Genomic DNA, 54169 nt, shown 5'->3' with positions numbered 1-54169 from the left:
CCCTTGCCGAGCTCCTGCATGGAGATGAACAGCGACCGGATCATCGAAAAGGCTTCGGTCGTCTGGAGGATATGGGTGAAGTAGCGCTGCTCGATCTTCAGTCCCGTCTCGAAGGGCACTTGCAGGCCCTCATAGACGCACTTCAGGATAGCGAGCGCGCCCGGATAGTTGCCCGCGGTCTCGCGGCGCAGGATCGCCGGTGCTGCCGGCCAGAGCTGCGCCGAAGCCGGCGTCCAGATGCCGCCGCCAGGCGCCTTGAAACCCTTCTCGTCCCACGGCTGCACCGGCTTCAGGCCGTCCTTGATCATCTGTTTGGCGGCCGGGATCAACTGGTCCGGCTCGACAACCTGATGCAGGAGGTTCATCGCCTTGGCGCGCGCAGCCGTCAGCGACGAGCCGGTCGTCATCATCTGAAGCGCGTCCTGCGCATTGGCAAGGCGCGGCACGCGCTGGGTGCCGCCGGCGCCCGGGAAGATGCCGACCTTGACTTCCGGCAGCGCGATCTTGACCGACTTGGCGTTCGAGGCGACGCGCCCATGGCAGGCGAGCGACATTTCGAAGGCGCCGCCCATGCAGGTGCCGTTGATGGCGGAGACCCACGGCTTGCCGCAGGTTTCGAGCTTGCGGAACAGCCAGGTCATGCGGCCGGTGGCCTCAAACAGCTTTTCGACGGCCGTCGCCGGGTCCTTGGCCTGCGCATCCTTCAAGAGATCGAAGCTCGCCTTGATCATGGAAAGATCGGCGCCGCCGGAGAAGGAGGATTTGCCCGACGTGATGACCACGCCCTTGACGGCAGCGTCGGCCACGATCTGGTCGACGATCTTGTCCAGCTCGTCCATCACCTCGATGGTGAAGACGTTCATCGACTTGTCAGGCATGTCCCAGGTAACCAGAGCAATGCCGTCGGCGTCGGTCTCGATGGTGAAGTTCGTGTAGCTCATGTCTTCCTCCCGAAATCAGACGCGTTCGATGATCGTCGCGGTGCCCATGCCGGCGCCGATGCAGAGCGTGACGAGGGCGGTGTTGAGGTCGCGGCGTTCCAACTCGTCGAGCACGGTGCCGAGGATCATCGCGCCGGTTGCGCCGAGCGGGTGGCCCATGGCGATGGCGCCGCCGTTGACGTTGATCCGGTCGTGCGGGATGTCGAAAGCCTGCATGTAGCGCAGCACCACGGCGGCGAAGGCTTCGTTGAGTTCGAAGAGGTCGATGTCGGCAAGCTGCATGCCGCTGCGGGCGAGCAGCTTTTCCGTGACATCGACCGGGCCGGTCAGCATCAGCGCCGGGTCGGAACCGATATTGGCGAAAGCCTTGATGCGACCGCGCGCCTTCTTGCCGAGGATGTTGCCGCCTTCCTTGGAGCCGAGCAGCACGGCGGCGGCGCCATCGACGATGCCGGAGGAATTGCCGGCATGGTGCACGTAATTGATGCCCTCGATTTCCGGATGGGCCTGGATGGCGACGGCTTCGAAGCCGCCCATCTCGCCGGGCATCTGGAAGGAGGGGTTGAGCGAGGCGAGCGCCTGCATGTCGGTGCCGGGGCGCATGTGCTCGTCATGGGCGAGGATGGTCAGGCCGTTGATATCCTTCACCGGCACGACGGAATTCTTGAAATAACCGTTCTGCCAGGCATGCGCGGCGCGCTTCTGGCTCTCAACGGCATAGGCATCGACGTCGTCGCGGGAAAAACCGTATTTGGTGGCGATGAGATCGGCTGAGACGCCCTGCGGCATGAAATAGGCCGGGAAGTTGACGGAAGGGTCCATGAACCACGAGCCGCCCGACATGCCGAGCCCGACGCGCGACATGCTCTCGACGCCGCCGGCAATGACGATATCGTCCGCACCCTGCGCAATCTTCGCCGCGCCAAAATTCACGGCATCGAGGCCAGAGGCGCAGAAGCGCGAAATCTGCATGCCCGGCGCTTTCGTCGAATAGCCGGCCTCGAAGGCGGCGGCCTTCGGGATGACGGAGCCCGCATCCATCACCGGATCGACGCATCCCATGACGATGTCGTCGACCTTGGCCGTATCGAGCCCGTTGCGGTCGCGCACCGCTTCCAGCACCTTGGCGGCAAGGCGGACGGACGGCACTTCGTGCAGCGAGCCATCCTTCTTGCCGCGCCCGCGCGGCGTGCGCACATGATCGTAGATGAAGACGTCGGTCATTGGTCTCTTCTCCCTAGCGGCGCCGGGCGCCGTCAAACTCGCAATGGTCGCCTGATTCTTCGAGGCTAGAACGCTTCGGCCGCCAATTCCATCGTCGTGTCGGCGCCCGCCTCGATGCGGGTCTTGCGCAGCGCGGTTTCCGGCATCAGGCGTTCCATGAAGAACTTTGCGGTGATCAGCTTGTTCTTCAAAAAGTCCTCGCGTCCGCCGGCGCCTGCCGCCAGGCCATCCTCGGCAGCCTTGGCGATTTTCGCCCACATATAGCCGACGGTGACGAGGCCGAAGAGGTGCATGTAGTCGGTCGAGCCGGCACCGGCATTGTCGGGCTTGGCCATGGCGTTCTGCATGAACCACATGGTTCCGGCCTGGAGGTCGTTCAAGCCCTTCTTGAGGTGCTTGGTGAAGAAGGCGAGCTTCTCGTCATTGCGGTTCTCCTCGCAGAAATCGCCGATTTCCTTGAAGAGCGCCATGACGGCGCGCCCCCCATTCATGCCGAGCTTGCGGCCGACGAGGTCGAGCGCCTGGATGCCGTTGGCGCCCTCGTAGATCATGGCGATGCGCGCATCACGCACATACTGGCTCATGCCGTGCTCTTCGATATAGCCGTGGCCGCCGAAGACCTGCTGGGCCATGACGGCGTGGTCGAAACCCTTGTCGGTGAGCACACCCTTGAGGATGGGCGTCATCAGGCCGAGAATGTCGTCGGCGGCCTGACGTTCCTTCTCGTCGGCGGAGCGGTGGGCGATGTCGGACTTCAGCGCCGTCCACAGCGTGAAGGCGCGGCCGCCCTCCGTCCAGGCCTTGATGGTCATCAGCGTGCGGCGGATGTCGGGGTGCACGATCAGCGGATCGGCCTTGCCGTTCGGGTTCTTCACGCCGGAAAGCGAGCGGCCCTGCAGGCGCTCGCGAGCGTAGTTGGCGGCATTCTGGTAGGCGATCTCGGCGATCGACAGGCCCTGAAGGCCGACGCCGAGGCGGGCCTCGTTCATCATCACGAACATGGCGTTAAGGCCCTTGTTCTCCGCGCCGATCAACCAGCCGGTCGCCTCGTCATAGTTCATGACGCAGGTGGCGTTGCCGTGGATGCCCATCTTGTGTTCGATCGCGCCGCAGGAGACGCCGTTCTTGGTGCCCGGCGTGCCGTCATCCTTGAGGATGAATTTCGGCACGATGAAGAGCGAGATGCCCTTGGTGCCCTCCGGCGCGCCCTCGATGCGGGCGAGCACGAGGTGCACGATGTTCTCCGACATGTCGTGGTCACCGGCGGAGATGAAGATCTTCTGGCCGGAAATCCGGTAGGACCCGTCGGCCTGCGGCACGGCCTTGGTGCGCAGCAGGCCGAGGTCGGTGCCGCAATGAGGCTCCGTCAGGTTCATCGTGCCGGTCCAGGTGCCTTCCACCATCTTGGGCAGATAGGCGGCCTTCTGTTCGTCGGAGCCATGCACGAGGATCGCGGCGATGGCGCCCTGCGTCAGGCCCGGATACATGGTCAGCGCCATGTTGGCCGACGACATATATTCGCCGACGGCGGTGTGCAGCACATAGGGCAGGCCCTGGCCGCCGAATTCTTCCGGCACCGCAAGGCCGATCCAGCCGCCCTGGCGGTAGAGGTCGTAGGCCTGCTTGAAACCCTTCGGCGTTTTGACGGTCGCGTCGTCGTTGCGCGTGCAGCCTTCCTGGTCGCCGGAAAGGTTGACCGGGAACAGCACCTCTTCCGCCACCTTCGCGGCCTCGCCGGCAATCGCTTCCACCATGTCCCCCGTCGCATCGGCAAAGCCGGGCAGGTTGTTGTACCGCTCCAGCGCCAGAACGTCGTTCAGGATGAAAAGCGTGTCATTCACGGGGGCCTTGTAGATCGGCATCTTTCGCGTTCCTCACCTATCCCACGGACATGAGTCCGGTCCTTGGCAAGGGATACTATAAAACTTTGACGTTTGCGTAAACGTCAAAACGCAAGGGCGTGGAATTTTTCGCCGGAGAGGGATGGGAGAGGAGGGGAGGCGCTGCGCCTAGGGCGCCTGCTGCTGTGCCGCAACCGGTCGCCTTTCCTCCCGAACGCCATTCTATGAGCAAATCGTTAAAAAATTTCCGCGGTGATTAACCCCTTGTTTACCACGTTTCGTGAATTGTGGCGCTTGAGGGCGTGGGATCGGGAATCAATTCGTTTCCCTCTGTGCATTCCGGGCGGCAGGCCGGGAATAGACAGGGACGATACTGTTTCCGACGGCTGACGGCGGCGGGCGAAGGCCCGTTCCGGAGTGGAAATAAAAGGGCGCAGCCGGGGCGGCAGTGCCTTCTAGGGTATCTCCCGGCAGGCTGGATGGCCGCCAAAGCGAGGCGAAAGATGAACGGATCGCGAAACCCGCAACGTCACGGCGAAAGATCCTCGCTCGATGCGCTCAATCGCACCATCGAGGGGCTCGAAGCCCGTATCGAGGGCCTGATGGCGAACGGCCGCGAGGCGCGTGGGCGGACGGACGAGCGGCTCGCGCCGCGCAGCGAAACCGCCCGCTACGAGCCGGCGCGCAACATTCCCCTGCGCGACGATCCGGTCTCCGAGATCATGCAGCGCCAGCGCGCCATCGAAGGCACGCGCGAGCGCGTCGTGCCCCGCATGGAGCGCCGCCCCGTTTCCAGCGATCATTATGCCGCCGCCCAGCAGGCGCACACCGCCTATGGCACCTCCAACGCCGGTTATGCCGCTGCCGCCGCACCGGCGCGCGCGGAAGGGTCTGTCGAGGACATCGCCAAGGCGCTCGTTTCGCTGCGCCAGGACCTGAAGAAGGACATTGCCGACGGTCTCGAGCGCGAGATGCAGTCGCTGCGCTCGGAAATCCGCGGCATCCGCCAGGTGGCCGAAGGCCGCAGCGGAAACGACGACGTGCGCGAAGAGCTGCTGCGCCTTTCCACCGGCATCAACCAGCTCGGCCGCCAGTCTGGCCAGACCGACGGGCTGCGCGTCGAGTTCGACGAGCTGCGTTCCGTGCTCGATGGCCTTGCCCGCGAGGATTCGGTGCGCCGAATGGAAGACCGTTGGAGCGGTGTCGAGCAGAAGCTCACCATTTTCGACCAGACGCGGGACGACGAGCTGGTGGCGCTTGCCTACCGGCTCGACGAGCTGAAGACCCAGATCGGCGGCCTCAGCGCCACGCCGGCCATCCATGCGCTGGAAGGCAAGCTGGAGACGATCGCCCGCGCCATCGACATGCTCGCCCGCCAGTCGCAGCCGGACGACGGCCGTTTCGTCTCCGCCGTCACCTCGCAGTTCGAGGGGCTGGATACGCGCCTCGACGAGATCAGCCGGGCGATTGCCGCCGCCGGCCGCATGCAGCAGGCATCCGTCACCGACAATCCGATGATGCAGCGCCTGGAAGGCCGCATCGCCGATCTCGCCGGCCAGCTCGACATGATCGCCCGCCGCCCGGCCCCGGTGGCGCCGGAGCAGGGCCTCGGCCTGCGCATCGAGGCGCTGGCGAGCCGCATCGAGGAAATGTCGAACGAGCGTGCGGCCCTCCGCCTGGAAGAGCGCATCGAGCAGCTTTCGCTGATGTTGGAGCAGAGCCAGCAGGCCGCACCCGCCCAGACCCAGGACAACGAAGAGCTCGCCTATTACCTCTCCGACATTTCCCGCAAGATCGACGCGCTCGACCAGGGCAGCGTCACCGGCGAGCTGGCCGAGCGCCTGGATGCACTCGCCCGCCGCATCGACGGCCTCGACGCGCCTGTGGGCAGCCCGTTCCAGGAAGATCGCTTCAACCATATCGAAGGCCGTCTCTCGGCGATCGCCGACCGGCTGGACGCGACCCGCACGGCGCCCGTCGGCGACCACGAGGCGCTGCGCGGCCTGGAAGCCCAGATCGCCCATCTCTCCACGCTGATCAGCACGCCGTCGACCGCCGCCGTGCCCGTCGAGGTCGAGAACCGCCTCGCGACGATCGAAGATTACATGGCGACCAACGACGAATATATCGTCGAGGCCGCGCGCCAGGCGGCGGAAGCCGTGATGGAAGCCTATCGCCATGCCGGCCCGGCCGCGGCCGCCTCGACCGACATGGAGGCGATCGCCGCCCTTGCCGACGACCTGCGCGTGCTCGAAGAGCTGACCCGCTCCAGCGAGGAGCGCACCGCGCGCACCTTCGATGCCCTGCACGACACGCTGGTGCAGATCGCCGGCCGCCTCGAACAGCTCGACGCCCCGCGCGAAAACTTCGGCCGCCGCGAGAGCCCGATGCCGCGCGCCGAAATGCCTGCCATGGCCATGGACATGGACCGCGGCAACGAACGCGCCTCCAGCCAGTACGGTAACGACTACCCTTTTGACGATGACGGCTTCGGCGCCGGCGAGACCCGCAGGGCCGAAGTCGCGGAGCCGCGCGAGGAAGAGAGCCGCTTCGCCGAGATCGAGGTCGAGACCATTCCGGTTCCCGAGCGGCCGGAGCCGGTCGAAGCGATCGCGGAAGAGACCGTGGCGCTTGCCGTCGAACAGCCGGCGGAAATCCAGAAGAAGGTCGGCCTGCTGGCCGGCCTGAAGCGCCGCTTCAGGCCGGGCCGCAAGGAGGCCGCTCCCGTAGTCGAGCGCCGCCAGATCGACCCGACGCCCTCGATCGACCCCACCGACGAACTGGCACCGGAAGAGGCGAACCAGCTGCTGGAGCCCGGCTCCGGCGTGCCGGACGTCCGCCGCATTCTGGAGCGCGTGCGCGCCGGCCAGGCCTCGGGCAATCGCACGGCAACGGCCGGCGAGGGCGACCGGGTGGCCGCGCAGATCGCCGCCGCCCGCCGCGCCGCAAAGGTTGCCGCCGAGGAAGCCGACACGATTTCCCGCGTTGCCCCGGCCAAGAAGTCGGACAAGGTCGCCAAGGGTGATGCGCCCGCCTCCGCGCTGTCGCGCCACCGCCGGCCGATCCTGCTTGCCGTCGGCGCCATTCTGCTGGTGATCATGTCCTACCCGCTGGTCAGCACGCTGGTGACCGGCGACGAAGCCCCGGTCGTCGTCGAGCAGACGGCGATCAACACGAACGAAGCCGCGCCGGTCGATACGGTGACGGGCACGGGCGAAGCCGTGACGGCGAACACCGCCGCCGCACTGGTTGCCGGTGAGGAGACCGTAACGGAGCCCACCGGCGACAGCGCCGTGACGGAGCCCACGGGTGACGCTGCCCTGACAGATCCCGCTCCCGTCGAGGATGCCGAGGAACGCGGCCTTGCTGGCACGGACAACGACCTGGTCATCGAATCGCCTTCGACGGAGACATCCGCGACGGGCTCCGACGCCCTGACCGCTCCGGCCACGACCGACGACGCTCCCACCGCAGGCTTCGAGCCGGTGACGACCCCGGAAGCCGAGCCGCTTGCTGAAGAAAAGGACACGACGGCCGCCACCGAGACCGCGCCGCTAGACCAGACCCAGACGGCGGCGATCGTCGTTCCGGAAGCCATCACCCCGGCCTCGCTTTCCAAGGCTGCGACCGAAGGCGATGCGCTGGCGCTGTTCGAGATCGGCGCGCGCTACACGGAAGGCCGCGGCGTCGCGACGGATCTGGCGGAAGCAGCCCGCTGGTACGAACTTGCCGCCGCACGCGGTTTTGCCCCGGCCGAATACCGCCTCGCCAACCTCTATGAAAAGGGCCAGGGCGTGGAGCGCGACCTTGCACGCGCCCGCGAACTCTACGAAATCGCAGCCAACAAGGGCAATGCGAGCGCCATGCACAACCTCGCCGTCCTGCTCGCCACCGGCATGGGCACGGCGCAGCCGGACTTCGACGGTGCGGCAAAGTGGTTCCAGAAGGCATCCGAGCTCGGCGTTCGCGACAGCCAGTTTAACCTGGCGATCCTCTATGCGCGCGGCAACGGCGTGAAGCAGGATCTGGAAGAATCCTACAAGTGGTTCGCCATCGCCGCCCGCGACGGCGACAACGATGCGGCGCAGAAGCGCGACGAGGTGGCGAACGCGATGCGCCCCGAACAGCTTTCCAGCGCCAAGGCCAAGATGGAACTGTGGAAGCCGCAGCCGCTGGACGAGAAGACCAACTCGGCCGACCTGCCGGATGAATGGGTCGGCAAGCCGACCAAGACCGCCAGCGTCGACATGAAGAAGGCGATCCGCAACATCCAGGCGATCCTCAACAACAACGGCTTCAAGGCCGGCGCGCCGGATGGCGAGATGGGCAAGAAGACGGTCGCCGCCATCAAGGCCTTCCAGAAGTCCGTCGGCCAGAAGGAAACCGGCGAGATCGACGACGCGCTGGTGACGGAACTGCTGAAGCGCAACAAGCAGCCGAGTTGATCGGCTAATCGCCGGAGAACCTGGTTCTCCGGCTTTGACCTACCCTGCGGGCATGACACTCACCACAGCACCGCGTGTCGTTAATGATACGCAAAGGTCGCTGTGGCATTTTGTATGCGCTGCACGTCTCATCCTTAAATCGGCCCTGATTTCAGGAATTATGCAGTAGAAAAATTACGTGTCGCTCCAAGATGATACGCGTCGCTCAGACGTCTTATCATGGAGGGCGGCAACGTGACCGATCCTTGTGTGATGCAAGGTGCGACCGGCCGATGGAGGGGGCCTCCCTTCCCGCGGCGCGGCGTTTCCGTGCATCCGCAGCCTGGCCGGACGAGCAAGCTCGGCGGCGGGCAGAACAGGTGAAGCGACTGCTGGATAAATCCGCGCGTGCGGGAAAAATATTGCCGATCGGGGTATCGTTGTGACTGTCTATCTGCCCATCGCAGAGCTCTCGGTGAACATCTTCATCATTCTCGGCATGGGTGCGGCCGTCGGCTTCCTGTCCGGCATGTTCGGCGTCGGCGGCGGCTTTCTGATCACGCCGCTCCTCATCTTCTACAACATCCCCCCGATCGTCGCCGTCGCGACCGGCGCCAACCAGGTCGTCGCCTCCTCGATTTCCGGTGCGCTCTCGCATTTTAGGCGCGGCACGCTCGATGTGAAGCTCGGCTCGGTGCTGCTGGTCGGCGGTCTTGCCGGCGCCACCGCGGGCATATGGGTCTTCTCGATCCTGCGCAGCATCGGCCAGCTCGATCTCGTCATCTCGCTGCTCTACGTGGTCTTGCTCGGCACCGTCGGCACGCTGATGCTGCTCGAAAGTATCCGGGCGCTGCGCCGCGCGGCGAACAACCAGCCCGTCTCGCTGCGCCGGCCCGGTCAGCATAGCTGGGTGCATCGCCTGCCGCTGAAGATGCGCTTCAAGAAGTCGAAGATCTATCTGAGCGTCATTCCGGTCATAGGCCTCGGCTTCGGCATCGGCATCCTCACCTCCATCATGGGTGTCGGCGGCGGCTTCATCATGGTGCCGGCCATGATCTACCTGCTGCGCATCCCGACAAACGTCGTCGTCGGCACGTCGCTGTTCCAGATCATCTTCGTCACGGCCTACACGACCATCGTGCAGGCGACGACGAACTATTCCGTCGATATCGTGCTGGCGTTCATCCTGATGGTGGCGGGCGTGATCGGCGCGCAATATGGCGTGCGCGTCGGCCAGAAGCTGCGCGGCGAACAGCTGCGCGCCCTGCTGGCGCTGCTGGTTCTCGCCGTCGGCGCCCGCCTGGCCGTCGATCTCGTCGCGACACCCGCCGATATCTATTCCGTCGTCAGCGAGGGGGTCTATCGATGAGAGCGCTCCTCGCCCTTCTCTTCACGCTCGGCCTGGCCTTTCCGGCCGCAGCCCAGGTGCTGGAAGACCCGCCGGTGGAGTTTCCGGAAAAGCTGGAAATAGGCATCTCGACCGACGAGATCGCGATCTCCTCGGATTTCCGCGGCGCGGACCTCACCATCTTCGGCGCCATCGAAGGCTACGACCCGGCACTGCTCACCCAGCGCAAATACGATATCGTCGTGGCGCTGGAAGGGCCGAAGGACAACAACACGGTGCGCATCAAGGAGCGCATTTTCGGCATCTGGGTCAACCGCCGCTCGATGACCTTCGAGCTCGTCCCGGAATCCTATTCGCTGTCGAGCACGCGCGACGTCGAGACGATCGCCGAACCCGCCATGCTGAATGGCGTCGGCGTCGGCATCCAGCATATCCGCCTTTCGCCGGTCGGCTTCCTCGGCGACGGCAGCAACATCACCGAGTTCCGCGAGGCCTTCCGCAGGCTCAAGGAAAGCGGCGGTTTCTACCAGCGTGATCCGGGCGGCGTGCAGTTCATCAGCGCGAGCCTGTTCAAGGCGACGGTGAAGCTGCCGGCAAGCGTGCCGAACGGCACCCATGTCGTGCGCGCCCACCTCTTCCGCGACGGCGTGTTCATCGCCGAGAAGGCGCTGCCGCTGCGCGTGATGAAGACCGGCATCGAGCAGATGATTTCGAATGCCGCCTATAACAATTCGCTCGCCTACGGCGCCTTTTCCGTTTTCCTCGCCCTCGTCACGGGTTGGCTGGCAAGCGTCGTCTTCCGCAAGGATTGATCAGCAGGCGGCTGCGGCCAGCCGCCGTGCCACGGTCGCCTCATAGGCGGCCTGGAGTTCGCCGAACACCGAGCGGGCCGGGCGTGGTGCCCCAAGATGGATGGCGCGCAGTTCTTCCATGAAATCGTCCCATAGCGCGGGACCGCCGTCTTCCAGCAGTTCCGCGCGGATCGACAGCTCTTCCGTCACCGGCAGGAAGCGCCGGCCCCAGGCGCCCATCATGGCGAAGACCGGCACCAGCGCGATGCCCATCTCGGTCAGGCTGTAGAGCGATTTCTGCTTGTGGCTCGGATCGTCCGCCTTGCTGATCAGGCCTTCCTCGACCAGCCGGCGCAGCCGGTCCGCCAGGATGTTGGAGGCGATGCCTTCGTCGGACTTCGTCAGCAATTCGCGAAAGTGGCGGCGGTTGCCGAACATCATGTCGCGCAGCACGATCAGGCTCCAGCGGTCGCCCAGGATTTCAAGCGTCAGGTTGATCGGGCAACCCGAGCGGCGGGCATCTTTCATGCGATTCTCCAAAAACTGCTTGCATAGTACAATCAGTTTCGCTATCCATCAACCAGTTGCAAATCGCAACTGGTTAAGTTTCACGCGGCAGATGCCGCAAGGGAGGACGGAAAGATGGCAAAGGTAATCGTCTGGAACCTCGTGACGCTCGACGGCTTCTTCGAGGGCGAGAAGAAATGGGACCTCGACTTCCACAACCGGGCCTGGGGGCCGGAACTGGAAAAGCTCAGCAGCGAATTCGGCGAAAGCGCCGGCCTGCTCGTCTTCGGCCGCGTGACCTATGAGGGCATGAAGGCGTACTGGACGACGGCGGAAGGCGAGGCCGAGGTAAAGAGCTACATGAACGCGCTGCCGAAGCTCGTCGCCTCGCGCACCATCACGGCCTCCGACTGGAACAACACGGAGGTGACGGCCGATATCGTCGGCGAGATCACCCGGCGCAAGCAAGCGCTCGACAAGGCGATCTACGTCTTCGGCAGTGCCGACCTGACGGACTCGCTCCTTGCGGCCGGGCTCGTCGACGAGGTGATGCTGGCGATCGTGCCGGTGCAGCTCGGCAAGGGCACGCCCTTCTTCAAGGACGGTGCGCGGCGCGACTTCGACCTCATCGAGGCTAGGACGCTTTCCAACGGCGCGATCCTGACGCGCTATGCACCGAGCACGGCCTGAGGCCGATAACCATTTCTTGAAGAGATGTGTTGAAACAAATCACGCTGCCGACCCCTTCGGACGTTAAGGGCGGATTGCGGATGCGCGATCCGCCGTCTCGTTGCGATCGAACCCAAGGGAAACAGCCATGCGAACGACCTCTCTTCTTGCCGGAACCATGCTCGCCGTAACCCTCTTTGCCGCCCCGGCCTTCGCCCAGACGGCGGAGACCGAGGAGGCCAACGCGCCGGACCAGAAGCCGGCTTTCGAAAACCAAACCCGCGCAGCCCTTCCCGCCGCGGTGCCGCAGATCAGCGTCGATGTCGTGGCGGAGGGCCTGCCGCAGCTCTGGGCGATGGAGTTCCTGCCGGACGGCCGCATACTGGTGACGACGAAGGAAGGCGCCATGCATGTGGTCTCGCAGGAGAATGGCGAGGCGAGCCCGCCGATCGAGGGCGTGCCGGCGGTAATGTCGGAAGGGCAGGGCGGCCTGCTCGACGTGGCGCTGGCGCCGGATTTCGAAAGCTCCAACCGCATCTACTTCTCCTTCTCCGAACCGCGTGACGGCGGCAACGGCACGTCGGTCGCCTCGGCTGAGCTGACCGAGGAGGACGGCAAGCTGGCGCTCAAGGACGTGAAGGTCATCTTCCAGCAGATGCCGACCTATGACGGCGACAAGCATTTTGGCTCGCGGCTCGCCTTCGGGCCTGAAGGCCAGCTTTATGTGACGGTGGGCGAGCGCTCGGACCGCGAGACCCGCGTCGGCGCGCAGGATCTCGACAAGGGCTTCGGCAAGGTTTTCCGCATCGATGCGGAAGGCAAGGCGCTCGCCGACAATCCCTTCGTCGGCACGGACGGCGCGCTGCCGGAAATCTGGAGCTACGGCCACCGCAACCTGCAATCCGCCGCGCTGGATGGCCAGGGGCGGCTCTGGACCGTCGAGCACGGGCCGAAGGGCGGCGACGAGCTGAACCGCCCGGAAGCGGGCAAGAACTACGGCTGGCCGAAGGTGACCTACGGCATCGAATATAGCGGCGGCCCGGTCGGCGAAGGCATTACGACGCTGCAAGGCACCGAGCAGCCCGTCTATTATTGGGATCCGGTGATCGGCCCCTCCGGCATGGCCTTCTACAATGGCGATGCCATTCCGGAGTGGAAGGGCGCCTTCCTCATCGGCGGCCTCGTCAGCCAGGGCCTCGTCGTGCTGCACATGGATGGCGACCGGGTGCGCAACGAGGAGCGCGTGGCCCTCGACGCCCGCATCCGCGACGTCAAGGTCGGTCCCGACGGCACGGTCTTTGCCATCACCGAGCAGCGCGGTGGCGGATCGACGATCCTTAGGCTGGTGAAGGCGAGCTAGCCGATCAGGTTGGCAAAGCGCACCGAATAGATGCGGTCGCGGCCGAGCATGTGGGCGACGAGGCTTGGCCGGTCGAAGAGGCCGGTCATCGCCTTGTGGCGGAGATCGAGGCCGCCGGTCATGATGCCGAAGGCGGGCATCAGCATGCGCTTGCCATCGGTCGCAAAACACGGACGGCGAACCGCCTTGTCGCGGCGGACGACGGTGGCGGCGGGGTGCAGGTGCCCGGCGATCTCGCCGGCCGGCGAAAGCAGCGACGGTTCGTGGCGGAAGGCGAGGCCGGCATAATGCAGTTCGTCGGCCGACTGGCCAGGCAGGTCCACGGTGCCGTCCGGATCATGGTTGCCGTTGATCCAGATCCAGTCGCGCCCGCGCACGAGCTCCGTTATCTTCGTGCGGAACATCTCCGGCAGGTGGGCGGAGCCGACGCGATCGTGAAAATTGTCGCCAAGGCTGACGACGATCGCCGGATCGTGCCGGGTGATCACGGCTTCCAGCACCTTCAGCGTCGCCAGCGTATCGTAGGGCGGCAGCAGCATGCCGCGGCGCGCGAAGGCGGCGCCTTTTTCGAGATGCAGGTCGGAGACGACGAGCAGGCGGGTTTCCGGCAGGTAGAGCGCGCCGAGCGGATCGCACACCGCCTCGACGCCGGCAACGACGGTGCGGGCCGAGACGGCACCGAAATCCTGTATCTCCATCGATGCCAGAGCGAGCCTCTGCATGCGGTCTTCAATCCCTAGATCTATGTCTCGCCCATCGCCTCGGCGATCAGGTCCTCCGCCGCTTCCGCCAGCAGCGAATCCTGCGCCTCGCCCGCCACCAGTTCCTTGCCGATTTCCAGCATGATCGGCACGGCGAGCGGCGAAATGCGGTCGAGCCGGCGGTGGGTGATGTGGCCCTTGATTCGCACCAGCATATCGCCCAATCGCTGAATATCCAAAAGCCCCGCCGCCGCATCGTTGCGGGTCGCCTCCAGCAGGATGTGGTCCGGTTCGTGGCTGCGCAGCACGTCATAGATCAGGTCGGCGGAAACGGTGACCTGCCGCCCGGTCTTTTCCTTGCCCGGATGGCGCTGCTCGATAAGGCCGGCAATCACGGCGCAATTGCGGAAGGTGCGCTTCAGCATGAAGCTTTCATCGAGCCAGGCTTCCAGGTCGTCGCCCAGCATGTCCTCGTCGAACAGGCTTGAGAGCGACGGCCGTTCGACGGCAAACGTGTAGCCGAGATCGTCGAGCGCCCAGATGGCCAGCGAATAGTCGGTGGCGACGAAGCCGAGCGGCCGCCGGCCGGCGCGCTCGAGCCTTCGGGTGAGCAGCATACCGAGCGTTTGGTGCGCCAGCCGCCCCTCGAAAGGATAGGCGACCATGTAATGCCGGCTGCCGCGCGGAAAGGTCTCGATCAAAAGCTCGTCGCGTTTCGGCAGGGTGGAGACGTCCCGTTGCAGCGCCAGCCAGTCGCGCACCTGGTCGGGAAGCGCGCCCCAGCGCTGCGGATCGTCCAGCATGCTGCGCACCTGGTCGGCGAGATAGGTGGAGAGCGGGAATTTCCCGCCCGCATAGGCGGGCACCTTCGCATCGAGCGAGAAGGCCTGGGAGACGAGACATTCGTTCTCGCGGATGCCTTCGAAACGCAGCACCTTGCCGGAGAACAGGAACGTGTCGCCGGGCGCCAGCATCTCCAGAAAATATTCTTCCACCTTGCCGAGCGACGCGCCGCCGCGGCCGACCACGCCCTTTGCGCCGCGTTTGACCATGCGAACGTTCAGCATCGGCATTTCGACGATCGTGCCGAGGTTCAGGCGATATTGCTGGGCGACTCCAGGGTTGGAGACACGCCACAGCCCGTCCACCGTCTTGCGGATGCGGGCGTAGCGCTCATAGGTCTTCAGCGCATAGCCGCCGGTCGCGACGAACTGCACGATACGACCGAATTTTTCGCGTGAAAGCTCAGTATATGGCGAGGCGGAGGTGACTTCGGCAAACAGCGCGTCCTCGTCGAAGGGCGCGGCGCAGGCCATGCCGAGCACGTGCTGAGCGAGCACGTCCAGCGCGCCTTGCCCGACCGGCAGCGTATCCTGCGCACCGAGATAATTGGCGTCGAGGGCCGCCTGGCATTCCATCACCTCGAAGCGGTTGGCGGGCACAAGGATGGCGCGGCTCGGCTCGTCCATCCGGTGGTTGGCGCGGCCGATGCGCTGCGCCAGCCGTGAGGCGCCCTTCGGCGCGCCGACATGGATGACGAGATCGACGTCGCCCCAGTCGATGCCGAGATCGAGCGTCGAGGTGGCGACGACGGCGCGCAGCCGGTTCTCCGCCATCGCGGCCTCCACCCGGCGGCGCTGGCCGACATCGAGTGAACCGTGATGCAGCGCGATCGGCAGCGTGTCCTCGTTGATGTTCCAGAGCGCCTGGAAGAGGATTTCCGCCTGGCTGCGCGTGTTGACGAAGAGTAGCGACGTCTGGTGCGCCTTGATGGCCTCATAGACCTCCGGCATGGCGTATTTCGCCGAATGGCCGGACCACGGCACGCGCTCCTCGCTCTTCAGGATGGTGATGATCGGCTTCGCCCCGCCGGGCGCGGTGACGAGCCCGGCATGGGTTTCCTGCTCCAGCGCCTGCTCGACCAGCCAGCGGCGCAGGTCCATCGGCTCGGCCACGGTGGCGGAAAGGCCGATGGTGCGAAGCCCGGGTGCCAGACGCCGCAGCCGCGCGAGGCCGAGCGACAGCAGATGGCCGCGCTTGGAGGTGACGAGCGAATGCAGTTCGTCGAAGATCACATATTTCAGGTCCTTGAAGAAGCGTTCCGCCTCACCGTTGGCGATCAGCAGCGCCACCTGCTCGGGCGTCGTGAGCAGGATATCGGGCGGGTTCAGCCGCTGGCGCTGGCGCTTGGCCTGCGGCGTGTCGCCGGTGCGCGTCTCGATCAGGATCGGCAGGCCCATCTCGGAGACCGGCTTCATCAGGTTGCGCTCGATATCGACGGCGAGCGCTTTCAGTGGCGAAATGTAGAGCGTGTGGATGCCGGTGAAGGCGGAGCCGGGTGGGATTTTTCCACGGCGCGTGAGATCGGTCAGCGCGGGAAGAAAACCCGCGAGCGTCTTGCCGGCACCGGTCGGCGCGATGAGAAGCAGACTTTCGCCGGCCGTGGCGCGGGCGAGCAGTTCCATCTGGTGCGCGCGCGGCTGCCAGCCCTTGGCCGCGAACCAGTCGGCGAAGGGTTTCGGCAGGAGGGCAAGGCCGGCGGCGGTTTCGCCAGAGATAGAATCGAAGCTGTTCACGCGTTTAAGCTAGTGACGGTCCATCGAATGTGAAGCCGCGCCCCGCGAAAAATAGGATCACATGGCAATATAGCGGTCGGCGCGGTGGTTGACGGTGAGGAACAGGTTGAGCACTACGGCACCGACGACGGAGCAGAGCACGATGAAGGGCGGGGCGACCAGGAAGGCGGCGACCAGCACCACGAGATCGAAGGCGAGCTGCACGAGGCCGGCGCGAATGCCGAAGCGCTCCTGCAGGTAGACCGCCAGCACGCCGACGCCGCCGAGGCTGGCGCGGTGGCGGTAGAGGCCGAGCAAGCCGAAGCCGAGCAGGATGCCGGCCAGCACCGCCGTCCACATCGGATCGATGCTCTCGATGCGCACGAAATGCGGTTGCAGCTCAGTGATCAAAGAGGTGAGCGAGACGGCGATGATGGTCTTGATCGTGAAAGCCCAGCCGAGGCGTTTGAGCGCCAGCACGTAAAAGGGGATGTTCACGACGGTGTAGAACAGACCGAAGCTATAGCCGGTGAGGTAGTGCAGGATGAAGGCGACGCCGGCGGTGCCGCTGGCCACCAGCCCGGCGCTGCTCATCAGGGCAAGGCCGAGCGCGGCGATCATGCTGCTCGCAAACAGGCCCTGCGCATCTTCCAGCGGCGTATGGCGGGTAGGGGTGGGGTTCCAGAAGCCGAAACGCCGTTTGTCCACGTCCATGCCTGATCTCCGATGGTCTTTTGCTGTTGTATAGCGCCGCGCTGCCGGCGCAAGCCTATGCCTGCCGGCGCGCGAGGAAGAGCAGGCCATGCACCGGCTGGCCGGCATCCTGCCGGATCACGCTCTTTTCGAGGGCGAGCAGGTCGAAGCCATTCTCCGCCATCCGCCGGCGGATGAAGGCTTCCGGATGGGCATAGCGCAGCGACGGGCGCAGCAGCGGCGCGTCTCCCTCGCCGCCATCCTCCACGGAAAAGGCGAAGAGGCCGCCGGGCTTTGCAAGTTGCGCGGCGCTCGCAAACACCTCAGCGAGATCGCCGAGATACATCAGCACATCCGCGGCGCTGACGAGGTCGGCGCGGGCTTCCGGCGCATCGGCAAAGAGGCCGCTGTCGCCCGCCGGCCGCGACAGGTCGGCCTGCGCCAGATGGTCGTAGACCGCCTTTTCCGTTGCCTTGGCCAGCATGCCGGTGGAAAGGTCGAACCCTTCCAGCCGGCCGGCATGGCTGCGGATTTCCACGCCGAACAGGCCGGTGCCGCAGCCGATATCCGAGACGAGGCCGAACTGCGCGTCGTCCTCTCCGGCGTGCTTACGCACGAGCCGGGCGAGCGTGCGGGGCACCGTGTATTCCAGCCGCTCGACCAGCGCCGTGTCGAAGCGGTCGGCATAGTCGTCGAAGAGGCGCGCGACATAGGGGCTTGGCGGGGCCGCGGGTGCCGTCGCGGCGCCGAGCACGGCGAGTTTCAGGCCGGCGCCGAAAATGTCGGTGGGGTCGAGGGCCAGGACTTTTTCCAGCGCGGCCGTCGCCGCCTCCTTCCGGCCCGATTTTTCCGCATATTCGGCGAGCCGGAACCAGCCGGCGGCCCACATCGGCACCTGCTCGAGCGCCTGTTCCATGAGTTCCTGCGCCTCCGCGAACTCGCCCGATTCCGCGAACATGCGGGCATAGTCGGCGCGACGGTCGGCGATGAGGTCGCCGGAGGAGAAATGCGGGCTCGTCATCGGGGCCTGTGGAAACGGGGAAACTGGCGGAGCTACATGGCAGGGCCGCGGCAAAAGGCAAGCGAATTCTCGAAGGCATGCCGCTTGCTTGCCGCGGGACCGGTGACAGCTTATCTGGAAGCGAACGAATTTTGGAGAATCAGCCCATGTCCAATGGCGTGAACGGGTTTCTCGGCGACACACCGCTGCGCGTGTTTATCAAGCTCCTGATCCTGTCGGTGGCGGTGGGTTTCCTGATGTCGGTCTTCGGGCTCTACCCGGACGACATCCTCTTTGCCGCCCGCGATTTCGTGGTCGACCTGTGGAACACCGGCTTCAAGGCGCTCGGCCGCATCGGTGACTACCTGCTGCTCGGCGCCGTCATCGTCGTGCCGGTCTTCATCCTCATCCGCATGCTGAGCTATCGCCGCTGACCATGGTTTCCCGACGCACCCTTCTTGCCGCTTCCGCGGCGGCCGTCGCAGCACTTGCCGCGGGCTGTTCCACCACCAGCGTGCTGACGCCCTCCGCCGGCACCGGCAGCGACCAGACGCCGCCCTCGCTCGCCCTCATCAACAAGCTTCGAGCCGAGCGCGGCCTGTCTGCGCTCGCCATCGACAAGGCGGCGAGCCGCGCGGCAATGGACCAGGCAAGCCGCATGGCCGCCGCCGGCAAGATGGAGCACAATATCGGCTTCGGCGCGAATTTCCTGAAGCGCATGAAGGGCATGGAGGTCGCCCTTCCGGCGGCGGAAAACATCGCTGCCGGGCAGGATAGCGCCGCGGACGCGTTCGACGCCTGGTATCGCTCGCCGAAACATCTCGAAAACATGCTGGGTGCCGGCTATCGCGGCCTCGGCGTCGCGGTTGTCTCCAATCCTGCAACCCGCAACCGGCCCTATTGGGCCATGGTGCTGTCGAGCTGAACAGAAGCCGGGGGCGGGGCGGGACCATGAATGCGATGGCAGCAGGCGAAAACGGCGAGGCCGGCCCCTTCGAGGTGACGCACCGGCTCGTGCTGGCGATCGCCATTCCCATGACGCTCGGCTTCCTGACGACGCCGCTGATCGGGCTCACCGGTACGGCCGTGGCTGGCCGGCTGGGTTCCGCGGATGCGCTGGCCGGAATGGCCGTCGGCGCGGTGATTTTCGATCTCCTCCTCGGCAGCTTCAATTTTCTGCGCGCCTCCACCACGGGGCTGGTTGCGCAAGCCTTCGGCCGCGGCGACCGGCGCGAAGAGCAGGCGGTCTACTGGCGCTCGCTGACGATCGCGCTCTGTTGCGGGCTGGCGATCGCGCTGCTGTCGCCACTGCTGCTCTCCGCCGGCCTCTTCCTGATGGCGCCAGGGCCAGGCGTTGCCGCGGTGACCACGACCTATTTCACGATCCGCGTGCTGTCCGCCCCCATGGCGCTCGCCAATTATGCGCTGCTCGGCTTCGTGCTCGGCCGCGGGCAGGGCACGACGGGGCTGCTGCTGCAGGCGATCATCAACGGCATCAACATCGTGCTGTCCATCACGCTGGGCCTCGGTCTCGGCTGGGGTATTGCCGGCATCGCCTGGGCCACCTTTGCCGGTGAAACGATCGGCATGCTGGCCGGCCTCCTCATCGTCGTCTCGCGCTTCGACCGGGCGCACCGGCCGACGCGCGCGGAAATCTTCGCCCGCGCGCGGTTGAAAGCGCTCTTCTCGCTCAACCGCGACATCATGATCCGCACCTTCGTGCTGATCGGTGCCTTCGCCATCATGACGCGCATCGGCTCGTCCTTCGGCCCGCTCGTGCTCGCCGCCAATGCGGTGCTGATGAACATCTTCCTCGTCGCCGGCTATTATCTCGACGGCATCGCCAATGCGGCCGAACAGCTCGTCGGTCGCGCCTTCGGCGCGAATTTCCGACCGGCCTTCGACCGCGCGGTGAAGCTCACCATGCTCTGGTCCTTCGGCCTCGGCGCCTTTACCACGACGCTGTTCCTCGTCTTCGGGGCGGATGTGATCGGCCTGCTCACCACGACGGAAAGCGTGCGGGCGGAGGCGGCGGCCTACCTGCCCTGGGCGGCGCTGACGGCGATCACCGGCGCGCTCGCCTTCCAGATGGACGGGGTGTTCATCGGCGCCACCTGGTCATCGGCAATGCGCAACATGATGCTGGCAGCCTTTGCAGGTTATCTGCTGGCGCTCGCGATCTTCGTGCCGCTCCTCGGCAATCACGGCCTCTGGCTGTCGCTCAATCTGTTTCTGGCATTTAGGGGTATTTTCCTGGCCTTGCGGCTGCCCGTGCTCGCCGGGCGGCAATTCGCCTGAAGCATTTCAGCTTCACCGGAAATGCTTCCGGTTTTTGTTTTGCCGCATTATCCGACGCCGAAGCGATGCCGCTTCGGCTGGAGATGCTCCGGCTCGTCGGGCCGGAGCGCAACCCCGGCCCGGGCGCTCGATGGTCAGAATGGCTGGTCGAGCTGGGTGTCGATGTCCCGGGCATCGAGCGGCTTTTTTGCAGGCACCGGCGTCAGCCGCACGATGCGTTCGGGATTTTCCGCCGTGGGATTTTCCGGCACGGTGCCGGGAGGAAGCGTGCTCTGCGCGATATCGGCCTTGCTGGTCCGCTCCGCCCCTGAGGTCTCAGCCTCGTTCACGTCCGCCCGGGCACGCAGCCAGTGCGAATATTCGCGGCCTTCCGGGCGACCTTCTTCTTCCCAAATTTCGTGGGCCCTTTGCCGGATCCTTTCGTTGTGATCGTCCATGGTCTTGTCCCTTCCTGCCTTTTTGGCCGTTATTGGGCGGGATCGGTGCAGGCTACCGTCGATCGTTATCGGCTTCTGCCGCGCACTCCACCCGCAGGAGAGAAACCCTGTCGGGCAAGTTTGGTTCCGTTATGGCGCTCAGAGGGGACGGTCGGCCCAATGGGCGACACGGCTGTCGCGAAGCGCGGAAATCGAGGTGATCTGCTCGCGATCACAAATCCGCGACAGCCCGCCGACGATCTCGCCGGCCAGTCCCGGACCGGCATAGACCATGCAGGAATAGAGCTGGACGAGGTTCGCGCCGGCGCGGATCTTCTCCGCCGCCGTCTCCGCCGAAGAGACACCGCCGACGCCGATGAGCGGCAGCGTCTCGCCGACGCGCCGGCGCATCTTGGCGAGCACGGTGGTCGATTTCTCGAAGAGCGGCTTGCCGGAAAGCCCGCCCGCCTCGCCGGCCTGGCGGGTGTCGCGAAGGCCTTCGCGCGACAGCGTCGTGTTGGAGACGATGAGGCCGTCGAGCGGATGGGCGAGCGCCACCTCGGCGATGTCGTCGAGACCCTCTTCCGTCAGGTCCGGCGCGATCTTCAGGAAGACCGGCACTTGGCGCCCGCTGCGGGCCGCTTCCTCCGCACGGGCGGAAAGCACGGCGGAAAGCAATGCGTGCAGGCTATCCTTCGCCTGGAGGTCGCGCAGGCCCGGCGTGTTGGGCGAGGAGATGTTGGCGGTGAAGTAGCGCGCGACGTCGTAGAAGGTGCGGATGCCCGCGACATAATCCGCCACGCGGTCGGCGCTGTCCTTGTTGGCGCCGATATTGACGCCGATCAGTGCATCGCGCCGGCAGGCCTTCAGGCGCTCGAGCGCGGCGGCATGGCCGGCATTGTTGAAACCGAGGCGGTTGATGACGGCGTCGTGCTCGACGAGGCGGAAGATGCGCGGCTTCGGGTTGCCCTCCTGCGCGCGCGGCGTCACCGTGCCGATTTCCGTGAAGCCGAAGCCGAGGCGCAGCAGCGCTTCCGGCACCTCGGCATTCTTGTCGTAGCCGGCGGCCATGCCGAGCGGATTGGGGAAGGTGAGGCCGGCGATGGTCTGCGCGAGACGCGGATCGGCTTTCGCCGGGCAGGCCGGCACGATGCCCGTCTTCAGCGCGGCAATCGACATGCCGTGTGCGGTTTCGGGATCGAACAGGAAGAGGCCCTTGCGGCCGAGCGTCGAAAGCAGCGACATCACGCATTCATCTCCGGAAACTGGTGGGCGCCATCGGGGCCGAGCGGCAGGGGCTTTTCCCAAAGCACGGCGTCAAGCGGCAGGGCGGCATAGAGATGTGGGAAGAGATCGCCGCCGCGCGAGGGCTCATAAACCAGCTTTTCGCCGAGCGCGTCGCCATCGACGGCGACCAGCAGGAGATCGCTCTGGCCGGCGAAATGGCGGGCGGCGGTCTCGATTGCCTGGGCGCTGGTGGAGAAATGGATGAAGCCGTCGGTGAGGTCGATCGCGGCGCCCTCGAAAATCCCGGCTTCCTTTGCTTTTTGCCACAGACTTGCCGGAACGATCTTGTAGATTGTTTTGGCCATCTCGCCCGTTTCTCCCTTGCCTGCCGTTCTCAACGGTAGCGCTTGCCGCAAAGAACGGCGAATGTCCACCGGCGACACGCCCGGGAACCGGTCCTTGGAGGATTTTGCATGCGAATTCGCTCTCTGCCCCTCGTCTTCGTCGCCGTCCTCCTGGCGGGCTCCGCCCAGGCTGAGGGCGAAGGCCGCTATCGCATGGACAAGACCGACAGCGGCTTCGTGCGTCTCGACACGGTGTCGGGCGAGGTTTCGCTGTGCCGGGAGCAGGACGGCCAGATCGTCTGCCGCATGGCGGCCGACGAGCGCGCCGCCTTCGAGAAGGAACTGGACCTCCTGACCAAGCGCGTCGAAGCGTTGGAAAAAGGCGGCGCAACCGGGCAAACGGCCGTAAAACCGTCACTACCCACGGATGAAGAGATTGACCGGACCATGAGCATCATGGAAAAGATGATGCAAAGGTTCATGGGCATCGTGAAAAACCTGGAGGACGGCGAGGAGGAAACCGCCCCCGGGACGGACGCGATCCCCGAAAAGACCTGACGGAGCATCCTTAGCCGGCGAAGACCGTGCCGCATCCGTCGCGAGGTCCATACTGGTCTTTGTACTCTGGGGAGGGAGCGCATGGCATCGGCACTCACGATCATCATCGCGGATGACCATCCGCTGTTCCGCGGCGCCTTGAAACAGGCGCTCACCGGAATGGCGGGCAATCCGGATATCGTCGAGGCGGGCGATTTCGAGGCGGCGCGCCAGGCGGCCACGGCCAATCCGAACGCCGACCTGCTGCTGCTCGACCTCGCCATGCCCGGCGTCAGCGGCCTTTCCGGCCTTATCTCGCTTCGCGCCGAATTCCAGAGCCTGCCGGTCGTGGTGGTCTCGGCAAGCGACGATCCGGCCACCATCCGCCGCGCGCTCGATCTCGGCGCCTCCGGCTTTATCTCCAAATCCGCCTCCATCGAAGATATCCGCGAGGGCATCGGCTCGGTGCTCGACGGCAATATCTACACGCCGGGCGGCTATGTGCGCGCGCCGGAGCAGGACAGCGAGCTGGCCGATCTCATCGCGCGCCTGCGCACGCTCACGCCCCAGCAGTCGCGCGTGCTCGCGATGCTCGCCGAGGGCCTGCTCAACAAGCAGATCGCCTACGAGCTCGGCGTCTCCGAGGCGACCATCAAGGCGCATGTCTCGGCGATCCTGTTGAAACTCAACGTCGACAGCCGCACCCAGGCCGTCATCCAGCTCGGCAAGATCGGCAGCGCGCAGGCGGCTGCCTAACCTTACTCTGCGGCGGCCCGTTCCAGCGCGGAAAACTGCGTCAGCCAGGCCCGCATCGAGGCGGGGCGCACGGGCTTGTTCTGCACGAGGATATTGTCGCGTTCCGCTTCGGCGCGCACATCCGGCGTGCGGTCTGCCGTGACGAGCAGTGCCGGCACTTCGCGTGCCGCCGCGCGCCGTAGCGTGGCGATCGCGGCAATCCCCGTGCCATCGTCGAGGTGATAGTCGGCAATGACGGCATCCACGGCGGGCGGCCCGGCCGCCACCAGCGCCTCGACCGCCGCCACCGATTCGGCCAGCGTCACCGCGCAGCCCCAACCGGAGAGCAGGAGCCGCATGCCGTCGAGGATCTTCGGCTCGTTGTCGATGCACAGCACGCGTAGGCCCCGGAGCGGCTCGTCGCTCGCCGGCACAATCGCCGGCTTGTCGGCGACAGGGCGGCTTGCGCCGGCATCGACCGGTACGCGCACCTTGAAGCTGGTGCCGCGCCCCGGCGTCGATTGCAGCTCGACGGGGTGGGAGAGCACGCGCGAGATGCGATCGACGATGGATAGGCCGAGGCCGAGGCCCGGTGCCGTGCGCGCGCCCTCGTCGAGGCGGGCGAACTCCTTGAACACCGTGCGGAATTTCGAGGCGGGGATGCCGATGCCGGAATCGAGCACCTGGATAAAGGCCTGTCCGCCCTTGCGCCGCACGCCGACCAGCACCTTGCCGGAGTTGGTGTATTTGATGGCGTTCGAAACGAGGTTCTGCACAACGCGGCGCAGCAGGTTCGGGTCCGTGCGGATAGCGAGCGACGAGGGCAGCACGGTGAATTTCAGGTTCTTCGCCCGCGCCATCGGCGCAAAATCGGTCTCGATGCGCTTAAGCAGGTCCTTGAGGGGAACCGTCTGCACGCGCGGCTTCATGGCGCCGGTATCGAGGCGTGAAATGTCGAGCACCGCGCCCAGGATGGCCTCCACCGATTCCAGCGAGGAATCGATGTTGTGGATCATTTCGCGGTTCTCCGTCTCGCCGAGCCGCTCGACGAGGGAGGAGGAATAGAGGCGCGCGGCATTGAGCGGCTGGAGGATGTCGTGGCCGGCGGCAGCGAAGAAGCGTGTCTTGCTGATATTCGCCTCTTCCGCGGCGGCGCGGGCTTCCGCAAGCTCGGTGTTGACGCGGGTCAGTTCGGCCGTGCGTTGGACGACGCGCTGCTCGAGCGTCTCGTTGACCTGTTTCAGCGCGCGGTCGGCCGCCACCCGGTCGGTGATGTCGGTATAGGTGGAAACAAAGCCCTTTTCCGGCATGGCGTTGGTGCGCACTTCGATGATGCGCTCGCCGCCCGAAAGCACCAGCGCGAAGGGTTCGTCATAGATCATGGTGCGCGTCACCGCCGCCTCGCGGTCGGCCTCCGCGATATCGCCGCGCTCCACGAGGATGTCGACGATATCGGCCAGCGGAAAGCCGACCTGGCCGACATATTCCGGCAGGTCGAGCAACTGGCGGAAGCGGCGGTTCCAGACGGTGAGGTTGCCGGCGCTGTCGAAGACGGCGATGCCCTGGTCCATCTGGCCGAGTGCTGTCTGCAGCATGTCCTGGTTATATTGCAGCGCCTCGCTCGCCTGGTCGAGCAGCCAGTCCGTATCCGTCGGCGTGTCGTCTATGCGCTGGAGCACGAGGGACAGCACGAGGCGCGCGGAGGACGAGCCGATGGCGCTGCCGAGCAGCTGTTCGGAAAAATGCACGATCGCGGCGTCCGCCGGCGCATTGTCCTCCAGCCAGCGGCCGACCTGCCGCTCATAGGTGTGGAACGAGCGCTGCATGCGCTCCTCGCCGAGATATTTGGCGATCGTCGTCTTGAGATCCTTCACCGTCACCTTGGTGCGGCGGCCGCGGAAGGCACGTTCGAGGCGGGGCTTGGAGGGGATGAAGGTGGCGGCCTGGAGCCGTTCCAGCGAGGTCGGGTTGCGCGTCAGCGAACCGACGACATAGGCGCCGATATTGACCATCATCGCGACCAGCGTCGCGTTGACCAGCGGATCGGCATTGTCGCCGGTGAAAATGGTGGAGCCCGGTAAGAGGAAGCCGAGCACCGTTTCGGCGACATAGGCATTGTCCGCCACGCCGATGCTCGGCAGGAACAGCAGGTAGGCCCAGACGACGAGGCCGGAGATCATGCCGGCCATGGCGCCGCGCGCATTGGCATTGCGCCAGAACAGGCCGCCGAGGAGCGTCGGCGCCACCTGCGATATGGCGGCAAAGGCGAGCAGTCCCATCGAGGCGAGGCCGGCATTGGCCGTCGCCGCGCGGTAATAGGCATAACCGAGCAGCAGAACGAAGAAGATCGCAAGCCGCCGGATGCGCAGCAGCATGCGCGACAGGTCGTCCTGCTGCTCGACACCGCCGATCAGGTTGCGGCGCAGCACCACCGGGATGACGATGTCGTTCGACACCATGATGGAGAGAGCGACGGAGGCGACGATGACCATGGCGGTGGCGGCGGAAAAGCCGCCGATGAAGGCGACCAGCGTCAGCACCGGCTGGTCGAGCGCGATTGGCAGCGTCAGCACATAGAGGTCGCCGTCGCCCGTGCCGTTGAAGGTCAAAACGCCGCCGATCGCCACCGGTAGCACGAAGAGGTTGATCGCAACGAGATAGAGCGGGAAGAGAATGCCCGCCATGCGCAACTCGCCGGCCGTGCGGTTCTCCACCACGGTGACGTGGAACTGGCGTGGCAGCATGACGATGGCGAAGGCCGACAGCACGATCAGCAAGATCCAGCGCGCCACCGGCGTCTCATAGCTCAGCGACTGCATGACGCGTTCGTTTTGCGACGCCTGTTGCCAGAGGTCGCCCGGCCCGTCGAACATGAAATAGATGACGTAGATGCCGATCGAGGCGATGGCGACGAGCTTCACCAACGATTCCATCGAGATGGCGAGGATCAGGCCGTCCTGGTGCTCGGTGGCGTCCGTATGCCGCGTGCCGAAGACGATGGCGAAACAGGCGAGGAAGAGCGTCACGACCAGCGGCAGGTCGACGAGGCCGCCCGAGGACGCGATGCCGAAGCCGGTCGTGTCGACCATGGCCGAGACGGAGCTCGACACCGCCTTCAGCTGGAGCGCGATATAGGGAATGTAGCCGATCAGCGAGATCAGCGCGACGACGGCGGCGACGCCCGGATTCTTGCCGTAGCGGGCGGCGACGAAATCGGCGATCGAGGTGAGGCGCTCGGATTTCGCCAGCGTCACGATGCGGCGCACCAGCGGCATGCCGAGCGTAAACATCAGGATCGGGCCGATATAGATGCCGGCGAATTCCAGGCCGTGCGTGGTCGCGAGGCCGACGCCGCCGAAATAGGTCCAGGAGGTGCAGTAGATCGCCAGGCTCAGCGCATAGACCAGCGGCCGGCCCTTGGATGTACGGCCGGAGCGCTTGGCCTTGCGGTCGCCGTAACTTGCGACCGCGAAGAGCAGCAGCAGATAGGCGAGCGCCAAGGCGAATATCAGCGAGCCCGGCATGCTTCCTCCCGCAGTCCTTCGGCCTTATTTGCGCAGAATAGGCCAAAGACGCCGGGAAGGAAATTGCGTCTAAGGTTGGGGGTGGACATGGACGGTGTGTAAACCCCTAGATATTGACAGGCCCCAGTTTCCTCCCGTGAAAAACTACACTAGGTTGCCCTTGCGTCGCAGCAAAAGGAGACCCGCATGCTCAATGAGTTCAAGGCGTTTATCGCCCGCGGCAATGTTATGGACCTCGCCGTGGGTGTCATCATTGGTGCAGCCTTCAACAAGATCGTCGAATCCATCGTCAACGACCTCGTCATGCCGATCGTCGGTGCTTTGACCGGGGGTGGTTTCGACTTTTCCAACTACTTCATCGCGCTCTCCGGCAATGTGACGGCAACGTCGCTCGCCGCCGCCCGCGAGCAGGGCGCCGTCTTCGCCTATGGCAGCTTCATCACCGTCCTCATCAACTTCCTGATCCTCGCCTGGATCATCTTCCTGATGATCAAGGGCGTGAACCGCATGCGCGCGTCGCTGGAGAAGGAAAAGGCCGCCGGTGCCGCCGAGCCAGCCCCGCCGCCGGAAGACGTGCTGCTTCTCACCGAAATCCGCGACCTCCTGAAGAGCCGTCCGGCCCTCTGAGGTTTCGCCCCTATAATGCGAATGGAAGGCCCGGTTCGCCGGGCCTTTTTACATTGCGGGCCAGCCCGTCGCGCGGGCCTGTTCGAGCGTCGCGAGCAGGGCATCGGCCGGCAAAAGCCCGAGCCGATCTGCTTGCTGCCGGAGCCAGCCGGCATGCACGAGGCGGATTTCGACCGGGATGCGCTCGATGCCGAGCGCCAGCGCCGCCGCCATGCGGTGCTTGCCGTTGGTGTGGCGGACGAGGCGGCCTTCCGCATCGATCGCCACCCCGATGTCCCGTTCGGCGAGGTCCTGCCAGAGCGTGCGCGTCCAGCGGTGGCGCCGGCCGGTCTGGCCGAGCAGGCCGAGATCGGAGTGCGGCACGATGCCATTTGTCTCGATGTCGGCGATCAGCGCCAGGTAATATTCGAAATAGTTGTCGAGCTTGTCGATCGTGTCGATGACTATGCGGTTGCGCTTGACGACGGCGCCGTCATGGATGCGTTTTGCATAGCCGCGATAGCGCTTGCCTTCGCGAAAATCCTGCCGCGTGCCGATGAGTTCCAGGATCTCCACGTGCGAGGAGGAATTTTCGAGCGGTTCGACGATCCGGCTCCAGTCGCTGCCGTCGAGAAAATGCGTGCCGATCCAGCGCAGCCGCTCGCGATCGGAAATATTGTCGCGAAGCCGCGTCGTGAGGCTCTTTGCGGCGACGGGAATGACCAGCTGTTCGCCGAAATGAAAGTGGCTTTGCGCGGCCGGGATGGCCGGGCCGCCCTCGCGATCGAGCCGCTTGACCGCGCGGTTGAACCGTCCGGCAAAACCCGCCTGAGCCGCCAGGAAATCGCGCATCGGCACCCAGTCGAGCACCTTCTGGACAAACGAAGGCGCGGGCGGCCGCGCACCGGGCGGCACCCTTTGATAGACCGGTCGTGAAAGTTTCTGCTGGTCCGTCAACCTTTGCCCGAGCCCGTTGCCCATAGCCGTCGACGCGGGTGGGCGGCAAACAGCGCGGTCATCCATGACAAATAAACGACGGTTTTGCAAAACAAGGCAGCCAAACGAGGCGTCTGTCCGGCCGAAACCCCGGAGATTTCAGGCTTTGGCGGAGCGGGATCACCCGCACCGGCCAATGCCTTTTTGTCGCCGGGCGTACCGCGCCCGCGAATCACGCCGTTGCGCCGGCCGTCTTCGTCTGGTGGATTTCGATGAGGCTCGGGCCGTTGCGCGAACCCGCCCGCTCCAGCGCCGCCGGCAGGTCGCGCACGTCCGCGAGCCGTTCGGAGGGCACGCCATAGGCGGTGCCGATGGCGATGAAATCCGGTGCGGAGGGCTTTACGCCTTCCGGCGTGATGCCGGCATCGACCATGTAGTTCTCGATCTCCTGGTAGCCGTCATTGTTCCAGACGAGGAAGACGACGCGCGCCTTCGCATCCACCGCCGAGCCGATTTCCGACAGGGAGAATTGCAGACCGCCGTCGCCGACGAGGCAGACGATCGGCGCATCCGGTTCGGCAAGGGCCGCACCGATCGCCGCCGGCGGGGCGTAACCGAGCGCGCCATAACCCGTCGCCGCATTGAACCAGCTACGCGCGCGCGGCGCATCGCAATAGTAGTTGCCGGCATAGACGGCCTGGGTGGAATCCCCGACGATGACCGCCTTCGGCAGCGCGCGGTAGACCGCGTCGATGACGCCGACTTCCACCTGCATCTTCGGCGTCAGTTCCTTCCATGCGTTCTTGCGCGCGGTTTCGGCGCGCGAAGCGCCGTTGCCGATCGGCTTGTGGCCTTCGAGGAAGCCGAGCATGCCGGCCGCCGCCGTCTTGGCGCTGGAAAAGATCGAAAGGCCGGATTGCGGCGTGCGGGCGAGCTGCGCGGCGTCGATATCAATGCGAATCAGCGTTTTCAGCCGCGGGAAACCGCCGTCGACATTGATGTCGTAGTCGGTCGGGCCGAATTCCGTGCCGAAGGCGACCACGAGGTCGGCATCGGCCAGTAGCCGGCGCACGGCTTTGAGGCTCGGGCTTGCCGGCACGCAGAGCGCATTGCCGGCCAGCATGCCGCGGGCATTGACCGTGGTGACGACCGGGGCGCCGATGCGCTCCGCAAGCTCACGGATTTCTTCTTCCGCCGTCACCGCGCCGCCGCCGGCGAGGATGACGGGGCGCGTCGCATTGGTGCAGAGGATCGCCGCGCGCTGCAGGGTTTCCGCATCGGCACGCGGACGGGTCGCGACGGCGCGCGGGAAACTGCCGGTCTCGATGGGCTTGGCCATCACATCGGTCGGGATTTCGATATGCACCGGGCCGGGACGGCCGGAGAGCAGCACGGCGAAGGCGCGCTCGACGACGAGCGGCAGGTCGGCCGGATTGAGCAGCGTGTGAGAATAGAGCGCCAGCGTCTTCATCATGCCCTGCTGGTCCGGCAGTTCATGCAGGAGGCCTCGGCCATGGCCGAGCGAATCGCGGCGGTTGACGCCGGAGATGACCAGCATCGGCACGGAATCCTGCCGCGCCTGCGCCATCGCCGTGATCGTGTTGGTGAGGCCCGGACCGGTGATGACCAGAGCCACGCCGGGCTTGCCGGAGACACGCGCATACCCATCCGCCATGAAGCCGGCGCCCTGTTCGTGGCGCGGCGTGATGTGGCGGATTTTCGAGGCGGCGAGGCCGCGATAGAGCTCGACCGTGTGCACGCCCGGAATGCCGAACACGACGTCGACGCCATTGGCCTCCAGCAGGTCGACGAGAACTTCGCCTACGGTTTTCGTGGTCATGCGCGGCGCTCCTTGGGGCTTGCGGATCGGGCGGCAAGCGCGGTGATGCGCCGGCAGGCCTCGTCGATATGGGCATCGGGTACGGTCAAACTGAGGCGGATATAGTCCTCCGCCTCGTCGCCAAAGGACGAACCCGGCATCACGGCGACCAGTTCCTCGCGCAACAGCGCCCAGGCGAAGTCCTCGCCGCTCATGCCGGTTTCGGCGACGTCGACGACGATGAACATGCCGGCCTCCGGCGGCAGCGGCACGAGGCCAGGCGCACGCGAAAGGGATGCGACGAAGCGGGCGGCGCGCGCCTTGTAGGTCTCGCGCATCGTGGCGGCGGTGGCGATCGGGTTGTCGAGCGCATAGGCCGTCATGTCTGCGATGAAGGGCTGGCCGCCGAACAGCATCGTCTCCGAAACCGAGAGCAGCCGCGTGCAGAAATCCGCAGGCCCGATCGCCCAGCCGCTGCGAAAGCCCGGGGCGGCGTGCGACTTGGAGATGGAGGAGACGACGATAGTGCGCTCGGCAAGGTCCGGATTGTCGAAGGGCGAGGCGAAGGTCGCGCCGAACACGAGCTGTTCGTAGACCTCGTCGCAGACGATCCACAGGTCATGTTTGCGGCAGACCGCGCCGATCTCGGCGATCTCGTCAGTGCTCAGCACCGCGCCGGTCGGATTGTGCGGTGTGTTGAGCAGCAGCACGCGGCATTCCGGCGTGATCGCCGCTTCGAGATCGGCCGCCTTCATGTGGAAACCGTTTTCCGGGCGCAGCGGCACGGCAATGCGCTCGGCACCCGTCGACCGGATGACGCCTTCATAGGTCGCATAGAGCGGGTCGCCGACGAGCACGGCATCGCCCGCTTCCACGAGGCCGAGCATGACGGCGAAGAGGGCGGTCTGGGTGCCGGGGAAGCAGAGCACGTTGGCGGCGGTGACGTCGCTGCGGCGCTTGCTGTACTTTCGCACCAGCGCATCGACGATGGAGGGTTCGCCGCGGCCGTTGGAATAGCGGTAGCGGCCGGCATGCATGGCGCGCACGGCCTCGGCCAGCAGCACCGGGTCCGGCGGCACGTCCGGCTCGCCGATGGTGAGCTCGATGATCGGCTTGCCCTCGGCCTTCATGCGCCTTGCTTCGGCATGGATGGCCCATTTTTCCGAGCCGAGATTCTGAAGCCGGTCTGTGATGGATGCATAGCGCATGGCCGTTCTCCGCATTTCTATTGATGTCGTTTAGGTTCGGGCGCTCGTCGCGTCGGCCGGCCTCAGGCGTAGTCCCAACAGCGTTTCGATCGAGTTGAGCGCGATCTCGACCAGCTCGCTCTCGCCGAAAAGTTCGCCGGCGAGGCAGCCTTCCAGCCACAGCCCGTCGAGCAGGCCGTTGATGGCGATGGCCAGCGTTCGGCAGCGCTCCGGAGAAGCATCCTGGCCGTGCTCCGTCAGGAAATCGGCAAGCAGGCTTTCCAGCGCGTTACGAAAGCTCAGATAGCCTTCGCGGTGGATGGCGGCGAGTTCGGGATCGACGCTGACCCGGCTGATGAACGAGGCCCAGAGCGAGAGGCTGCGGCTGTTGGCGACCGGTTCCGTCAGGTTGATGACGATGAAGTCACGCAGCCGCGTTTCCGGATCACCCGTCACCCGCTCGGCCTTTTCGGTGAGCCGGCCGATGACGATGCGATAGGCCTCCTGAAGGATATGCTCCTTCGACTGGAAATAGTGCCGGATGAGGCCCGCCGTCACCCCCGCCTTGATGGCGATCTGCCGGACCGTCGCACCCTCAAGGCCGTATTCGGCAATGCAGTCGAGCGTCGCCTCGATCAGGTCGTGGCGGCGTTCGGCTTCTGGGGCGCGATGAAAGGTCCGGCGGGCCATTTTTCCTCCGTTAAGCCGCGCGGCGCAGCACCGGCCGCGTCAGGCAGGTCGGGCCGCCCTCGCAGGCGATGCACAGCGCATCCGCCTCGAAGGTCTCGACGGTGCAGCCGGCCGCTTCCATCGCCGCCTTGGTGGCCGGGAAGCCTTCCACCATGATGACCTCGTACGGCTTGGTCGGCAGAACGTTGAGCGACAGGCCGTTGCTGGCGTGGAATTCGTCGGCCGGCGCTTCGATGAGGCGGATGCCGCGCTTCTTGAGCAGCTGGTAGAAGGCCGCCGGCAGCAGCGGCGCGAAGACGAGCGCCAGGTCTTCGGCAAGCGGGCTCATCACGCTCATCAGGTGCAGGCAGGCCTCCTCGCCGTGCCAGAGTGGCAGGTCGTAGGCGAGCACGGTGATGCCGTGCGGCGCGAGGATGGCGGAAATCTGCTCGATGCCTTCCTGGTTGGTGCGCACGCCGCGGCCGATGACGAGCGTCTTGGCGTCAAGCCAGATGCAATCGCCGCCTTCGACGGTGCCTTCGCCCTGGATGCGGCCGAGGATCGGAATCTGCCGCTCGGCATAGGCCTTTTCGTGCAGGGCCGTCTCGGCGACGCGTAGCGGCTTGCCCATGCGCAAGAGGATCGCGCCATGGTCGGACATCAGCGACGGGTCATGGGTGAACATGGCGTCGGCAAGGCCATCGCCCTCATCCTCCAGCCAGATGATCTCGGTGCCGGATTTTTCGACCAGCTCGGCGAAGGCCTTGTACTGGTGCACGGCGCGCGCGCCGTCGAAGGTCGGCCCGTAATGCCACTTGGCGGCGTCGGCCCCCTTCAGGCTCTCGCCGGGGCGGCGCATCAGAACGCGCATCAGGGGGGCCGACATTTCCTGCGAACCGTAGGCGGTCATTCAATGCTCCTGCTGGAAATTTGATCATGGGTGGGCGCTGCCAGAAAAGTCAGCGTTTGACCTATTATACGCTTGAATAATTTCTTAACAAGTGCCACGATGCTTTCCACAAGACGCCACGACGGGCCGAAGATGCCCGCGGGAACGCTGAAAAACAGGGGAAGTTTGGCATGATCCATGCATCGATTTTCCGTGCGCTGGAGACCTCTCCACGATGACGGAACGCGCCGAGGCTATCGCGGTCAGGGACCTGCACAAGCGCTTCGGGCCGCTTGAAGTTCTCAAGGGCGTATCACTCACCGCGCATGAGGGCGATGTCATCGCCATCATCGGCGGTTCGGGTTCCGGCAAGTCCACCTTCCTGCGCTGTATCAACATGCTGGAGCTGCCGAGCGCCGGATCGGTGACGATCCATGGCGAGACGATCGCCATGAAGAAAGACGGCCATGGCGGCATGACGCCATCCGACCGCAAGCAGGTGCAGCGCCTGCGCTCCCGCCTGGGCATGGTGTTCCAGAGCTTCAATCTCTGGCAGCATATGACCATCCTCGAAAACGTCATCGAGGCGCCCGTGCATGTGCTGGGCGTCAAGAAGGACGAGGCGATCAGCCGCGCCGAGGCGCTGCTGCGCCGCGTCGGGCTCTATGAGAAGCGCGACGCCTATCCCGCCTTCCTCTCCGGCGGCCAGCAGCAGCGCGCGGCGATCGCCCGGGCACTGGCCATCCAGCCTCATGTCATGCTCTTCGACGAACCGACTTCCGCGCTCGATCCCGAACTGGTGGGCGAGGTGCTCTCCGTCATCGGCGACCTCGCCAAGGAGAAGCGCACGATGATCCTCGTCACCCACGAGATGAAGTTCGCGCGCAACGTCGCGAGCCACGTCGTCTTCCTGGCGAACGGGGTCATCGAGGAACAAGGCCCGCCGGACGAACTGTTCGGATCGCCGAAATCGGAGCGGCTGAAGAAATTCATCAGCTCCATCCACTGAGAACCAAAAAAACCAACAGAGGGAAAATCATGAAGAGTGCCTTGAAGACAATCGCCCTTGCTGCCGCGATCGGCCTTGCGGCCATTTCGGGCGCGGCTGCCCAGCAGGTCCGCGTCGGTTTTGCCGCCGAGCCCTATCCGCCCTTCACCTCGCCGGATGCCTCCGGCAACTGGCAGGGCTGGGAAGTGGACTTCATGAAGGCGATCTGCGCCGAAGCGAAGCTCGACTGCGTCATCACGCCGGTCGCCTGGGACGGCATCATCCCGGCGCTGACCACCAACAAGATCGACATGATCATCGGCTCCATGTCGATCACGGCGGAACGCCTCCAGACGATCGACTTCTCCGACAAGTATTACAACTCGCCTCCGGGCATCATCGGCGCCAAGGACGTGAAGTTCGACGCGACGCCGGAAGGCCTCTCCGGCAAGACGCTCGGCGTACAGGTCGCGACCATCCACCAGGTCTATGCCAACAAGTATTTCGGCGAGGCGGGCGCTACGGTCAAGGAATACCAGACGCAGGACGAGGCCAACAACGACCTCGCCGCCGGTCGCATCGATGCGGTGCAGGCCGATTCCATCGCGCTTACCGACTTCCTGAAGACCGAGCAGGGCGCCTGCTGCGACATGAAGGGCACCGTGAAGGACGATCCGGAAATCCTCGGGCTGGGCGTCGGCGTCGGCCTTCGCAAGGGCGAGACGGAGCTGAAGGACAAGATCAACGCCGCCATCAAGGCGATCCGCGCCAACGGCACTTATGACGAATTCTCGAAGAAGTATTTCGACTTCGACGTCTACGGCGGCTGATAGTCTGCCCTGTCCCTGATGCCGGCGGCACTTGCCGCCGGCCTTTCTCCTCGAATGGACACGAGACCCCATGGCCGATGCCGGATCGCTGATCAACTGGAGCCTGCTTGCGCTTGAACCGCCCGGCTGGGGCGGGGTGATGCTGGCGGGGCTCTGGCAGTCCCTCCAGATTGCCGTCGGCGGTTATGCGCTCGGCCTGATCCTCGGCACCGGCGGCGCCATGGGCAAGCTCTATGGCGGCCCGGTCACCAAGGACCTCCTGGAGGTCTACACCACGCTTGTACGCGCGGTGCCGGAGCTCGTGCTGATCCTCATTCTCTATTATGCCGGCACGGACGTGCTGAACCAGCTGTCCGCGCTCGTCGGCTTCGGCCCCGTCGATATCAGTGGCCTTGCGGCCGGCATCTTCGTCATCGGCGTCGTGCAGGGCGCCTATTCCACCGAGGTTCTGCGCGGCGCGATCAAGGCGGTGCCGGCTGGGCAGATGGAGGCGGCGCGCGCTTACGGCATGTCGCCGTTCCAGGTCATGCGCCGCATCACGCTGCCGGCCATGCTGCCGCATGCCATTCCCGGCCTCTCCAATCTCTGGCTGATCGCCACCAAGGACACGGCCCTTCTCGCGGTGGTCGGCTTCAGCGAGCTGACGCTGGTCACCCGCCAGGCGGCGGGCAGCACCAAGGCCTACCTGCTGTTCTTCTGCGCGGCCGGCGTGCTCTACCTGATGATCACGCTGGTCTCCAATGTGCTGATCGGCTTCATCGAGCGGCACTACCGGCGCGGCATGGCGAGGGCCGCCTGATGAGCGACCCGACCATCACCGCCCTCGCATTGACAGACCTGCCGACGAAGAAAAGCATCTTCAAGCCGCATCGCATCGTGCTGATGGCGATCGCCGCGATCCTCGTTTTCTGTATCGTCTGGTTCATGCGCTGGGACTGGGTGCCGAAATATTCCGGCCGCCTCGCCTATGGCGCCGGCGTGACGCTGCTGATGCTGTTTTCGACGGCGATCCTCGGCTTCATCCTCGCCGTGCCCATCGGCCTGGTGCAGGTGACGGGGCCGTGGCCGCTCAAGGTGCTGGCGCGGGTTTTTTGCACGGTCATCCGCGGCACGCCGCTGCTGTTGCAGCTCTGGCTGCTCTATTACGGCCTCGGTTCGCTCTTCCCGCAGTTCCCGGAAATCCGCAATTCCTTCCTCTGGCCCTATCTGCGCGAGGCCTGGCCCTATGGCGTGGCGGCGCTGACGCTCTCCTTTGCCGCCTATGAGGGCGAGGTGATGCGCGGCGCCTTTGCCGGCGTGCCGCCGGGCGAGCTGGAGGCCGCGCGCGCCTATGGCATGAGCCCCTTCACCGTCTTCCGCCGCATCTGGCTGCCGCGTGCCGTGCACCGCGCCCTGCCGACGCTGAACGGCGAGACCGTGCTGCAACTGAAGGCGACGCCGCTGGTGGCGACCATCACCGTCATCGACCTCTATGCCGTCATCTCCAAGGTGCGGCAGGAGACCTACATTACCTATGAGCCGCTGCTGCTGCTGGCGCTCATCTATCTCTGCCTGACCGCCATCCTGGTGGTCACCTTCCGCTACTTCGAGAGCAAAATCCCCACGCGTGGTGCCTGAAATGACGATCCATACGACGCTGCAAAATTCCATGCCCGAAATGGTGGCGATCCGTCGCGACCTGCACGAGCACCCGGAACTGGGCCTGGAGGAAGTGCGCACCTCGGATGTCATCGCGCGCCATCTGGAAAGCTACGGCTACAAGGTCACGCGCGGCCTCGCCAAGACCGGCCTGGTCGCGACGCTGGTAAACGGCACCAGCCGCAAGTCGATCGGCATCCGCGCCGATATCGATGCCCTGCCGATCTTCGAGGAGACCGGCCTTCCCTATGCCAGCAAGACGCCGGGCAAGATGCATGCCTGCGGCCATGACGGCCACACGACCATGCTGCTCGGCGCGGCGAAGGCGATCGCCGAACGGCGCAATTTCGACGGCACCGTGCACCTGATCTTCCAGCCGGCGGAGGAGAATTTCGGCGGAGCGAAGATCATGGTGGAGGAGGGGCTGTTCGACAAATTCCCCTGCGACGCCGTCTTTGCGCTGCATAACGAGCCGGGCCTGCCCTTCGGCCAGTTCGCGCTGCGCGACGGCCCGATCATGGCGGCGGTCGACGAGGCGCGCATCACGGTGAACGGCGTGGGCGGCCACGGCGCGGAGCCGCAGGAGACGCTGGACCCGATCGTCGGCGGCGCTTCTATCGTCATGGCGCTCCAGACCATCGTCTCGCGCAACATCCACCCGCTCGATCCGACGGTGGTGACGGTCGGCTCCTTCCATTCGGGCTCCGCCAGCAACATCATCCCGAGCCGCGCCGAAATCGTCGTCGGCATCCGCTCGTTCGATCCCGCGGTGCGCGACGAGCTGGAGCGCCGCATCCGCCTCATCGCCTCGCGCCAGGCCGAAAGCTACGGCATGACGGCGACGGTGGATTACCAGCGCTTCTATGATGCGACGGTCAACCACACGGCCGAGACGGACCTGGTGCGCCAACTCGCCACCCGCTTTGCCGGCGCCGACAAGGTCGTCGACCTGGAGCGGCCCTTCATGGGCAGCGAGGATTTCGCCTATATGCTGAAGGAACGGCCGGGCACCTATTTCTTCCTCGGCGGCAAGGGCGGCGAGAACGACAAGTCGCTCCACCACCCCGGCTACAACTTCAACGACGACCTGCTGCCCATCGGCGCCGCCTTCTGGACGGAGCTTGCCGAACACTATCTTCGGGCCGTCTAAGCGACACAATTCGAACACAATCAAGGCACGCCGGAGCGGGTCTTTCGGCCGATTTTTAGGGCGTCACACATTCGTGAAGCCCTTGAAATCGGCACGGCGGATTTTTACCGCCACAATCATTAACGGCGCAGCGTCTCGCTGCACCTTTTCCGCGCATGACCTTCGATCGTGCGAGAGCGTTAAGATTTCCCATTTGAAATCAGAATATTGCTGGCGTGCCAGTTTTGCAAACAATCCGTCCATCCGGACGGTTTGTTTGTTTTCATGCGCCTTCGGTTGTGCTCCGCGAGCCCGGTTTTCATCGTTCAATAAACGTTGACGCCTGTTTCCAATTTGAGACCCTTCCATCCTTCAATTTGAGGGACCATCTTTATTTCACGAGAGCGACATAACGCTCCCGGAAGACTGATGGGAAACGACGATGTCGAAGCGCGCCGACCGAAAGACCGCCCTGGGCGCTCCAGAAAAGCGCTCCGCACCGACCCCGCCACCAGCGCGCGATGTCACGCGGCCGCGGTGAAATTCGCCCGCCAGTTTTGAAGCAGAGACATATCAAAAGCGCATAGAAAAAGGACCACCACAATGACCAAGACCCTTAACACGACCTTTGCCGCCGCCCTTGTCGTCGCCTCCGTTTTCGGCGGCACCGCAGCCTTCGCCGGCGGTGACGGCGACTACTATTCGGGTGTCTCCCGCGAGCCGACCCAAAGCCAGAAGATCGACCGCTTCACCACGCAGAGCATTCGCAACGGCGATGCGGTGACCAGCACCCGGAGCACTGAAAATATCGGCCCGGCCAACGGCGACTACTACCGCGGCGTCGACCGCAACGACCGCTGACCCGGCATTTCTACCCAATACTCCTCCCAGGACTGAATCAGGACCATTACAATGACCAAGACCCTCAACCTTGCCTTCGCCACCACGCTGGCGGCCGCCACGCTCTTCGGCGGTTCTGCCGCTATGGCCGGCGGCAGCTACTACGACGGCATCTGGCCCAGCGCGAAGCAGGACCGGATGATCGAGGAAAAGCGCCAGAGCAACCAGCGCGCCTATTCGGATTATACGAGGCAGGACGTCCGCGCGAAGCGCGTCGGCCCCGCCGATGGCGACTATTATCCGGGCCTCGACAGCTCCACGCTGGCCGATCGCTAAGCGGCAAAGCCCTTTCGTCATTCCACTCTCGAAGCTCCCGATGCGAACCGGGAGCTTCGCGCGTTTAAGCCGGCGGCGGCCGAAATGCCGCACGCGGGCGATTGTCGCGGTGCGGCAACGTGGGCCGCGCCGCCGAATTGACCTTTGCCTGTTTTGCGCCGCATTCTTTCGTGCAGCCGCAGCGTGCAGTCACCTGCGGCAGCCTTATGAAAGGACGCGGTCCATGTTCGAATCGCTGGACGCAACGCTGCTCGCCCGGTTTCAGTTCGCCTTCACGGTGTCGTTCCACATCGTCTTCCCGGCCTTCTCGATCGGCCTTGCGAGCTATCTCGCCGTGCTGGAAGGCCTGTGGCTCTCGACGAAGGACGAGGTCTATTTCGCCCTGTTCAATTTCTGGAAGACGATCTTTGCGCTCGCCTTCGGCATGGGCGTCGTCTCCGGCATCGTCATGTCCTACCAGTTCGGCACGAACTGGAGCGTCTTTTCCGACAAGGCCGGGCCGGTCATCGGGCCGCTGATGGGTTACGAGGTGCTGACGGCCTTCTTCCTGGAGGCCGGCTTCCTCGGCGTCATGCTGTTCGGCCTCAACCGCGTCGGCCCGAAACTGCATTTCTTCGCCACCCTCATGGTCGCCGTCGGCACGCTGATCTCGGCCACCTGGATCCTCGCCGCCAATTCCTGGATGCAGACGCCGGCCGGCTTTGCGGTCAACGATGTCGGCCAGTTCGTGCCGGTCGACTGGTGGGCGGTGATCTTCAACCCGTCCTTCCCCTACCGGCTCGTGCACATGGTTCTCGCCGCCTATCTTACGACCGCCTTCGTGGTCGGCGGCGTCGGCGCCTATCACCTCTTGCGCGGCGATGCGCCGAAGCGCGCCAGAAAGATGTTCTCCATGGCCATGTGGATGGCGGCGATCGTCGCGCCCATCCAGATCTTTGCCGGCGACATGCACGGCCTCAACACGCTGGAGCACCAGCCGGTCAAGGTGATGGCGATGGAGGGGCACTACCAGAGCCATCCGGACGGCGCGCCGCTCATCCTCTTCGGCATACCGAACTCGGCCGAGCAGCGCGTCGATTACGCCATCGAGATCCCGAAGCTTTCGAGCCTCATCCTGAAACATGAACTGAACGCCCCGCTTGCCGGCCTCGATTCCGTGCCGAAGGAGCTGCATCCGCCGGTCGGCATCGTCTTCTGGGCGTTCCGCATCATGGTCGGTATCGGCTTCGCCATGCTGAGCATCGGGCTCTGGTCGCTGTGGTCTCGGTGGCGGAGCACGCTCGGCGAGAACCGCTGGCTGCACCGCGCCGCCGTCCTGATGGGGCCCGCGGGCTTCGTCGCCGTGCTTGCCGGCTGGGTGACGACGGAGGTCGGCCGCCAGCCCTATACGGTCTACGGCCACCTGCTGACGGCGAATTCCGTGGCACCCATCGATGCGCCCGCCGTCGCCACCTCGCTCATCGCCTTCATCGTGGTCTACTTCCTCGTCTTCGGCGCCGGCACCTTCTACATCCTGCGCCTGATGGGCCGCCTGCCGCGCGATCCCATGCCGGATTTGCAGGACGGTCCGCTCCGCACCGCCGGCATCACGCCCGCCATCGCCACCAAAACCGGGAGCCACCACCATGGCGCTTGACCTTCCCTTCATTTGGGCGGCCATCATCGCCTTTGCAGTGCTCGCCTATGTCATCCTTGACGGCTTCGATCTCGGCGTCGGCATCCTCTTCCCCTTCTTCAAGGAAAAACACGACCGAGACGTGATGATGAACTCCGTCGCGCCCGTCTGGGACGGCAACGAGACCTGGCTGGTGCTCGGCGGCGGCGGGCTGATGGCCGTCTTCCCGCTCGCCTATGCGACGATCCTGCCGGCGCTCTACATGCCGCTCGTGCTGATGCTGCTCGGCCTCATCTTCCGCGGCGTCGCCTTCGAATACCGCTGGCGCACGAAGCGTGGCGAATTCCTTTGGGACATCGCCTTTGCCGGCGGCTCGATGGTCGCGGCCTTCTCGCAAGGCGTGGCGCTGGGCGCGCTGGTGCAGGGCATTCCGGTCGCCAACCGCGCTTATACCGGTGGCTGGTGGGACTGGCTGACGCCGTTCTCCATCGCGACCGGGATCGCACTGTTGGTCGGCTATGCCCTGCTCGGCGCCACCTGGCTGGTGATGAAGACGAGCGGCCCGCTTGCCGAACGCGCGCGGCGCTACGCGCTCAGGGCAGGCATCGGCATGCTTCTGGCCATGGGCATCGTTAGCCTGTGGACGCCCTTCCTCGAACCGCTCTATTTCGAACGCTGGTTCGGCTGGCCGACCGTCATCTTCAGCCTGCTGGTGCCGCTGCTCGTGCTCGGCTGCTTCGCGCTGCTGATCCACGGCCTACGCACGGAGCATGATTCCCGGCCGTTCCTCGCCGCCCTCGGCCTTTTCGTGCTCGGTTTTGCCGGCATTGGCATCAGCTTCTACCCCTACATCGTGCCGACCTCGCTGACGATCTGGGAGGCCGCCGCGCCCCATGAAAGCCTCGCCTTCCTGCTGGTCGGCGCGGTCGTGCTGGTGCCGATGATCCTCTGCTACACGGCCTATGCCTACTGGGTCTTCCGCGGCAAGGTCGATCCGGAGGAGGGCTATCACTGATGACGGAGAATTCCACCGCGCGAAAACTTCTATGGTTCGTGGGGCTCTGGGCCGGGGGCGTGCTGGCGGTGACGGTCGTCGGTTTTGCCATCAAGCTCGCCATCGGCACGTAACCTAACGTAACGTTAAAATAGCCAGCTTCGCGCCAGCTTATATGCCTAGGTTCCGCCTCGGCCAGCATGCAGGCCCGCAAGTGGAAGACAGGACCGCACCCTCCTTTCGCTTAACCCCCGGGCCTGCATGTGGCCTAGTGTCTCGCGACAGAGAGATACCTTTCCCCCCAAACATTCCTCTGCTATCCGGTTGCCCATGAAGGAGACCGGCATGGCGAAGACCGCGGCAGACTGCACGACGATGACGGACATCCGAGAAAACATCGACCGGGTCGACCAGGCGCTGATGGCGCTCTTCGCTGAACGCTGGAGCTTCATCAACCGCGCGGCCGAGATCAAGGTCGGGCTCGGCATCCCCGCCGACGTGCCGGAACGCGTGAAGGAAGTGCGCGACAACGCCCACCGCAACGCGACAGGCCACGGGCTCGACGGCGATTTCTACGAAGGGATCTGGGCTGAGCTCATCCAGCACGCCATCGAGCATGAAAAGAAGCTGCTCGGCGAGGAATAAACCTCAGAGCTGGTTGCGCTTGCCGAGGTGATCTTCCCAGTCGAGCGCGGTGCGCACGATGAAGGCGAGGTTGTCATGCTCGGGCTTCCAGTCCAGCTCCTGCATCGCGACCGACGGATTGGCGACGATGAGCACCGCATCGCCCGGCCGGCGGGCGGCAAAACGCACCGGGAATTCCACGCCGGACACCGCCTTCACCTGCTCCAGCACCTCCAGCACCGAGAAGCCGCGGCCATAGCCGCAATTGGCGACGATCGAGCCGCCGCCGGCCCGCATGCGCTGCAAGGCCTTGAGATGCGCATTGGCAAGGTCGGTGACATGGATATAGTCGCGCACGCAGGTGCCGTCCGGTGTGGGATAATCCGTGCCGTAGACGTCCATGCCGGCGCGCTTGCCGAGTGCGGCTTCGCTGGCGACCTTGATCAGATGCGTGGCGCCCGCCGTAGACTGGCCGGTGCGCCCGCGCGGATCGGCGCCCGCGACGTTGAAATAGCGCAGCGCCGTATAGGTGAAATCATGCGCGGCGGCAGTATCGCGCAGCATGATCTCGGTCATCAGCTTGGAGGAGCCATATGGCGATTCCGGCCGAAGGGCAGCGCTTTCCAGCACCGGCTCGGTTCCATCCGGCGTGCCGTAGACGGCAGCGGTGGAGGAGAACACGAAATGCGGCACCTTCGCCGCGACGGCAGCCGCGATCAGCGCCCGTGACTTGACCGTGTTGTTCTCGTAATAGGAGAGGGGATCGGCGACCGATTCCGGCACGATGATCGACCCGGCGAAATGGATGATCGCATCGATGCGGTTTTCCGCAAAGATCGTCGAAAGCAAGGCGGGATCCGCGATGTCGCCCTCGTAGAACCGCGCCTCGGGCGCCACGGCCCAGCGGAAGCCGGTGGAAAGCCGGTCGAGCACGACGACCTCTTCCCCTGCATCGACGAGCGCCCAGACCATGTGGCTGCCGATATACCCCGCGCCACCCGTAACCAGAACCGCCATGCCAACCTCCGAATCGTCCGAATGGCAGGCATATCACCCCGCACACCGGCCGGACGCAACCCCGCGCACGCCCCTCGCTCTAAAGGATAGACGAAATGTCCGACCGTTTCATCGTGCTCTCCGGCTGCTCCGGCGGCGGAAAATCCACCCTGCTCGAAGCGCTTCGCCAGCGCGGCCATGCCGTCGTCGAAGAACCCGGCCGCCGCATCGTGCAGCAGGAACTGGCAACCGGCGGCAGCGCCTTGCCGTGGCAGGACCTTACGGCCTTCGCCCGCCGCGCAATCGACATGGCGCTCGCTGATAGAGAGGCAATGCAAGACCACCCCGGCCTCGTCTTCTTCGACCGCGGCCTGATCGATGCCGCATCGGCGCTTGAGGCGCATAGCGGCGAACCCGTGCTGGCCGCGCTCGCGGCTGAACATCGCTACAACCGATTGGTTTTCCTCACCCCGCCATGGCCGGAAATCTACGCCGGCGACCCGGAACGCCGACACGGCCTCGACGCCGCAGTCGCCGAATACGATCGCCTCAAAGACGTCTATCCGGCGCTCGGCTACGAGGCGATCATCCTGCCGAAAGTGACGGTCGCCGAACGTGCCGATTTCGTGCTCCGCCACCTGTCCTGATGGTCAGCGCGCCGCGATATAGCGGGCGAGGCGATCCGCGGCTTCCGCCACGTCCTTCGGATCGCGCAGGAAGCAGGCGCGCATGAAAAGCTCGCCGCCCGGTCCGAAGGCCGTTCCCGGCGCGAGGCCCACATTGGTGCGATCGACGATGTCGAGTGCCGTGAGCCGCGAATCCGTGACGCCGTCGATCTTCAGGAACGCATAGAGCGCCCCATCCGGCTTCAGCGTTTCCACCCGGTTGGTGGCGATCAGCGCATCGCAGAAGACGTCGCGGTTCTTCGCCGCCTTGTCGATATTCCCCTGCACGAAGGCATCGCCCTCGTCGAGCGCCACGATTGCGCCCTGCTGCAGGAACTGCGGCACGCCGGAGGTGGAATATTGAATGAGGTTTTCCAGAACCTGGCCGATTTCCGGTGGCGCGACGATCCAGCCGACCCGCCAGCCCGTCATCGACCAGTTCTTCGAGAAGGAATTGACGAAGACGACCCGGTCGCCCTCTGCCATCACATCGAGGAAGGACGGCGCCCGCCCGCCCGCATAGTGATAAAGCGCATAAATCTCGTCGGCCATGATCCAGAGGTCATGCCGCCGTGCGATCGCCAGCAGATTGGCAAGGTCTTCGCGCGTCGCCGTCCAGCCGGTCGGGTTGGAGGGCGTGTTGACGAAGAGCACGCGCGTCTTCGGCGTGATCGCCGCCTCCACCCGGTCGAGATCCACCTGCCAGCGCCCGCCGGCAAAATCGAGCGTCACGGCGATGGGGTTCGCACCGGAAAGCTCTGCCGCCGCCGCGAAATTCGGCCAGGCCGGCGTCAGGTAGACGACATCGTCGCCCGGCGAAACGAGCGCTTCGATGGCAAGCTTGATCGCCTGCATGCCGGAGCCGACCACGTAAAAATGCTCCGCCGGCAGCGCCGCGCCGAAGCGACGGGCATAGTAGCGCGAAAGCGCCGAGCGCAATTCCGGAATGCCCCGCTGCCAGGTATAAAACGTCTCGCCGCGCAACAGCGCATCGGAGGCGGCGCGGGAAATGAACTCCGGCGTCGGCAGGTCCCCTTCGCCCACCCACAGCGGGATCAGCCCCTCGCGCCCGCGCGCATAATTCACCACCTCGACGATCCCGCTTTCCGGCGCCTGAAGCGATCGCGGGCTGAGGCTTTCGATAAGGGTCATGCAAATCACTCCGGCAAGATCTCGCCCGCGCAGGGGCGGACAAGCTCTAGCCGGTTTCGTGCGCCGGTTCACGCCAGTTTATCTGACGCTCCCATTGAATTCATTGATGGAAGCGCTTGCATATTTGAGAGGCCGCATCGGCTGGTGTCGCCGTTCCGCCACGCGCCGCGAAAGCAAGCGCGAAAAGAGGCGCGACAGGGCATCGAGCCCCTGCCATTCCGGCCGCTCCAACGGATCGGCAAGCGTCTTCTTGCGTTCATCGTTCCGCCTTGCGGCGGCATCGAATGCCATCATCCATTCCGGGCTCATGATCTGCTCCTGACAACTTGTTTCGTGTAGCAGGAGAGATAGGCGGGTGCGCCGGGGGATCGTAGACGCAGGCATGAAACGGCCGTTTCACCGGCGTTCGATGCGGGCAGGCGAACTTTCCGCTATAGTCCGACCCATGGCGTGGAGACGAACGTGAACGAAGTCGACTGGGACGATCTGAAGCTCTTCTATCATGTGGCCGCGGAGGGCGGCCTCGCCGGCGCCTCCATGCTGACAGGCATCAGCCCGCCGACGATCGGCCGCCGCATGCTGGCGCTGGAACGCACCATGGGCCGCACCCTGTTCATCCGCAGCCAGCAGGGCTACCGGCTTGCGCCCGACGGCCAGATCCTGATGGAACATGTACAGACGCTGCGCAAGACCGTCGCAGACATAACCCAATGGCACGGCGATGCCTTCACCCTGCCGATCGTCTCGATTGCCGGCGATATCTGGCTTTCCGGCTTCGTCGCGGAAAATACCGCAGCGCTCCGCCACGCGGGTGACGCTTTCCGTCTCTGCTGCAAACGCTGGCTGCCGGAGGACGACCTGACCTTCCGCCGCGGCACCGTGGCCCTCTTTGCCGCCGCGCCGAAGAGCGGCAATTTCGCGGTGCGCCGCACGGTCGATGTCGCCTATTGTGCCTATCGCGCGGTCGCGGCCGACGCCAGCGACGACCTGCCCTGGATTTCGATCGGCACGGAAGTCGCCTTGTCGGAAGTCGAAAAATGGGTGTTCCGCCATCGCGAAGGCCAGATCCACACCTGGACCAACGCGCCCGAACTCCTGCCGAAGCTAATCGCCGGCGGCGCCGGCCGCGGCGTGCTGCCCGCCTATCTCGGAGACAGCATGCCCGCCCTGATGCGGGAAGGCGAACTCATCGAAGACCTCACCCACCCCATCTGGCTCGCCGTCAACGACGACGACCGCCAACGCCCCGAAGTCCGCACCACCCTCGACCGGCTGGCAGCGCTGCTGAAGCGCAACGAAGCGCTGTTTTCCGGAAACCAGCCCAGGTTCCCCGCCGCGCGGGTCGTTCCGCGAGCGGCGGAGTAGAACGCCTAGTGCGTCGTCGGCACGTCATCCTCTTCCAGGAACGACCGTATGCCATCCCGCGCCACGGTGGCCAGGAATTCATCGAAGGCCTCGCGGTCCGTGGCGAATGGCTCGTCCCATTCAAACAGGTCCTCGTTCTGCGTGACGACCTCCAGCTTCCAGTCGTTCTGCGTGCCGGCCGGCCTGTAAATATCGACGAGCACGGTGATGTCCTCTTCGGTATATTCCCCGGAGAGTTCGGAATGTTCCAGTTTCGGTTGTTTGGCCACGGCAGAATATCCTCGAAAAGCGCGTCTCCCGACCAGGACACCCTCGGCGCCCTCATCAGGGAATGCGACAGAACAGGACGGCCAGCGTGATCTCGCGGCAGCAACGTGACGTCAATCGGTCGCCCGACCCCGATCTAAAACTATCGGCAGTCGCGTCCAAACCGGTTGTGGCAGACGCAAAGCATTTCGTCCACCCTTGTGCGTGGAGGGCGCAGAGGACGCGTAGTAAAACAACGTCTGTCAGCGCAAATAGACTCAAATTTTTTGAAAATTTCAATGATTTTAATGGCTTAGAGTGGTGCCCGGAGGCGGATTTGAACCACCGACACGCGGATTTTCAATCCGCTGCTCTACCAACTGAGCTATCCGGGCATCTGGTGGATTTCATCTCTGAAATCCGTGGGGCGTTTGGTTGCGCCCCGGAAGCGAGCGGGGTTATAGCATCTTGCAAAAATGTGTCCAGCCCTGTCGGCGGTTTTTTGCGGGAAAAATGGCGGGCTTTTCAAATATCGGAAAAGATTAGGTTTTCTTCGTGTGACAGCGACTGTCACACGTCGTCTTCGTCGGCTTTCGCCTCGTCGTCGGCGACGGGGATGGCGTAGGAGCCGGAGAGCCAGCGGTTGAGGTCGACGTCGCGGCAGCGATCCGAGCAGAAGGGATAGTGCTCGCGCGCGGAGGGGCGGCGGCAGATCGGGCAGGGCACGGCCTTGCGCAGCGGCGCGACCTTGGCGACCGGTTTTTCGTTCTCACCGCTCATGTCAGGCGTCCGCCCAGCCGGCATGCACGTCGAAACCTTCGCCGGAGAGCAGCGTGAGCGTCTCGTAGAGCGGCAGGCCGACGACATTTGTGTAGGAGCCGACCAGCTTGACGACGAAGCTGCCGGCAATGCCCTGGATGCCGTAGCCGCCCGCCTTGCCGCGCCATTGGCCGGAGGCGAGGTAGCGTTCGATATCGGTGGTCGACAGTCGCTTGAAGCGCACCTTGGTATCGATGACCTTCTGGCGCACGGTGCGGTCCGGCGTGATGAGGCACACACCGGTGAAGACGCGGTGGCTGCGGCCGGAGAGGAGATGCAGCGCGCTCGACGCCTCGTCGATCATCTCCGTCTTCGGCAGGATGCGCCGGCCGACCGAGACGACCGTGTCGGCGGCCAGGATATAGCTGCCGGCATAGGCTGGGTCGCCCTTGATGGCGGCAAGTGCCGCCTGCGCCTTGCCGGTCGACAGGCGCCGTGCCAGCGAGCGGGGATGCTCGGAGCGCTTCGGCGTCTCGTCGATATCCATCGGCATCAGGCGCGTGGGCTCGATGCCCGCCTGCGCGAGCAGCTCGACGCGGCGCGGCGAGCCGGATGCAAGGATGAGCTTGTCGTTCTGCGCCATGGGGTCTCCGGGAAGCGCCTTGAAAGAAAGACGCAGCCCTTGGGCTTACTTGAAACGGTAGGTGATGCGGCCCTTGGTGAGGTCGTAAGGGGTCATCTCGACCAGAACCTTGTCGCCGGCGAGAACGCGGATGCGGTTCTTGCGCATGCGGCCAGCAGTGTGCGCGATGATCTCGTGCTCGTTTTCGAGCTTGACGCGGAACGTGGCGTTCGGGAGCAGTTCCGTCACGATGCCGGGAAATTCGAGGACTTCTTCTTTTGCCATCTTGTGATGTTATTCCTGTAGGGTGGATGAGGGCGAGCCGGATGCCCGCCTCGAAAAATTTGCCGGAAACTACACAATCCCCGGTCCTTTGTGAACACCGAAGCGCCGGCTTTCTGCATTTGCTGGAAATCGGCCTGTCTGGCGCCTATCCTGGGGCCTTCAAACGCTTCTCTATCAGCATTTTCAGGAACTCGCGAACCTCCCGGTAGGAGGAGAGGATCTGCTCGCGCGTGCCGGTCGCGACCGTCGGGTCGGGCGTCGGCCAGTACATGACGCCGACGGCCATGGAGCGGGTGAGTTCGAGCGCCGCATGATGCGCCTCGGGCGCCAGCGTCACGATGAGGTCGAAATAGTCGTCCTCCAGCTCGTCCAGCGAATGGGGCGAATGGCGACCGAGCGACAGGCCGACCTCGTTCAGCACGGCATCGACGAAGGGATCGCGCTCGCCGGGACGCACGCCGGCGGAGGCGACATAGGTGCCGGGCAGCAGGCTGCGGGCGATCGTCTCGGCCATCGGCGAGCGCACGGCATTCATGCGGCACATGAAGAGGATCGAACGGGGCGTTCGCGACTTTGCTTCCTCGGGTACGGGGGAAACACCCTCCATCCGCTCACCCGCGCCAGTAGAGAACGCAGACGAGCGTAAACAGGCGGCGGGCGGTGTCGAAGTCGAATTTGATCTTGCCCGAGAGACGGTCCATCAGCGTCTGCGAGCCCTCGTTGTGGATGCCGCGCCGGCCCATGTCGATCGCCTCGATCTGGCTGGGCGTCGCCGAGCGGATCGCCTGGTAATAGCTTTCGCAGATCATGAAATAGTCCTTCACGATGCGCCGGAACGGCGTGAGCGAAAGGATATGGGTGGCGACGGGATCGCCCGCCTCGGTGCGGATGGCGAAGACGAGCTTGGAATCGAGAAGCGAGATATTCAGGCGATAGGGGCCGCCGGCATGACCGATCGGCTCGAAGGAATTTTCCTCGATGAGGTCGAAGATGGCAACGGCGCGCTCGTGCTCCACGTCCGGCGTGGCGCGACCGATCGTGTCGTCCAGCACCACGTCGCAGAGGCGGAAACTGCCACTCGTGCCCATCGCCTATCCTTCCCGGTTGAGCCGGATGGCGACCGAACGGGCATGGGCGCCGAGCCCTTCGGCTTCGGCAAGCGTGATGGCGGCGGGGCCGAGCGCGCGAAGCTGATCCGGGCCGAGCCGCAGGATCGAGGTGCGCTTCATATAGTCGAGCACCGAAAGGCCGGACGAGAAGCGGGCGGAACGGGCGGTCGGCAGCACATGGTTGGAGCCGCCGACATAATCGCCGATGACTTCCGGCGTGTGGCGCCCGACGAAGATGGCGCCGGCATTGCGGATTTCGCCTAGCAGCGCATCCGGATCGGCGGTCGCGATCTCCAGATGCTCGGCGGCGATACGGTTTGCCAGCGGAATGGCCTTTTTCAGGTTCGGCACGATGATGACAGCGCCGAAATCGCGCCAGCTGGCCGCCGCGGTTTCTGCGCGCTCCAGCGTCTTCAGCTGGCGCTCCACGGCGGCTTCCACCGCTTCGGCCAGCGCCAGGCTGTCGGTGACGAGGATCGACTGGGCGCCGACATCGTGTTCGGCCTGGGCGAGCAGGTCGGCGGCAAGCCAGTCCGGATCGTTTTCCGCGTCAGCGATGACGAGGACCTCGGAGGGGCCGGCGATCATGTCGATGCCGACGGTGCCGAAGACGTGGCGCTTGGCGGCGGCGACGAAGGCGTTGCCGGGGCCGGTGATCTTGGCGACGGGGCGGATCGTCTCGGTGCCGTAGGCGAGTGCCGCGACAGCCTGCGCGCCGCCGATGCGGTAGATCTCGTCGACACCGGCAATGCGCGCGGCCGCAAGCACGGCCGGGTTGATCTCGCCGCTCTTCGCCGGCACGACCATGACGACGCGCGGCACGCCGGCTACCTTGGCCGGCACCGCATTCATCAGCACGGAGCTCGGATAGCTCGCGGTGCCGCCCGGAACGTAGAGACCGACGGCATCGATCGCCGTCCAGCGCGAGCCGAGGCCCACGCCGATATCGTCCTCGTAGATGTCGTCCTTCGGCCGCTGGCGGGCGTGGTGTTTCTCGATGCGCTGAGCGGCGAGTTCCAGGGCGGCGATGATCTTAGGATCGACGGCGTCATAGGCCTGTTCGATCTCCTCCAGCGATACGCGCATGGAAGTCGTCGCAAAATCGAGCCCGTCGAATTTTTTCGAATAGTCGGCAAGGGCCGCATCGCCGCGGGCGCGCACATCGTCGATGATCGTGCGCGCGATGGCATTGACGTCTTCGGAGACTTCCCGCTTGGTCGTCAGGAAGGCAGCGAACCGGCTTTCGAAATCGCTGCTCTGGTAGTCAAGTCTGATCGCCAAGTCGTCCGTCCCTGTCGTCTTCCGGCGAAAAATCGCCGGCGCCTGCCTCAAACCGCCGGATGGCGGGGTTTCAAGCTGGTTTCCCATGCTCCGCCGGTATCTGCAAGCTGAACTTCGACGCATTCCACATCGAGCGCGACGGAGGCATTGCCGGAGAGCACGAGTTCCAGCGTGCCGTCCGGTCCTTCATCCTGCGGCGTGAAATTGACGGCGAGCAGGGAGAAGACGCTGTCCTTGTCCTTCCGGTCGATCCCGAGCGAACGCACGGCATTGACGCGCTTGAAGGCGACCACGGCGCGGCGGCGCTCGAAGGCCTTGCCGCGGCCGGTCGCCGTTTCCCAGACGAAGCGGTTGACGACGACGGAAAAGACGTGGTGGCGGGCGTCATAGGAGAGGCCGTCGGTCTTGAAGACCGCGTCCTGGAGATGGGCCGAGACGACGGACAGGTCTTCCGTGTCGAGGGCAAGCAGTTTCAGGCTGTCCATAAGTGTCCTTCCCGGGGACGCCGCGGGTTGCGGCATCCCGATCTTCCATCACGAGATAGGACGGTACGCGGCGGACTGCAACTCCGCCGCGTTTCGAAGATCAGTCGCTGACGCGCTCGACCACGGCGCCGCAGCGCGTAAGCTTCTCTTCCAGCCGCTCGAAGCCGCGGTCGAGATGGTAGACGCGCGACACCATGGTCTCGCCTTCCGCCGCAAGGCCGGCGATGACAAGCGAGACGGAGGCACGAAGGTCGGTCGCCATGACCGGTGCGCCGCGCAGCCGCTCGACGCCCTCGATCTTGGCCGTCTGGCCGGAGAGCGAGATCTTCGCGCCGAGGCGGGCCAACTCCTGCACATGCATGAAGCGGTTTTCGAAGATCGTCTCGGTGATGTGCGAAATGCCGCTGGACTTGGTCATCAGGCCCATGAACTGCGCCTGCAGGTCGGTCGGAAAGCCGGGGAAGGGGTCCGTCACCACGTCGACCGGCTTGATGCCGCCGCCGTTGCGCACCACGCGCAGGCCGCTTTCCGTGGAGGTGATCTCGGCGCCGGAGCGGCGGATCGCCTCAAGCGCGGTATCGAGCAGGGAGGCATCGGTGCCTTCCAGCACGACATCGCCGCCGGTCATCGCGACGGCCATGGCATAGGTGCCGGTCTCGATGCGGTCCGGCAGCACGCGGTGGCGGGCGCCGGAAAGCTGGTCGACGCCTTCGATGGTGATGGTGGCCGTGCCGGCGCCGGTGATCTTCGCGCCCATGGCGTTCAGGCACTTGGCAAGGTCCTGCACTTCCGGCTCGCGGGCGGCATTGCCGATCACCGTCGTGCCGCGCGCAAGCGTCGCCGCCATCATGAGGACATGAGTGGCGCCGACCGAAACCTTCGGGAAGGTGTAGCGCGCGCCGATCAGGCCGCCCTGAGGGGCCGTCGCCTCGATATAACCGCCGTCGATCTCGATCTTGGCGCCAAGCGCCGTCAGCGCCTCGATGAAGAGGTCGACCGGCCGCGTGCCGATGGCGCAGCCGCCCGGCAGCGAGACGCGGGCCTTGCCTTCGCGGGCAAGCAGCGGGCCGATGACCCAAAACGAGGCGCGCATCTTCGAGACCAGCTCGTAGGGCGCCGTCGTGTCGACGATGTTGCGCGAGGTGAAGTGGACCGTGCGGGAATAGCCTTCCCCCTGGCGCTCGCGGCGGCCGTTGACGGAAATGTCGGCGCCGTGGTTGCCGAGGATGCGGATAAGCTGCTCGACATCGGCCAGATGCGGCACGTTTTCGAGCGTCAGCGTGTCGTCGGTGAGCAGCGAGGCGATCATCAGCGGCAGCGCAGCATTCTTGGCGCCGGAAATCGGGATGGTGCCCTTGAGTTCGTTGCCGCCTACAATTCGGATGCGATCCATGTGCGATTACGGGCCGGGCCCGCCTTTCTCAAAGAATTTCGGCTTTCGGAGATGGCGGCCTCTTTAGAGCATCGCGATCGAAAAATGAAGTCCATGCCGACCGCCCGCCTTTTTTCGCGCACCCGGTTCGCAACCACCCCCGCAGCCTTCAAGGTGAAGACCCGCTCGACTAAGCGTCCGATTCGTCTTTTTTTGCGGCAGGCATGCCGCCGGGTAGCCCGACTGTCTCATCCGCCGCGCCCGCGCGGCGCGAACGCGCCTGCTGCTTGCGGCGCTGGAGATTGTCGCGCAGCGTCTTGGCCAGCCGCTCGGCGCGGATCTCCGCTTCCGTGCGGATCTTCCCGCTCTTCTTGTCGTCATTACCACTCATACCTCTCCTCTTAGCGAACTTGCCCGCGGGAAAAAAGCGTGGTCCGTGTCAGATTTGTTTCGACAATCGCCACATCGGCGCTTGCGCTGCCCGATCACCTGTGGCAATAGGCCCTCGCTCACGCGAAAGCGCCTTCCGCTTCGCAAGATGCTGCTATAGCTCAGGGGTAGAGCACTCCCTTGGTAAGGGAGAGGCCGAGAGTTCAAATCTCTCTAGCAGCACCATTTCTTCCCCTTGAAATGATTGAACATATTGGAATTGCTTGAGTTCTGGCTGTCCCACCGGTGCACAATGAGCACTTGTAGTGCCTTCACCTGTCCTCATCGGCAGAAGCTCTTATTTTTAAGACCAGATCGACAAGATTGCCAGCAGCGAACGGCTCCGGGTTTCGGAACGAGTCGCTGCGGCCGAGTTCCCGCTACTGGCATAGCGCGAACTCGGCGCTCGGCCCACTTCTGGGGGCGGCGGATTTTGAAGCATCGCCGAGCCAGAGATCTCTATATCATGAATAGGTATATGGGCGGGACGCCTATGGCGAGAAGGCCGGCCACGACCAACGCCGCCGCGGCCAACAAAGTCCGATCGTTCTCTTTATGCTGGCTGACCTGTTTCATGAGGTTGCTCGCTTGGTGCTAGGACTGCTCGTGAACACTCATCTAGCTCCGTTGTTCCGGCCTCACGCTCCGCGAGTCTCAATAAATATTCTAATCCGCTAAAGCGCGTGGAACGCCTACCGAACGATTAGAAAGCGATTAGAGAATTGGTGCATCGCATTACGCCGTATGGATGATGCCCGCCGGGCGTCGCTTGAGCGACCATGCAAAGGTCGTGCTGGGAGCACTCTTCCAACAATTATCCAGGAAACCGAGAGCAATTGGGGTTCGTGGATTCGATCTACTGGCTGGCTGGTCGCCTCGTGCGTCTCACGCTGCATTGAGAAATGTGGTGGAGCACCAGGGCCAAGCGTATGCAGAGGATCCGGACCCGGCTGATGGCGCGTGGAAGGGCGTAAACCGATGCGGCTCCCTTTAGCGCCATTTTGATTGGATCGTGCCGTTGACCCAAAAGATCAATCTCATGGGTATATGTCTGCTCGCAACCTTCATCGTCATTTTTGGATCCGTGTTGATGACCTGAGACCCATCGTCCCTCCAATTTTCAGGAGAGTCTTGGGTTTTCAATCTGACCTTATGCGGCCTGTTTTTC

Annotated in this window: 55 protein-coding genes and 2 tRNA genes (1 of these 57 cut by a window edge); 24 read left to right on the top strand and 33 right to left on the bottom strand. The window is 64.8% G+C overall.

The features are described 5' to 3' along the window. From AC1Q6Z_RS14825 to AC1Q6Z_RS14815, 3 genes are all read right to left on the bottom strand, one after another. A protein-coding gene (locus AC1Q6Z_RS14825; protein ID WP_492648391.1) for an FAD-dependent oxidoreductase crosses the window boundary here: on the bottom strand, positions 1–941 show its 5' end (the start). 1267 nt of this gene lie to the left of the window's left edge; the window shows 941 of its 2208 coding nt (coding positions 1–941); the start codon lies at positions 939–941; its stop codon lies off the left edge, out of view. 15 nt (positions 942–956) lie between these two features. Further along, complete coding sequence (locus AC1Q6Z_RS14820; protein WP_492648390.1) at positions 957–2165, bottom strand: acetyl-CoA C-acetyltransferase; 1209 nt, start codon at positions 2163–2165, stop codon at positions 957–959. Positions 2166–2230: 65 nt separating this feature from the next. Then, a complete protein-coding gene (locus AC1Q6Z_RS14815) occupies positions 2231–4027 on the bottom strand; it encodes an acyl-CoA dehydrogenase C-terminal domain-containing protein (protein WP_492648389.1) in 1797 nt (598 codons plus the stop codon). Between the two features lie 482 nt (positions 4028–4509). Here AC1Q6Z_RS14815 and AC1Q6Z_RS14810 point away from each other — a divergent pair, with 482 nt between their 5' ends. From AC1Q6Z_RS14810 to AC1Q6Z_RS14800, 3 genes are all read left to right on the top strand, one after another. Continuing rightward, complete coding sequence (locus AC1Q6Z_RS14810; protein ID WP_492648388.1) at positions 4510–8451, top strand: peptidoglycan-binding protein; 3942 nt, start codon at positions 4510–4512, stop codon at positions 8449–8451. Positions 8452–8872: 421 nt separating this feature from the next. Beyond that, complete coding sequence (locus AC1Q6Z_RS14805) at positions 8873–9799, top strand: sulfite exporter TauE/SafE family protein (RefSeq protein ID WP_256117953.1); 927 nt, start codon at positions 8873–8875, stop codon at positions 9797–9799. Then, entirely contained in the window at positions 9796–10590 is a 795-nt protein-coding gene (locus tag AC1Q6Z_RS14800) for a TIGR02186 family protein (protein WP_492648387.1), read from the top strand. The genes AC1Q6Z_RS14805 and AC1Q6Z_RS14800 overlap by 4 nt, the downstream gene beginning before the upstream one ends. Here AC1Q6Z_RS14800 and AC1Q6Z_RS14795 read toward each other — a convergent pair whose 3' ends face one another. Next, complete coding sequence (locus tag AC1Q6Z_RS14795) at positions 10591–11097, bottom strand: winged helix-turn-helix transcriptional regulator (RefSeq protein ID WP_492648386.1); 507 nt, start codon at positions 11095–11097, stop codon at positions 10591–10593. Positions 11098–11211: 114 nt separating this feature from the next. On the opposite strand from AC1Q6Z_RS14795, the gene AC1Q6Z_RS14790 reads away from it, so the two are divergent. Together AC1Q6Z_RS14790 and AC1Q6Z_RS14785 are read left to right on the top strand one after the other, a co-directional pair. Further along, complete coding sequence (locus AC1Q6Z_RS14790; protein ID WP_492648385.1) at positions 11212–11766, top strand: dihydrofolate reductase family protein; 555 nt, start codon at positions 11212–11214, stop codon at positions 11764–11766. Positions 11767–11893: 127 nt separating this feature from the next. After that, positions 11894–13105 (top strand): PQQ-dependent sugar dehydrogenase, encoded by a 1212-nt coding sequence (locus tag AC1Q6Z_RS14785; RefSeq protein WP_492648384.1) that lies wholly within the window; start codon positions 11894–11896, stop codon positions 13103–13105. Here AC1Q6Z_RS14785 and pdeM read toward each other — a convergent pair. The 4 genes from pdeM to AC1Q6Z_RS14765 form a co-directional block, all read right to left on the bottom strand. Further along, positions 13102–13827, bottom strand: a complete 726-nt coding sequence (gene pdeM / locus AC1Q6Z_RS14780) for a ligase-associated DNA damage response endonuclease PdeM (RefSeq protein WP_492648383.1) — start codon at positions 13825–13827, stop codon at positions 13102–13104. The genes AC1Q6Z_RS14785 and pdeM overlap by 4 nt on opposite strands. A 20-nt stretch (positions 13828–13847) precedes the next feature. Further along, entirely contained in the window at positions 13848–16364 is a 2517-nt protein-coding gene (locus tag AC1Q6Z_RS14775) for a ligase-associated DNA damage response DEXH box helicase (protein ID WP_492648615.1), read from the bottom strand. 75 nt (positions 16365–16439) lie between these two features. Next, complete coding sequence (locus AC1Q6Z_RS14770) at positions 16440–17075, bottom strand: DUF6198 family protein (RefSeq protein ID WP_256117944.1); 636 nt, start codon at positions 17073–17075, stop codon at positions 16440–16442. 55 nt (positions 17076–17130) lie between these two features. Next, positions 17131–18075 (bottom strand): class I SAM-dependent methyltransferase, encoded by a 945-nt coding sequence (locus AC1Q6Z_RS14765; protein WP_492648382.1) that lies wholly within the window; start codon positions 18073–18075, stop codon positions 17131–17133. Positions 18076–18221: 146 nt separating this feature from the next. On the opposite strand from AC1Q6Z_RS14765, the gene AC1Q6Z_RS14760 reads away from it, so the two are divergent. The 3 genes from AC1Q6Z_RS14760 to AC1Q6Z_RS14750 are packed head-to-tail and all read left to right on the top strand — an operon-like array spanning position 18222 to position 20352. Next, positions 18222–18488 (top strand): DUF6460 domain-containing protein, encoded by a 267-nt coding sequence (locus AC1Q6Z_RS14760; protein ID WP_256117942.1) that lies wholly within the window; start codon positions 18222–18224, stop codon positions 18486–18488. A 2-nt stretch (positions 18489–18490) separates the two neighbouring features. Beyond that, complete coding sequence (locus tag AC1Q6Z_RS14755; protein WP_492648381.1) at positions 18491–18979, top strand: CAP domain-containing protein; 489 nt, start codon at positions 18491–18493, stop codon at positions 18977–18979. A gap of 35 nt (positions 18980–19014) precedes the next feature. After that, positions 19015–20352 (top strand): MATE family efflux transporter, encoded by a 1338-nt coding sequence (locus AC1Q6Z_RS14750; RefSeq protein WP_492648614.1) that lies wholly within the window; start codon positions 19015–19017, stop codon positions 20350–20352. 134 nt (positions 20353–20486) lie between these two features. Here AC1Q6Z_RS14750 and AC1Q6Z_RS14745 read toward each other — a convergent pair whose 3' ends face one another. The 3 genes from AC1Q6Z_RS14745 to AC1Q6Z_RS14735 form a co-directional block, all read right to left on the bottom strand. Then, the gene (locus AC1Q6Z_RS14745) at positions 20487–20789 is read right to left on the bottom strand and encodes a DUF2934 domain-containing protein (protein ID WP_492648380.1); all 303 of its coding nucleotides are present in this window, start codon (positions 20787–20789) and stop codon (positions 20487–20489) included. A gap of 138 nt (positions 20790–20927) precedes the next feature. Beyond that, complete coding sequence (locus tag AC1Q6Z_RS14740; RefSeq protein WP_492648379.1) at positions 20928–22013, bottom strand: quinone-dependent dihydroorotate dehydrogenase; 1086 nt, start codon at positions 22011–22013, stop codon at positions 20928–20930. Then, positions 22013–22360 carry a DUF952 domain-containing protein gene (locus tag AC1Q6Z_RS14735; RefSeq protein ID WP_439631431.1) on the bottom strand — a complete coding sequence of 116 codons (348 nt, stop codon included), beginning with the start codon at positions 22358–22360 and terminating at the stop codon, positions 22013–22015. The genes AC1Q6Z_RS14740 and AC1Q6Z_RS14735 overlap by 1 nt, the downstream gene beginning before the upstream one ends. Positions 22361–22468: 108 nt before the next feature. Here AC1Q6Z_RS14735 and AC1Q6Z_RS14730 point away from each other — a divergent pair, with 108 nt between their 5' ends. Both AC1Q6Z_RS14730 and AC1Q6Z_RS14725 read left to right on the top strand, forming a co-directional pair. Continuing rightward, a complete protein-coding gene (locus AC1Q6Z_RS14730; RefSeq protein WP_256117926.1) occupies positions 22469–22897 on the top strand; it encodes a hypothetical protein in 429 nt (142 codons plus the stop codon). Between the two features lie 81 nt (positions 22898–22978). After that, positions 22979–23632: a response regulator gene (locus tag AC1Q6Z_RS14725; protein ID WP_492648378.1), complete on the top strand. Its 654-nt coding sequence runs from the start codon at positions 22979–22981 to the stop codon at positions 23630–23632. Positions 23633–23634: 2 nt separating this feature from the next. Here the strand turns inward: AC1Q6Z_RS14725 and AC1Q6Z_RS14720 are convergent, their stop codons facing one another. Continuing rightward, positions 23635–27135 (bottom strand): hybrid sensor histidine kinase/response regulator, encoded by a 3501-nt coding sequence (locus tag AC1Q6Z_RS14720; protein ID WP_492648377.1) that lies wholly within the window; start codon positions 27133–27135, stop codon positions 23635–23637. A gap of 186 nt (positions 27136–27321) precedes the next feature. Between AC1Q6Z_RS14720 and mscL the strand changes: the two genes are divergently transcribed. Further along, complete coding sequence (gene mscL, locus AC1Q6Z_RS14715) at positions 27322–27762, top strand: large conductance mechanosensitive channel protein MscL (protein WP_435266595.1); 441 nt, start codon at positions 27322–27324, stop codon at positions 27760–27762. Positions 27763–27810: 48 nt separating this feature from the next. Here mscL and AC1Q6Z_RS14710 read toward each other — a convergent pair whose 3' ends face one another. The 6 genes from AC1Q6Z_RS14710 to AC1Q6Z_RS14685 all read right to left on the bottom strand — a co-directional run bounded on the left by AC1Q6Z_RS14710 (position 27811) and on the right by AC1Q6Z_RS14685 (position 33441). Then, on the bottom strand, positions 27811–28698 hold the full coding sequence (locus tag AC1Q6Z_RS14710) for a hypothetical protein (protein WP_492648376.1): 888 nt from the start codon (positions 28696–28698) through the stop codon (positions 27811–27813). 211 nt (positions 28699–28909) lie between these two features. Continuing rightward, the gene (locus AC1Q6Z_RS14705) at positions 28910–30517 is read right to left on the bottom strand and encodes a 5-guanidino-2-oxopentanoate decarboxylase (RefSeq protein WP_492648375.1); all 1608 of its coding nucleotides are present in this window, start codon (positions 30515–30517) and stop codon (positions 28910–28912) included. Continuing rightward, positions 30514–31704, bottom strand: a complete 1191-nt coding sequence (locus AC1Q6Z_RS14700; protein ID WP_492648374.1) for a pyridoxal phosphate-dependent aminotransferase — start codon at positions 31702–31704, stop codon at positions 30514–30516. The genes AC1Q6Z_RS14705 and AC1Q6Z_RS14700 overlap by 4 nt, the downstream gene beginning before the upstream one ends. Before the next feature lie 30 nt (positions 31705–31734). Further along, on the bottom strand, positions 31735–32373 hold the full coding sequence (locus AC1Q6Z_RS14695) for a TetR family transcriptional regulator C-terminal domain-containing protein (RefSeq protein WP_492648373.1): 639 nt from the start codon (positions 32371–32373) through the stop codon (positions 31735–31737). A gap of 10 nt (positions 32374–32383) precedes the next feature. Next, positions 32384–33262, bottom strand: a complete 879-nt coding sequence (locus tag AC1Q6Z_RS14690) for a dimethylarginine dimethylaminohydrolase family protein (RefSeq protein ID WP_492648372.1) — start codon at positions 33260–33262, stop codon at positions 32384–32386. Further along, positions 33259–33441 carry a hypothetical protein gene (locus AC1Q6Z_RS14685; RefSeq protein WP_256117915.1) on the bottom strand — a complete coding sequence of 61 codons (183 nt, stop codon included), beginning with the start codon at positions 33439–33441 and terminating at the stop codon, positions 33259–33261. The genes AC1Q6Z_RS14690 and AC1Q6Z_RS14685 overlap by 4 nt, the downstream gene beginning before the upstream one ends. Before the next feature lie 35 nt (positions 33442–33476). On the opposite strand from AC1Q6Z_RS14685, the gene AC1Q6Z_RS14680 reads away from it, so the two are divergent. The 5 genes from AC1Q6Z_RS14680 (at position 33477) to AC1Q6Z_RS14660 (ending at position 37847) form a co-directional block, all read left to right on the top strand. Next, entirely contained in the window at positions 33477–34250 is a 774-nt protein-coding gene (locus AC1Q6Z_RS14680; protein ID WP_256117914.1) for an ABC transporter ATP-binding protein, read from the top strand. Positions 34251–34279: 29 nt separating this feature from the next. After that, a complete protein-coding gene (locus AC1Q6Z_RS14675; RefSeq protein WP_435266589.1) occupies positions 34280–35059 on the top strand; it encodes a transporter substrate-binding domain-containing protein in 780 nt (259 codons plus the stop codon). Positions 35060–35129: 70 nt separating this feature from the next. After that, on the top strand, positions 35130–35858 hold the full coding sequence (locus AC1Q6Z_RS14670; protein ID WP_256117912.1) for an ABC transporter permease: 729 nt from the start codon (positions 35130–35132) through the stop codon (positions 35856–35858). After that, positions 35858–36676 (top strand): ABC transporter permease, encoded by an 819-nt coding sequence (locus tag AC1Q6Z_RS14665; protein ID WP_492648371.1) that lies wholly within the window; start codon positions 35858–35860, stop codon positions 36674–36676. The genes AC1Q6Z_RS14670 and AC1Q6Z_RS14665 overlap by 1 nt, the downstream gene beginning before the upstream one ends. 1 nt (position 36677) lies before the next feature. Next, the gene (locus AC1Q6Z_RS14660) at positions 36678–37847 is read left to right on the top strand and encodes a M20 aminoacylase family protein (protein WP_492648370.1); all 1170 of its coding nucleotides are present in this window, start codon (positions 36678–36680) and stop codon (positions 37845–37847) included. A 63-nt stretch (positions 37848–37910) separates the two neighbouring features. Here the strand turns inward: AC1Q6Z_RS14660 and AC1Q6Z_RS14655 are convergent, their stop codons facing one another. After that, positions 37911–38156: a hypothetical protein gene (locus AC1Q6Z_RS14655; RefSeq protein ID WP_492648369.1), complete on the bottom strand. Its 246-nt coding sequence runs from the start codon at positions 38154–38156 to the stop codon at positions 37911–37913. Between the two features lie 273 nt (positions 38157–38429). On the opposite strand from AC1Q6Z_RS14655, the gene AC1Q6Z_RS14650 reads away from it, so the two are divergent. The 5 genes from AC1Q6Z_RS14650 (at position 38430) to AC1Q6Z_RS14630 (ending at position 42256) form a co-directional block, all read left to right on the top strand. Then, positions 38430–38687, top strand: coding sequence for a hypothetical protein (locus AC1Q6Z_RS14650; protein ID WP_492648368.1), 258 nt, complete (start codon positions 38430–38432; stop codon positions 38685–38687). 51 nt (positions 38688–38738) lie between these two features. After that, on the top strand, positions 38739–39002 hold the full coding sequence (locus AC1Q6Z_RS14645; protein WP_492648367.1) for a hypothetical protein: 264 nt from the start codon (positions 38739–38741) through the stop codon (positions 39000–39002). A gap of 223 nt (positions 39003–39225) precedes the next feature. After that, positions 39226–40638, top strand: a complete 1413-nt coding sequence (locus tag AC1Q6Z_RS14640) for a cytochrome ubiquinol oxidase subunit I (RefSeq protein WP_492648366.1) — start codon at positions 39226–39228, stop codon at positions 40636–40638. Beyond that, entirely contained in the window at positions 40628–41632 is a 1005-nt protein-coding gene (gene cydB / locus AC1Q6Z_RS14635; protein WP_492648365.1) for a cytochrome d ubiquinol oxidase subunit II, read from the top strand. Before AC1Q6Z_RS14640 ends, cydB begins: the two co-directional genes overlap by 11 nt. A 324-nt stretch (positions 41633–41956) precedes the next feature. Further along, complete coding sequence (locus AC1Q6Z_RS14630; RefSeq protein ID WP_492648364.1) at positions 41957–42256, top strand: chorismate mutase family protein; 300 nt, start codon at positions 41957–41959, stop codon at positions 42254–42256. Between the two features lie 3 nt (positions 42257–42259). Here the strand turns inward: AC1Q6Z_RS14630 and galE are convergent, their stop codons facing one another. Next, a complete protein-coding gene (galE, locus tag AC1Q6Z_RS14625) occupies positions 42260–43252 on the bottom strand; it encodes a UDP-glucose 4-epimerase GalE (RefSeq protein WP_492648363.1) in 993 nt (330 codons plus the stop codon). Between the two features lie 95 nt (positions 43253–43347). Between galE and AC1Q6Z_RS14620 the strand changes: the two genes are divergently transcribed. Next, the gene (locus AC1Q6Z_RS14620; protein WP_492648362.1) at positions 43348–43878 is read left to right on the top strand and encodes an AAA family ATPase; all 531 of its coding nucleotides are present in this window, start codon (positions 43348–43350) and stop codon (positions 43876–43878) included. 3 nt (positions 43879–43881) lie between these two features. Here the strand turns inward: AC1Q6Z_RS14620 and AC1Q6Z_RS14615 are convergent, their stop codons facing one another. Both AC1Q6Z_RS14615 and AC1Q6Z_RS14610 read right to left on the bottom strand, forming a co-directional pair. After that, entirely contained in the window at positions 43882–45048 is a 1167-nt protein-coding gene (locus tag AC1Q6Z_RS14615) for a pyridoxal phosphate-dependent aminotransferase (protein WP_492648361.1), read from the bottom strand. 78 nt (positions 45049–45126) lie between these two features. After that, on the bottom strand, positions 45127–45357 hold the full coding sequence (locus tag AC1Q6Z_RS14610; RefSeq protein ID WP_492648360.1) for a hypothetical protein: 231 nt from the start codon (positions 45355–45357) through the stop codon (positions 45127–45129). A 153-nt stretch (positions 45358–45510) separates the two neighbouring features. Here AC1Q6Z_RS14610 and AC1Q6Z_RS14605 point away from each other — a divergent pair, with 153 nt between their 5' ends. Next, positions 45511–46413 (top strand): LysR family transcriptional regulator, encoded by a 903-nt coding sequence (locus AC1Q6Z_RS14605; protein WP_492648359.1) that lies wholly within the window; start codon positions 45511–45513, stop codon positions 46411–46413. A gap of 5 nt (positions 46414–46418) precedes the next feature. On the opposite strand, the gene AC1Q6Z_RS14600 is transcribed toward AC1Q6Z_RS14605, so the two are convergent. The 11 genes from AC1Q6Z_RS14600 to AC1Q6Z_RS14550 all read right to left on the bottom strand — a co-directional run bounded on the left by AC1Q6Z_RS14600 (position 46419) and on the right by AC1Q6Z_RS14550 (position 52963). Beyond that, complete coding sequence (locus AC1Q6Z_RS14600; protein WP_319323828.1) at positions 46419–46682, bottom strand: hypothetical protein; 264 nt, start codon at positions 46680–46682, stop codon at positions 46419–46421. A gap of 296 nt (positions 46683–46978) precedes the next feature. Further along, positions 46979–47054 (bottom strand) — tRNA-Phe (locus AC1Q6Z_RS14595). A 175-nt stretch (positions 47055–47229) separates the two neighbouring features. Continuing rightward, the gene (gene yacG / locus AC1Q6Z_RS14590) at positions 47230–47439 is read right to left on the bottom strand and encodes a DNA gyrase inhibitor YacG (protein ID WP_439631469.1); all 210 of its coding nucleotides are present in this window, start codon (positions 47437–47439) and stop codon (positions 47230–47232) included. Position 47440: 1 nt separating this feature from the next. Beyond that, positions 47441–48061 carry a Maf-like protein gene (locus AC1Q6Z_RS14585; protein WP_256117889.1) on the bottom strand — a complete coding sequence of 207 codons (621 nt, stop codon included), beginning with the start codon at positions 48059–48061 and terminating at the stop codon, positions 47441–47443. 45 nt (positions 48062–48106) lie between these two features. Next, positions 48107–48325: a translation initiation factor IF-1 gene (gene infA, locus AC1Q6Z_RS14580; RefSeq protein ID WP_007759621.1), complete on the bottom strand. Its 219-nt coding sequence runs from the start codon at positions 48323–48325 to the stop codon at positions 48107–48109. Positions 48326–48470: 145 nt separating this feature from the next. After that, on the bottom strand, positions 48471–48932 hold the full coding sequence (locus AC1Q6Z_RS14575) for an arsenate-mycothiol transferase ArsC (protein WP_492648358.1): 462 nt from the start codon (positions 48930–48932) through the stop codon (positions 48471–48473). Positions 48933–48936: 4 nt separating this feature from the next. Then, entirely contained in the window at positions 48937–49413 is a 477-nt protein-coding gene (locus AC1Q6Z_RS14570; RefSeq protein ID WP_256117886.1) for a UPF0262 family protein, read from the bottom strand. Positions 49414–49416: 3 nt separating this feature from the next. Further along, positions 49417–50715 carry a histidinol dehydrogenase gene (gene hisD, locus AC1Q6Z_RS14565; RefSeq protein ID WP_435269647.1) on the bottom strand — a complete coding sequence of 433 codons (1299 nt, stop codon included), beginning with the start codon at positions 50713–50715 and terminating at the stop codon, positions 49417–49419. 47 nt (positions 50716–50762) lie between these two features. Next, the gene (locus tag AC1Q6Z_RS14560; RefSeq protein ID WP_435269646.1) at positions 50763–51200 is read right to left on the bottom strand and encodes a DUF2948 family protein; all 438 of its coding nucleotides are present in this window, start codon (positions 51198–51200) and stop codon (positions 50763–50765) included. 100 nt (positions 51201–51300) lie between these two features. Beyond that, complete coding sequence (gene murA, locus AC1Q6Z_RS14555; RefSeq protein WP_256117883.1) at positions 51301–52593, bottom strand: UDP-N-acetylglucosamine 1-carboxyvinyltransferase; 1293 nt, start codon at positions 52591–52593, stop codon at positions 51301–51303. A 169-nt stretch (positions 52594–52762) separates the two neighbouring features. Then, positions 52763–52963, bottom strand: coding sequence for a hypothetical protein (locus AC1Q6Z_RS14550; protein WP_435269645.1), 201 nt, complete (start codon positions 52961–52963; stop codon positions 52763–52765). A 149-nt stretch (positions 52964–53112) separates the two neighbouring features. Here AC1Q6Z_RS14550 and AC1Q6Z_RS14545 point away from each other — a divergent pair. Next, positions 53113–53187, top strand: a tRNA-Thr gene (locus AC1Q6Z_RS14545). Positions 53188–54169 lie beyond the last annotated feature (982 nt).

The sequence above is a fragment of the Shinella sp. GW835-FHT14H05 genome, assembly GCF_058793575.1.
Note: the sequence above shows the minus strand (reverse complement) of the source record. Positions and strands in the feature narration are given on the sequence as shown.

What these genes read in the sequence shown, in the direction of transcription:
- AC1Q6Z_RS14695 (WP_492648373.1), bottom strand. Translation starts at nt 32,373, where the DNA reads ATGGCCCGCCGGACCTTTCATCGCGCCCCAGAAGCCGAACGCCGCCAC.
- AC1Q6Z_RS14620 (WP_492648362.1), top strand. Translation starts at nt 43,348, where the DNA reads ATGTCCGACCGTTTCATCGTGCTCTCCGGCTGCTCCGGCGGCGGAAAA.
- AC1Q6Z_RS14705 (WP_492648375.1), bottom strand. Translation starts at nt 30,517, where the DNA reads ATGACCACGAAAACCGTAGGCGAAGTTCTCGTCGACCTGCTGGAGGCC.
- AC1Q6Z_RS14790 (WP_492648385.1), top strand. Translation starts at nt 11,212, where the DNA reads ATGGCAAAGGTAATCGTCTGGAACCTCGTGACGCTCGACGGCTTCTTC.
- AC1Q6Z_RS14685 (WP_256117915.1), bottom strand. Translation starts at nt 33,441, where the DNA reads ATGGATCATGCCAAACTTCCCCTGTTTTTCAGCGTTCCCGCGGGCATC.
- AC1Q6Z_RS14630 (WP_492648364.1), top strand. Translation starts at nt 41,957, where the DNA reads ATGGCGAAGACCGCGGCAGACTGCACGACGATGACGGACATCCGAGAA.
- AC1Q6Z_RS14560 (WP_435269646.1), bottom strand. Translation starts at nt 51,200, where the DNA reads ATGGACAGCCTGAAACTGCTTGCCCTCGACACGGAAGACCTGTCCGTC.
- AC1Q6Z_RS14670 (WP_256117912.1), top strand. Translation starts at nt 35,130, where the DNA reads ATGGCCGATGCCGGATCGCTGATCAACTGGAGCCTGCTTGCGCTTGAA.
- AC1Q6Z_RS14740 (WP_492648379.1), bottom strand. Translation starts at nt 22,013, where the DNA reads ATGTCGCTGCTTTCGACGCTCGGCCGCAAGGGCCTCTTCCTGTTCGAT.
- AC1Q6Z_RS14690 (WP_492648372.1), bottom strand. Translation starts at nt 33,262, where the DNA reads ATGACCGCCTACGGTTCGCAGGAAATGTCGGCCCCCCTGATGCGCGTT.
- AC1Q6Z_RS14725 (WP_492648378.1), top strand. Translation starts at nt 22,979, where the DNA reads ATGGCATCGGCACTCACGATCATCATCGCGGATGACCATCCGCTGTTC.
- AC1Q6Z_RS14700 (WP_492648374.1), bottom strand. Translation starts at nt 31,704, where the DNA reads ATGCGCTATGCATCCATCACAGACCGGCTTCAGAATCTCGGCTCGGAA.
- AC1Q6Z_RS14610 (WP_492648360.1), bottom strand. Translation starts at nt 45,357, where the DNA reads ATGAGCCCGGAATGGATGATGGCATTCGATGCCGCCGCAAGGCGGAAC.
- AC1Q6Z_RS14730 (WP_256117926.1), top strand. Translation starts at nt 22,469, where the DNA reads ATGCGAATTCGCTCTCTGCCCCTCGTCTTCGTCGCCGTCCTCCTGGCG.
- AC1Q6Z_RS14795 (WP_492648386.1), bottom strand. Translation starts at nt 11,097, where the DNA reads ATGAAAGATGCCCGCCGCTCGGGTTGCCCGATCAACCTGACGCTTGAA.
- AC1Q6Z_RS14745 (WP_492648380.1), bottom strand. Translation starts at nt 20,789, where the DNA reads ATGGACGATCACAACGAAAGGATCCGGCAAAGGGCCCACGAAATTTGG.
- AC1Q6Z_RS14735 (WP_439631431.1), bottom strand. Translation starts at nt 22,360, where the DNA reads ATGGCCAAAACAATCTACAAGATCGTTCCGGCAAGTCTGTGGCAAAAA.
- murA (WP_256117883.1), bottom strand. Translation starts at nt 52,593, where the DNA reads ATGGATCGCATCCGAATTGTAGGCGGCAACGAACTCAAGGGCACCATC.
- AC1Q6Z_RS14755 (WP_492648381.1), top strand. Translation starts at nt 18,491, where the DNA reads ATGGTTTCCCGACGCACCCTTCTTGCCGCTTCCGCGGCGGCCGTCGCA.
- AC1Q6Z_RS14810 (WP_492648388.1), top strand. Translation starts at nt 4,510, where the DNA reads ATGAACGGATCGCGAAACCCGCAACGTCACGGCGAAAGATCCTCGCTC.
- AC1Q6Z_RS14660 (WP_492648370.1), top strand. Translation starts at nt 36,678, where the DNA reads ATGACGATCCATACGACGCTGCAAAATTCCATGCCCGAAATGGTGGCG.
- AC1Q6Z_RS14640 (WP_492648366.1), top strand. Translation starts at nt 39,226, where the DNA reads ATGTTCGAATCGCTGGACGCAACGCTGCTCGCCCGGTTTCAGTTCGCC.
- AC1Q6Z_RS14650 (WP_492648368.1), top strand. Translation starts at nt 38,430, where the DNA reads ATGACCAAGACCCTTAACACGACCTTTGCCGCCGCCCTTGTCGTCGCC.
- infA (WP_007759621.1), bottom strand. Translation starts at nt 48,325, where the DNA reads ATGGCAAAAGAAGAAGTCCTCGAATTTCCCGGCATCGTGACGGAACTG.
- AC1Q6Z_RS14665 (WP_492648371.1), top strand. Translation starts at nt 35,858, where the DNA reads ATGAGCGACCCGACCATCACCGCCCTCGCATTGACAGACCTGCCGACG.
- AC1Q6Z_RS14645 (WP_492648367.1), top strand. Translation starts at nt 38,739, where the DNA reads ATGACCAAGACCCTCAACCTTGCCTTCGCCACCACGCTGGCGGCCGCC.
- AC1Q6Z_RS14675 (WP_435266589.1), top strand. Translation starts at nt 34,280, where the DNA reads ATGAAGAGTGCCTTGAAGACAATCGCCCTTGCTGCCGCGATCGGCCTT.
- AC1Q6Z_RS14575 (WP_492648358.1), bottom strand. Translation starts at nt 48,932, where the DNA reads ATGGAGGGTGTTTCCCCCGTACCCGAGGAAGCAAAGTCGCGAACGCCC.
- AC1Q6Z_RS14815 (WP_492648389.1), bottom strand. Translation starts at nt 4,027, where the DNA reads ATGCCGATCTACAAGGCCCCCGTGAATGACACGCTTTTCATCCTGAAC.
- galE (WP_492648363.1), bottom strand. Translation starts at nt 43,252, where the DNA reads ATGGCGGTTCTGGTTACGGGTGGCGCGGGGTATATCGGCAGCCACATG.
- AC1Q6Z_RS14720 (WP_492648377.1), bottom strand. Translation starts at nt 27,135, where the DNA reads ATGCCGGGCTCGCTGATATTCGCCTTGGCGCTCGCCTATCTGCTGCTG.
- AC1Q6Z_RS14585 (WP_256117889.1), bottom strand. Translation starts at nt 48,061, where the DNA reads ATGGCGCAGAACGACAAGCTCATCCTTGCATCCGGCTCGCCGCGCCGC.
- pdeM (WP_492648383.1), bottom strand. Translation starts at nt 13,827, where the DNA reads ATGCAGAGGCTCGCTCTGGCATCGATGGAGATACAGGATTTCGGTGCC.
- AC1Q6Z_RS14800 (WP_492648387.1), top strand. Translation starts at nt 9,796, where the DNA reads ATGAGAGCGCTCCTCGCCCTTCTCTTCACGCTCGGCCTGGCCTTTCCG.
- AC1Q6Z_RS14615 (WP_492648361.1), bottom strand. Translation starts at nt 45,048, where the DNA reads ATGACCCTTATCGAAAGCCTCAGCCCGCGATCGCTTCAGGCGCCGGAA.
- AC1Q6Z_RS14550 (WP_435269645.1), bottom strand. Translation starts at nt 52,963, where the DNA reads ATGAGTGGTAATGACGACAAGAAGAGCGGGAAGATCCGCACGGAAGCG.
- mscL (WP_435266595.1), top strand. Translation starts at nt 27,322, where the DNA reads ATGCTCAATGAGTTCAAGGCGTTTATCGCCCGCGGCAATGTTATGGAC.
- cydB (WP_492648365.1), top strand. Translation starts at nt 40,628, where the DNA reads ATGGCGCTTGACCTTCCCTTCATTTGGGCGGCCATCATCGCCTTTGCA.
- AC1Q6Z_RS14570 (WP_256117886.1), bottom strand. Translation starts at nt 49,413, where the DNA reads ATGGGCACGAGTGGCAGTTTCCGCCTCTGCGACGTGGTGCTGGACGAC.
- AC1Q6Z_RS14750 (WP_492648614.1), top strand. Translation starts at nt 19,015, where the DNA reads ATGGCAGCAGGCGAAAACGGCGAGGCCGGCCCCTTCGAGGTGACGCAC.
- yacG (WP_439631469.1), bottom strand. Translation starts at nt 47,439, where the DNA reads ATGAGCGGTGAGAACGAAAAACCGGTCGCCAAGGTCGCGCCGCTGCGC.
- AC1Q6Z_RS14765 (WP_492648382.1), bottom strand. Translation starts at nt 18,075, where the DNA reads ATGACGAGCCCGCATTTCTCCTCCGGCGACCTCATCGCCGACCGTCGC.
- AC1Q6Z_RS14820 (WP_492648390.1), bottom strand. Translation starts at nt 2,165, where the DNA reads ATGACCGACGTCTTCATCTACGATCATGTGCGCACGCCGCGCGGGCGC.
- AC1Q6Z_RS14680 (WP_256117914.1), top strand. Translation starts at nt 33,477, where the DNA reads ATGACGGAACGCGCCGAGGCTATCGCGGTCAGGGACCTGCACAAGCGC.
- AC1Q6Z_RS14785 (WP_492648384.1), top strand. Translation starts at nt 11,894, where the DNA reads ATGCGAACGACCTCTCTTCTTGCCGGAACCATGCTCGCCGTAACCCTC.
- AC1Q6Z_RS14770 (WP_256117944.1), bottom strand. Translation starts at nt 17,075, where the DNA reads ATGGACGTGGACAAACGGCGTTTCGGCTTCTGGAACCCCACCCCTACC.
- AC1Q6Z_RS14760 (WP_256117942.1), top strand. Translation starts at nt 18,222, where the DNA reads ATGTCCAATGGCGTGAACGGGTTTCTCGGCGACACACCGCTGCGCGTG.